The 57671-nt window shown below is 42.7% G+C and carries 39 protein-coding genes and 1 tRNA gene (2 of these 40 only partly in view); 39 read left to right on the forward strand and 1 reads right to left on the reverse strand.

Annotated features, from left to right (window positions below):
- The 33 genes from QVC79_RS07245 to QVC79_RS07405 form a co-directional block, all read left to right on the forward strand.
- Nucleotides 1-1366 carry the 3' portion of a RagB/SusD family nutrient uptake outer membrane protein gene (locus tag QVC79_RS07245; RefSeq protein ID WP_270592209.1) on the forward strand. 47 nt of this gene lie to the left of the window's left edge, so 1366 of the gene's 1413 nt are visible here — the last part of the coding sequence; its start codon lies beyond the left edge, outside the window; it ends in the stop codon at nt 1364-1366.
- Nucleotides 1367-1520: 154 nt separating this feature from the next.
- Nucleotides 1521-2066, forward strand: coding sequence for an RNA polymerase sigma-70 factor (locus tag QVC79_RS07250; protein ID WP_270592212.1), 546 nt, complete (start codon nt 1521-1523; stop codon nt 2064-2066).
- Nucleotides 2067-2154: 88 nt separating this feature from the next.
- Nucleotides 2155-3318 carry a FecR family protein gene (locus QVC79_RS07255; RefSeq protein ID WP_124315982.1) on the forward strand — a complete coding sequence of 388 codons (1164 nt, stop codon included), beginning with the start codon at nt 2155-2157 and terminating at the stop codon, nt 3316-3318.
- A gap of 169 nt (nt 3319-3487) precedes the next feature.
- Nucleotides 3488-6997: a SusC/RagA family TonB-linked outer membrane protein gene (locus QVC79_RS07260; RefSeq protein ID WP_270592216.1), complete on the forward strand. Its 3510-nt coding sequence runs from the start codon at nt 3488-3490 to the stop codon at nt 6995-6997.
- An 18-nt stretch (nt 6998-7015) separates the two neighbouring features.
- A complete protein-coding gene (locus QVC79_RS07265) occupies nt 7016-8512 on the forward strand; it encodes a RagB/SusD family nutrient uptake outer membrane protein (protein WP_270592219.1) in 1497 nt (498 codons plus the stop codon).
- Between the two features lie 20 nt (nt 8513-8532).
- Nucleotides 8533-9447, forward strand: a complete 915-nt coding sequence (locus QVC79_RS07270; protein ID WP_287642461.1) for a hypothetical protein — start codon at nt 8533-8535, stop codon at nt 9445-9447.
- Between the two features lie 59 nt (nt 9448-9506).
- Nucleotides 9507-10511, forward strand: coding sequence for a TlpA family protein disulfide reductase (locus QVC79_RS07275; RefSeq protein WP_270592225.1), 1005 nt, complete (start codon nt 9507-9509; stop codon nt 10509-10511).
- A gap of 44 nt (nt 10512-10555) precedes the next feature.
- Nucleotides 10556-12259, forward strand: a complete 1704-nt coding sequence (locus QVC79_RS07280; RefSeq protein WP_270592226.1) for a S8 family serine peptidase — start codon at nt 10556-10558, stop codon at nt 12257-12259.
- 8 nt (nt 12260-12267) lie between these two features.
- Entirely contained in the window at nt 12268-13401 is a 1134-nt protein-coding gene (locus tag QVC79_RS07285; protein ID WP_270592228.1) for a pepsin/retropepsin-like aspartic protease family protein, read from the forward strand.
- Between the two features lie 64 nt (nt 13402-13465).
- Nucleotides 13466-14734, forward strand: coding sequence for a thioredoxin domain-containing protein (locus QVC79_RS07290; RefSeq protein ID WP_270592229.1), 1269 nt, complete (start codon nt 13466-13468; stop codon nt 14732-14734).
- Nucleotides 14735-14911: 177 nt separating this feature from the next.
- The gene (locus QVC79_RS07295; RefSeq protein ID WP_270592230.1) at nt 14912-15526 is read left to right on the forward strand and encodes an RNA polymerase sigma factor; all 615 of its coding nucleotides are present in this window, start codon (nt 14912-14914) and stop codon (nt 15524-15526) included.
- A gap of 476 nt (nt 15527-16002) precedes the next feature.
- Complete coding sequence (locus QVC79_RS07300) at nt 16003-17157, forward strand: FecR domain-containing protein (protein WP_270592232.1); 1155 nt, start codon at nt 16003-16005, stop codon at nt 17155-17157.
- 143 nt (nt 17158-17300) lie between these two features.
- Nucleotides 17301-20810 carry a SusC/RagA family TonB-linked outer membrane protein gene (locus tag QVC79_RS07305; RefSeq protein ID WP_270592233.1) on the forward strand — a complete coding sequence of 1170 codons (3510 nt, stop codon included), beginning with the start codon at nt 17301-17303 and terminating at the stop codon, nt 20808-20810.
- A gap of 12 nt (nt 20811-20822) precedes the next feature.
- Nucleotides 20823-22400 carry a RagB/SusD family nutrient uptake outer membrane protein gene (locus QVC79_RS07310; RefSeq protein WP_270592235.1) on the forward strand — a complete coding sequence of 526 codons (1578 nt, stop codon included), beginning with the start codon at nt 20823-20825 and terminating at the stop codon, nt 22398-22400.
- Nucleotides 22401-22415: 15 nt separating this feature from the next.
- A complete protein-coding gene (locus tag QVC79_RS07315; RefSeq protein ID WP_270592236.1) occupies nt 22416-23366 on the forward strand; it encodes a hypothetical protein in 951 nt (316 codons plus the stop codon).
- Nucleotides 23367-23371: 5 nt separating this feature from the next.
- Nucleotides 23372-24505, forward strand: a complete 1134-nt coding sequence (locus QVC79_RS07320; RefSeq protein WP_270592237.1) for a TlpA family protein disulfide reductase — start codon at nt 23372-23374, stop codon at nt 24503-24505.
- Nucleotides 24506-24524: 19 nt separating this feature from the next.
- Entirely contained in the window at nt 24525-25658 is a 1134-nt protein-coding gene (locus QVC79_RS07325; protein ID WP_270592242.1) for a peroxiredoxin family protein, read from the forward strand.
- Between the two features lie 243 nt (nt 25659-25901).
- Nucleotides 25902-26453 carry a sigma-70 family RNA polymerase sigma factor gene (locus tag QVC79_RS07330; RefSeq protein WP_270592245.1) on the forward strand — a complete coding sequence of 184 codons (552 nt, stop codon included), beginning with the start codon at nt 25902-25904 and terminating at the stop codon, nt 26451-26453.
- A gap of 98 nt (nt 26454-26551) precedes the next feature.
- The gene (locus QVC79_RS07335) at nt 26552-27733 is read left to right on the forward strand and encodes a FecR family protein (protein ID WP_270592247.1); all 1182 of its coding nucleotides are present in this window, start codon (nt 26552-26554) and stop codon (nt 27731-27733) included.
- A 143-nt stretch (nt 27734-27876) separates the two neighbouring features.
- Nucleotides 27877-31407 carry a SusC/RagA family TonB-linked outer membrane protein gene (locus QVC79_RS07340; RefSeq protein ID WP_270592249.1) on the forward strand — a complete coding sequence of 1177 codons (3531 nt, stop codon included), beginning with the start codon at nt 27877-27879 and terminating at the stop codon, nt 31405-31407.
- A gap of 11 nt (nt 31408-31418) precedes the next feature.
- Nucleotides 31419-32465, forward strand: coding sequence for a TlpA disulfide reductase family protein (locus tag QVC79_RS07345; protein WP_270592251.1), 1047 nt, complete (start codon nt 31419-31421; stop codon nt 32463-32465).
- 10 nt (nt 32466-32475) lie between these two features.
- The gene (locus QVC79_RS07350; protein ID WP_270592253.1) at nt 32476-34059 is read left to right on the forward strand and encodes a RagB/SusD family nutrient uptake outer membrane protein; all 1584 of its coding nucleotides are present in this window, start codon (nt 32476-32478) and stop codon (nt 34057-34059) included.
- Between the two features lie 11 nt (nt 34060-34070).
- Nucleotides 34071-34952: a hypothetical protein gene (locus tag QVC79_RS07355; RefSeq protein WP_270592255.1), complete on the forward strand. Its 882-nt coding sequence runs from the start codon at nt 34071-34073 to the stop codon at nt 34950-34952.
- Between the two features lie 2 nt (nt 34953-34954).
- The gene (locus QVC79_RS07360; protein ID WP_270592258.1) at nt 34955-36028 is read left to right on the forward strand and encodes a TlpA disulfide reductase family protein; all 1074 of its coding nucleotides are present in this window, start codon (nt 34955-34957) and stop codon (nt 36026-36028) included.
- A gap of 8 nt (nt 36029-36036) precedes the next feature.
- Nucleotides 36037-37086: a thioredoxin family protein gene (locus tag QVC79_RS07365; protein ID WP_270592259.1), complete on the forward strand. Its 1050-nt coding sequence runs from the start codon at nt 36037-36039 to the stop codon at nt 37084-37086.
- 533 nt (nt 37087-37619) lie between these two features.
- On the forward strand, nt 37620-38195 hold the full coding sequence (locus QVC79_RS07370) for an RNA polymerase sigma factor (RefSeq protein ID WP_270592262.1): 576 nt from the start codon (nt 37620-37622) through the stop codon (nt 38193-38195).
- Between the two features lie 169 nt (nt 38196-38364).
- Nucleotides 38365-39543, forward strand: coding sequence for a FecR family protein (locus tag QVC79_RS07375; protein ID WP_270592264.1), 1179 nt, complete (start codon nt 38365-38367; stop codon nt 39541-39543).
- A gap of 145 nt (nt 39544-39688) precedes the next feature.
- Entirely contained in the window at nt 39689-43300 is a 3612-nt protein-coding gene (locus QVC79_RS07380) for a SusC/RagA family TonB-linked outer membrane protein (protein ID WP_270592266.1), read from the forward strand.
- Nucleotides 43301-43312: 12 nt separating this feature from the next.
- Entirely contained in the window at nt 43313-44926 is a 1614-nt protein-coding gene (locus QVC79_RS07385; protein WP_270592267.1) for a RagB/SusD family nutrient uptake outer membrane protein, read from the forward strand.
- A gap of 29 nt (nt 44927-44955) precedes the next feature.
- Nucleotides 44956-45891, forward strand: a complete 936-nt coding sequence (locus QVC79_RS07390) for a hypothetical protein (RefSeq protein ID WP_287642462.1) — start codon at nt 44956-44958, stop codon at nt 45889-45891.
- 5 nt (nt 45892-45896) lie between these two features.
- Nucleotides 45897-46613: an FISUMP domain-containing protein gene (locus QVC79_RS07395; protein WP_270592269.1), complete on the forward strand. Its 717-nt coding sequence runs from the start codon at nt 45897-45899 to the stop codon at nt 46611-46613.
- Between the two features lie 24 nt (nt 46614-46637).
- Complete coding sequence (locus tag QVC79_RS07400; RefSeq protein WP_270592270.1) at nt 46638-47810, forward strand: TlpA disulfide reductase family protein; 1173 nt, start codon at nt 46638-46640, stop codon at nt 47808-47810.
- Nucleotides 47811-47822: 12 nt separating this feature from the next.
- Complete coding sequence (locus tag QVC79_RS07405; RefSeq protein ID WP_270592271.1) at nt 47823-49070, forward strand: thioredoxin family protein; 1248 nt, start codon at nt 47823-47825, stop codon at nt 49068-49070.
- A gap of 719 nt (nt 49071-49789) precedes the next feature.
- On the opposite strand, the gene QVC79_RS07410 is transcribed toward QVC79_RS07405, so the two are convergent.
- A tRNA-Asn gene (locus QVC79_RS07410) sits at nt 49790-49866 on the reverse strand.
- A 163-nt stretch (nt 49867-50029) separates the two neighbouring features.
- Here QVC79_RS07410 and QVC79_RS07415 point away from each other — a divergent pair.
- The 6 genes from QVC79_RS07415 to QVC79_RS07440 form a co-directional block, all read left to right on the forward strand.
- A complete protein-coding gene (locus QVC79_RS07415; RefSeq protein WP_270592272.1) occupies nt 50030-50362 on the forward strand; it encodes a diguanylate cyclase in 333 nt (110 codons plus the stop codon).
- 84 nt (nt 50363-50446) lie between these two features.
- On the forward strand, nt 50447-51925 hold the full coding sequence (locus QVC79_RS07420; protein ID WP_270592274.1) for a catalase: 1479 nt from the start codon (nt 50447-50449) through the stop codon (nt 51923-51925).
- A gap of 239 nt (nt 51926-52164) precedes the next feature.
- A complete protein-coding gene (locus tag QVC79_RS07425) occupies nt 52165-52740 on the forward strand; it encodes an RNA polymerase sigma factor (RefSeq protein WP_270592276.1) in 576 nt (191 codons plus the stop codon).
- Between the two features lie 94 nt (nt 52741-52834).
- Nucleotides 52835-53938, forward strand: coding sequence for a FecR family protein (locus QVC79_RS07430; RefSeq protein ID WP_270592277.1), 1104 nt, complete (start codon nt 52835-52837; stop codon nt 53936-53938).
- 136 nt (nt 53939-54074) lie between these two features.
- Nucleotides 54075-57362 carry a SusC/RagA family TonB-linked outer membrane protein gene (locus tag QVC79_RS07435; protein WP_229782903.1) on the forward strand — a complete coding sequence of 1096 codons (3288 nt, stop codon included), beginning with the start codon at nt 54075-54077 and terminating at the stop codon, nt 57360-57362.
- Nucleotides 57363-57383: 21 nt separating this feature from the next.
- Nucleotides 57384-57671, forward strand: partial view of a RagB/SusD family nutrient uptake outer membrane protein gene (locus QVC79_RS07440; RefSeq protein WP_124315588.1) — the 5' end (the start) only. 1146 nt of this gene lie beyond the right edge of the window; the window shows 288 of its 1434 coding nt (coding positions 1-288); the start codon lies at nt 57384-57386; its stop codon lies beyond the right edge, outside the window.

Below are 57671 nucleotides of genomic sequence, written 5' to 3' on the forward strand. Positions count from 1 at the left end.
AACGGGATGTGACAGTATGTTTGAAAAGGAGTTACCCCCTCATAATTTGGTTGGGGAGAATGCAATCACGAATGAATCCTCGGCAGAGGTTGCATTAAATGGGATTTACTCTTATTTGACGTCATACGGAACAATGAGTGCTTTCTATATTAGTGATAACGAGTATCGTATCGGCTTGTTGGATAGTACTTTCCGTACGACATTTGAGTTGAACCAATTGTTGGAATTCGAGATGAATGATGAGGATGGGTACGTTTCTGCTCCTTGGCAACTTGTTTATAAAATGGTGAATGCCGCGAATAATTTTATTTATAACGTGGAGAAATTATCTGAAAGTAAGTTCGGGCAGAACCGGAAAACAGAGATGTTGGCGGAAGCAAAGTTTACTCGGGCTTTTGCTCATGCATTTTTACTTCGGAGATATGGTTATTTCTGGGATACAAATAGTGATTACGGGCCGATTATCCGGTTGGAACCTTCCGCTCTTTCAAATAATAATCAAGGGCGTAGTTCTGTGAAAGAGAGTTACGAGAAAATTTTCGAGGATTTGGATTATGCCATCAAGTATGGACCGGAATTTTATTCCAGATACCGTGGTTGTGCAACAACAGCAAAGGCTTTCAAGGCTGATTTATTGATGAATCGGGGTGCCGAGGGGGATTATGACGAGGCGATCCGGTTGGTTGATGAGGTGATTGGTAGTAGTGAATTTGGTTTGGAGGCTACGTATGGGGATATTTTCACGAATGGGTATAATTCGAAAGAATTAATGTTTACAAGGCATTTGAAGAGTGTGCCTACAATGATGACGAATGTGGGGAGTCTGTTGAAATTATTCGGGGGTGGAACTTATAAGCCGAGTAAGCTGTTTCTTGAGATATTGACGCCGAAGGATAAACGTTATGCGGTGACTTTGGATTCCATGATGATCGGTAGTGGGACGCTGGCAAAAAAGGCTATCGTGTGGAAAAAACATTACGTCACGAGTGGCGATTGTCCGATGTATTATATGAGGGTTGCCCAGATGTACCTGATAAAAGCGGAGGCAATGGCCCGGACAAATGCATCGATAAAGGATTGTATTGATGTATTGAATGTTCTGCGGGAACGGTCAGGCAATACGTTATTTGATGAGGCAGATTACTCTTCTCTGTCAGAGGTGTTGGAAGAAGTTTTCCGGGAGAATGTCCGGGAATTGGGAATGGAGAATGGTGGAATCTTTTACTTGACGGTAAGATATAATGAGGGTGGCCACCGGAAATTGAAAGACATGAATCCGAATTTCCAAAGTGATGATCAATTGTGTTTCCCGATTCCTCGTGCTGAATTGGAACATAATTCTAAGGCGGAACAGAAACCCATGTAGCATTTTTGAAAAAATAAACATCATTTGATACCAAAGGAAGAAGTCATTAACCATGGTTTCTCCTTTGGTATCATATTTTTGTTTCGTCAAGCAGCATGAAGGATAATTCAAAATTTATTTGCATATTTGCCATTCATAGAGATGGATGATAGGTATGAACAGGGATTATTGTTTTAAGTTAACTAGTGGGACACGGCTTGATTTTAAGTCGGTGTTCAATCAATATTTTAATTCCTTGGTTCTTTTTGCTGATCGTTATTTGGGAGAGCGAGAAGAGAGTGAATCTCTTGTGCAGGATGCTTTTCTGGCTTTATGGGAAAATCGACTGGAGTTTCCGGATGAACTTTCCGTGAAGGCGTATTTATATTCTACGGTGCGGAATAAGGCTTTGAATGTACTGAAACATCGTAAGATAGAGCAAAGTTATGTGAATGAAATCCTTCAAGACGAGGATGCGGAGCTTTATTATATGAGGTCGGTGATTGAAGAAGAAACACGCCGGTTAATTTTTACGGCCATTGATTCTTTGCCGGAACATTGCAGAAAGGTGTGTCTGTTGAATTTGGAGGGGATGGATAATCAGGAAATTGCGGATGAGTTGCAAATTTCTTTGAATACAGTGAAATTCCATAAAAAGAATGCTTACAAGCTATTACGGGATAAATTGAAAGATCAATTTTATCTTCTGTTTCTTATTTAGAACATCCTTACTAAAAAGATCGATTTTTTTAAGTTTTTCACTACCCGCTTTTTTATTTCAGTTGTTCTAGGAATATAAACGAATAGATATGACTAGAAAATATATTCGAATAGCGGAATTGATCTATAAGGATAAAATCGGGGAACTTACCGGGCAGGAGAAGCAAGAACTGCTTGCTTGGTTGGAGGAATCTGATTTTAATAGGCAGATATTCGATGAATTAGCAAAAGGAAGTTCATTAAGTCGGAGTTATGCTGAATACCGGAATGTACATCGGGAACAGGTGTGGAATAAAATTGAAAAACAGATAGCTCCGCAAAGGTCTCGGTTGTCGTTGCGATGGATCGGGTATGCGGCATCCGTGATGATATTGGTGGTGGCGGGATGGTTTGCCTTCCAAATGTCGGATAATAAGGATTCGGTACAGGAAGGTAAAAAAGTAGCCCGGATTACACCGGGGACACAAAAGGCGATATTGCATTTGGATAATGGGGAACAAGTCGTTTTAGCAGACAATAACACGGTGATTGTTGAAGACAGCCTTTCAGGGAAAATAGAACAAGTGGATAAGACGTTAGTGTATCAAACGGAATCCACCGTGAAGGAAGAACGACTTAACGTGTTGGAAATTCCGAATGGGGGAGAATTTCAAGTAACATTAGCTGATGGGTCGAGAGTATGGTTGAATGCGGGGACTAGATTGACTTACCCGATTGCTTTCGTGGGAAAAGAACGGCGGGTACGTTTGGATGGTGAAGGTTATTTTGAAGTTGAGCGGGATGAGAGCAAGCCTTTCATCGTGGAAATAAATGGAATGGAGGTGAAGGTGCTGGGGACATCCTTTAATTTGAGGTCTTTTGCTGCAGACAATCGTTCGACGGCAACTTTGGTGAGTGGTAAAATTGAGGTGAAAACTCCCACGCAACGTATTGAACTTTTACCGAATCAACAAGCGGATTTATTGGTAGGGGAAAACAAACTTGCTGTGCGTGAAGTTGATGCAGTTGCTTACAGTGCTTGGACGAAAGGAAGGTTTGTGTTTCGTCGGGAACGTTTAGAGACGATACTGGATGATGTGTCTCGTTGGTATAACGTGACGGTATTTTATGAACAAAGTCGGGTGAAGGATATACTTTTCTCCGGAATCGTGGAGCGATATGCAGATATATCCGAAACGTTGGAAATGTTAGAAAAGACTGGGAAAGTGAATTTTATAGTAGATGAACAGAAAATTATAGTGCGAGCCAAATAAAAAAACAGGAAAGTGCTCCAACACTTCCCTGCTTAAAGTTTCATTATTGGTAGTTTGCTCCAACAAACAACCAATAGAGTTTAACCTTAAAGAATTAAACAAAACTATGAAAAAAAAACGAGAATTTGACTTTCTCAAGAGGGGAAAGTTGCAAATTAGTTTGTTAAAGATGAAAGTGACAGTATTACTACTTTTAGTGTGTGTCCTGCAAAGTATGGCAGGAGCGTATTCCCAGACAACGAAGTATGATATTTCGATGACAAGCGGGAGGTTGGAAAATGTGTTCAAGTTGATTGAACAGAAAGGTGAATATACCTTCTTGTATTCAATTGAAGACGTGGATCAGATTTCTTCTGTAAACGTGAATGTGAAACAAGCGGATTTGAAAGAGGTGCTGGACATTTGCTTGGCGAATACAAAATTGACTTACGAGATCAATGGCCGTTTGGTAATTATCCGGGTGAAGGATGAGAATCCTAAAGTTAAGGAACGAGTAATTAAAGGTGTAGTGAAAGATAGAAAGGGGGAACCGTTACCGGGGGTAACAGTGTTGGTGAAAGGAACTGCGGTAGGTGTTGCCACGGATATAGATGGTAAATTTACGATGAATGCGACTCGTGATACGGTTAATTTGTTATTTTCTTTCATCGGGATGAAGACGAAAGAGGTCGTTTGGAAAGGACAAAAGGATCTAGTCGTGGTTTTAGAAGACGATTCTCGGGAAATGGAGGAGGTCGTGGTAACAGGTTATCAGACAATAAAAAAATCCAATATGGCAGGATCTGTTAGTACTGTTAAAGGAGAGGATTTAGTGATTACAGGAACGGAGTCTTTGGAACAGATGTTACAAGGTAAGTTACCCGGGGTGGTCATTACGAATCAAAATGGAATGGTGGGAACCCGTCAGAAAGTACGAGTTCGAGGAACTTCAACGTTATTAGGAAGTCAAGAACCGGTTTGGGTAGTTGATGGAATTATTCAGGAGGATCCGCTTCCTTTTAAGGCAGAGGAATTAACATTATTTGGCCATGACCCTGATAATTTTGATATCATTCGGAACTTTGTGGGAAGTGCTATTTCTTGGTTGAATCCATCTGATATTAAAGATGTTACTGTTTTGAAAGATGCTTCGTCTACGGCAATATATGGGGTTAAGGCTGCTAATGGGGTTATTGTTATCACGACAAAAAAAGGAGAAACCGGTCGTTTGTCTGTTGGTTATTCAGGTAATTTTTCAATAGGTTCTAAAGTTACGTATGATAAACTGAATTTGATGAATTCCAAGGAACGTGTTGATGTTTCACGAGAAGTGTATGAAAATGGACTAGTTTCTGCTCATAGTCTGCAACCTGTAGGGTATGAAAAATTGGTATCGGAATATTTGTTGGAGAAAATTTCTTATGATGAATTTAATACTAAGGTAAAACGTTTGGAAACGGTCAATACCGACTGGTTTGATATTTTGTTTGAGAATCCTTTCAGTCATAATCATAATTTGAACATTTCCGGAGGAAGTGATAAAACAACTTACTATGCTTCTTTTGGAGTATCAAGAACGAATGGTACAGCCAAAGGAAATGATTCGGAGAAATACTCGGGGAGCATCACGCTGACAACGAAGTTGTGGGATCGTTTACAAATTAATGGACGTATTGCAGGTAGTGTTAATGAAACGAATGGATTTAATAAGGTAAATCCTTATAGCTATGCCTCTACAACGAGTCGTGTGATATCTTGTTATGATGAGGATGGAGAATTGGCATATTATACGGCGGAAAATCGGTATAAGTATAATGTACTAAATGAATTGAAAAATTCAGGAAACATGAATACTACGAATAGTATTAATATGAATATTAGTGCAACATTGGATATTATAAAAGGGTTACGGTTTGAGACAACATTCGGTTATAATTATTCGTCCTCCCATGCAGAATCGTATTTGACAGAGAGGACTAATCATATTGCAACTTTGAGAGGTTACGAATTTGGAGCCTATTCTTCTACTGATGCGGAATATAAACAAAGTGTACTTCCTCATGGTGGAATGCTGAATGCATCTGATAATCGTAATGCGAATTATACATGGAGAAATTCGTTGAATTATGTGAAAAATTTTGGCACTCATTTATTAACCGTAATGGTAGGACAAGAATGTAAAAGTAGCAAATATGATGGGTTGGCTCAGACGTTGTATGGATACTTGCCGGATCGAGGCAAATCAATCATGGCTCCATCGGCAACGGTAGAAGATATTAATGGAAACTTGATGGCTAATCGTTTGTATAACAATTTAACACAGACCGTAGTAGACCGGAAATCAAATTACCTTTCTTTCTATGGTGCATTAACCTATACTTATGACGAACGTTACGTGTTGAATGCGAGTATTCGTACAGATGCATCCAATCGTTTCGGGCAGGATAAGAGCGCTCGTTTTCAACCGGTGTGGTCTGTTGGGCTACGTTGGAATATGGGGAGAGAACATTTTTTAGAAGGACAAGATTTTTTGAATGAATTAAGTCTTCGGGCAACATATGGGTATCAAGGGAATGTCGTGGAGAATACCGGACCGGATTTGATTGCTTATATCCCTTCAGGGGCAGCAGGAATCTCTCGTCCTACCGGAGAATATTTGTTGAAAATAAAAAGTTTACCCAATCCCACGTTACGTTGGGAAAAAAATAGAAATATCAACTTAGGTGTTGATTTCGTATTTTGGAAAAATAAAATTTCAGGATCATTCGAATATTATTACAAGAAAGGAACTGACATTGTTGTGAATCGAGAAGTTCCATTGGAAAATGGAGTTGTTTCAATGCCGATGAATGGCGGCTCGATGGAAAACTCTGGATGGGAATTAAGTCTTAGTTTCGCTCCAGTAAGAACGAAAAATTTTGTATGGTCTTTAGGTTTTAATACATCGAAAAATTATAATGAAGTGACCTCTACGTTAGCGACAAATCAGTCTTGGCAAAAAGCTGTTTCCGGGTCATTAAACCAAAATGGTTATCCTGTTTCTGCTTTTTGGGCATTTGAGTTGACAGGATTGTCACCGGAAAACGGAACTCCGGTATTTAACTTGAGTGGAATGGAAAATAATGCTTTAGCAGAAACTGATGCCACGCAATATATGAAATATATGGGTAAAATGGATCCGGATTTGTCTGCGGGAATGAACACGTCTTTTAGATATAAGTCGTTATCCCTTTCTGCTTCTTTTAATATTCAAGTTGGTGGTAAAAAATTCTTAGCGACCATGTTTGGAGCAGACATGATTAATGATACTCCTTGGGAGTATAATAATTTACCAAAAGATTTAGTAAATAGATGGCGAAAACCGGGAGATGAGTTGCTAACGGATATTCCTTCACTACCAGCATCAAAGAAAGGGGGTATTATGCTTCCTAGTGGGAGTGATGACTTGTACAGGATGTATAATTTTTCTGATACAAGAGTAGTTAATGCTTCATTCTTGAGATGTAATAATATTTCGTTAGCCTATAATCTTTCCGGAAAAAAGATAGCTGGTTTTGCACGCAACATAGCGATGAGTCTTAATGTGACTAATCCATTTATAATTGTTAGTAAAGATTTTAAGGGGAAAGACCCGGAAGTAGCTACAGGATCACAACCGATTTCCAGAAATTATACGTTAAGTTTAAATATAAGTTTTTAATGATAGGAGGAGAAATATATGAAATATAGTTTGCTATGGATATTCATCGCTTGGATGTTGGTAAGCTGTAACGACTTCCTAGAGGAGTCGAGTCAGGATGAAGTTCGTCCGACAACAGTTGAAGATTTGATGCAGGTTATGATTGGTGAGGCTTACCCGATGGAAACGAAATTCAGTCGTTTTTTGGATCATCTTACAGATGATATGGAATGTAACGGAATTTCCGGGGAAGAGACCTTGGAAGTTGGGTTGGAAAATGCACGTCCCGCTTTTTCTTGGAGCGAGGATATGTTTGAGGAAATGGCAAGTGTTGATGGTGTTGATGCGTGGAGTGCTTATTATGCGAAAATAATGGGATGTAATGTTGTGTTAGGTTATTTGGATAGAGTATCCGGGGACATTGAAACGAAAGAAAATATGCGAGGGCAAGCTCTCGTATTGCGTGGATGGTACTATTTTATGTTGGTAAATCTTTTTGGTCAACCGTATAATGTGGGAAATCCTGAAGAAAATTTGGGCGTCCCACTAAAATTGAAAATGGAAGTGACCGATGAATTTTTTGCTCGTAATACAGTAGCGGAAGTTTATGAGCAAATAGAAAAAGACTTGTTGGAGGGGGTTGATCTTTTGGAACGTTATAACAAATCTGTTTCATTGTATAAGGTAAATTACTTGGTTGGAAAGTCTATTTTATCCCGAGTATATCTTTATATGGAGGAGTGGGATAAATCATTAGAGTATTCAAATGAGGTATTAGCTGAAAAATCAGAGTTAACCTCTTTAGTTAGTATGAGTGATTTGGGACTTCAATCAAAGATTGGCATATATAGTGATGCTGTTGGAGATGAAGTGATCTGGAAGTTTGGAGATCTTACAGAATATGATGGTTCGCCTTTGTATGCGACTGGTTTGAATTGTTCTTCTCCTTATGTCGTGTCGAAAGAGTTGATGGCTTTGTATGAAACGTCAGATAATTCGTTGAATTATTTGGATTTAAGAGCGCGTCTTTACTATTATTACGCTGCTTATTTCTCAACTACAACTTATATGTTGGAATATTATATTCGTTTTGGTTGGAAGGGAGGGTATAATCAGAAGTATGCAGCGGGAAAAGGAATTCGGACTGCTGAACTTTATTTAAATCGTACGGAAGTTTATGTACGGAAGTATATGGAAACCGGTGATGATCAGTATCGTAAAGATGCATTAAACGACTTGAATAAATTACGGGAAAATCGTTATGACATTCGAAATGTAGAGTATATGAAGGTTGAAATTACAGATCCCGATGAATTGTTTGAATTTTATAAAAATGAACGTCGTCGGGAATTGAGTTTTGAAGGTCATCGTTGGTTTGATTTGCGACGGATGGGAATGCCTCGTATCGAACATAAATACTTTCTGGATGCGACCAATGTGCAAACTTTTGTTTTGGAAGAAAAGTCTCCTCGTTACGTATTACCTATTCCGGATAATGCTAGAGAGCGTAACCCGTTGTTAGTTCCGAATCCATGATATTAATTTAAATGATGAATATGATGAAAAAGATAATGTTATATATCGGTTTAAGTGTCTTTATTTACGGCATGATAGCATGTGATGACGACAATTTGATTCCTACAACACGACCGGAATTTGGTTATTCTGTTCCTCAGGGTGAGCATGATTATGACGATCGGATTGTTGACTGGAAAAATAGATGTAATTTTTTTATTTTATATGAATACCAACCACGGGATATTTATTGGAGTGTTTCAGGATGGAATGAGGCTTATGATAAAGGAACTTCTGATGGAGGAGCTACGTGGCAAGCTGGAATAAAAGCTACGGAAGCGGACCAGAATTATGTCGGACAGCAACTTGATTTGTTAGAGAACAAATTTCTTCGCTTTTATCAAGATACCATGTTACGTCGTTGTATGCCTTTGAAGTTATTATTGTGCAGTGAATTGTATAATGTGAAGAATGCTGGAACCCATACTCTTGCAAATGTGGTAAATGGATTTGATTATTTGGCTGTAAATTGGGGAGCAGAGTCAATACTTTCGATGACTGCTACTCAGCAGAACCAATTTAGGGTGGATATAAATAATACTTTTTTGATTCGGTTAATCGATAATGCTAAAACTGTACAGACTCCGGAATTTTATAAAGGAACAAATTATACGGATAACGTGACAAATCAAAATATGTACGAACGAGGGTTTGTAAAGGCTTCAAAAAATCAAAAAGATGATTGGCCGAATTATATAAATGCGATTATTTCTACTCCTTATAGTGATTTAATTGCAAAACCCCAAGCTAATGATTACACGAGTAAAGGTATATTGCATTCGGATAAAGATAAGAATGGGTTGATTCGTAAAAAATACGATATTATCATAGAGCATTATAAGACCAATTACAAGGTCGATCTGCAAGCTATTGGGGATGCCAAGATTACACAATAAATTTTATATATTTTTTGGCGGGTTGTGCTTGTACAACCTGCCAAAATAAAAGTAATACTATGAAAAGATTTACTATATTGTGTATACTCCTGTTGGGGAGTATGGCGTTACATGCACAAGTGGGACTGAAAATTTCCGGTAAATTACGAATATTAAAACCGTTGGAAATTCATCTTGAAACAATAGATGGACAACAACTTTTGTCAGCAAAGGTATCGAAAGATGGGACGTTTTCAATGGGACCGAGGGAAATAACTCCCGATCTATATATCCTTTGTATGGGAGAAACGAGACAGCCCGTGTATTTGACTAATAATCAGGTAATAATCAAAGGTTTTTATGATGCAACGAGTCTGGAAAATAGTTCGTTAGCATTTACCGGTATTGATGATTTTTTGAAAATTTCAGCATGGATTCCTAAAGGAAAGAATGCTGTCCCTAAAATTATCGGGAGCGAGGTAAAGGGGCAACTTGAGGGAACCATGTATAGTGCTCTTGCTTATCTTGCAGCAACGGATGATTACGAGACCAATAAAATGTTGTTGGAATTAGTTCCCGAGTCTGCGAAAGATGCTTTATCTGTGAAGTGGTTGGCTTGTAAAGTGGACAGCTTGTCTCGTTTTGCAATTGGGGCAGAAGCTTATGATTTTACCTATGTTAATCCTGATGGTAAGCCGGTTCGTTTAAGTGACTTTCGAGGGAAATTCGTTTTGATTGATTTTTGGGCATCTTGGTGTGGACCCTGTCGGCAGGAAATGAAAAGCTTATTACCAATTTATAATGAATTGAAAGATGATGATCTAGTTTTTATTAGTATCTCACTTGACAAACGAGAGAAAGATTGGCGAAATATGCTTGAAGTAGAAAATTTACCTTGGGTAATGTTGTGGAATAAAGAAGGCTTTACCGTGGGCGATGCTCCGAACACAATACAAAAAGCTTATGGATTTTACGGTATTCCTTTTATTGTCTTGATTGATAAGAAAGGCCGGATTCTTGCTCGTGGTTTACGGGGTGAAAAAGTAAGGGAAGAAATATTGAAAGCTAGAATGAATGTTGAATGATGAGTTTTGATTTCGTATTGTATAATAAATATAAACTGTAAATGATGAAAAGATATTTTTTATTACTTGCATTAGGATTATCCACTTGCATGGCAAGTGCCCAATTGATCAAGCAAGGAGATCAACTTGCAAAAAAACAATCTGATTTGGATTGGTATAATTGCTCATTTGAAGAAGATGGAGTGTATGGTGCGGAAATTAATAAAGCATACGAGTTTTTAAAAGGTAAAAAATTGAAAAAAAGACCGATCGTGGCTCTTGTCGGGACAGGATTGGATATTGAGCATGAAGATTTGAACCAAGCCATCTGGTTTAACCCGAAAGAAAAGGCCAACGGGAAAGATGATGATAAAAACGGGTTAATTGATGATATTAACGGTTGGAATTTTTTGGGAGGAAAAGATGGTAGTGTCATGGAAACATTGACGCGTGAAGGAGAACGTGAATTTATTCGTTTGAAAGATAAATATGCTGGTTATGTTTTCGATGGGAAAAAGTATTATAAAGCCATAAATGATAAATTAACAGAGGTGCCTGCTCCCGAAAATTTGCAGGAGTATTACTATTTCCAGCATAAAGTAACACCGGAATCTCCGCTTGCCGGACGATATGGGGGTATCGGACTTGCTTATGTGTCTAGGGATTATGCATTGAAGTTTGACAAGCAGATGAAGGAACGTTTCCCGGGTAAGGAATTAACAATAAAAGAATTTCAGTCTTGTTATGACCCAGAAGCTCCTCGTGATTCTTTAGGAGAAATTGCGTTCACACTTATGGCTTATGGGTTTTCTATATTACAAACGGATAAGTGGGAACCTGTGTATGAGATGTATGCTTCGGGACAGCAATTAGAGGGAGCTAAATCTTCATATATGAAGAAACTTGAAAAAGAGGGATCTGATGGACGTAAGGAAATTGTGGGAGATAATTATTTGGATATAAATGACGATAAATATGGTAACAATGTATTATTGACATCTGATGCGGCGATTGGAACTATGCAGGCTGGGATTATCGGGGCAAAAAGAGGTAATGGTTTAGGGGGAGATGGAATTATGGATCAGGCAGAGATTATGACTTTGCGGGTGACTCCCGGAAAGGGAGAACCTTATCTGAAAGATATGGCCTTGGCAATTCGCTATGCCGTGGATCATAAGGCAGACGTGATTGTGTTACCGGAGCAGAACACGTTTTACCCGGAAGTGCAGAAGAAATGGATGATAGAAGCTTTGCTGTATGCAGAAGCTCATGGGGTACTTGTGATCGCTCCCGTGTGGGAATTATCAAAAGATTTGTCAAAAGAGACTTTCTTCCCGAATCGCTGGATGGCGGGGACGAAAGAGTTGACGAATCTGATGGTTGTAGCTTCTTCTGATAAAAATGGTAATCCTTCATTAAAGTCTAATTACGGGGCTAAAGAGTTAGATCTATTTGCACCGGGAATTAATATTTTTTCAGCTTACACGGGCGATACCTATCAGATAGGGACAGGGTGTGGTTTGGCTTCGGCTTCTGTAGCCGGAGTTGCAGCTTTGATCAAAGCGTATTATCCCAAATTGACAGGGACTCAGATTCGTAATATATTATTAGAATCCGTGACCTCTAGAGATGGAGTGGAAGTTGAGAAAGGTATTCGGGTGAACGGGAAGCAGGCACAAGATTTGTTTTTGTTCGATGAATTGTGTTTATCTGGGGGAATATTAAATGCTTATCAAGCTGTTGTTGCGGCAGATAAACTGGTAAAATAGGATGAAGAATGTATTATAAGATAATAACCATCTTGCTATTTTTTTTTACGACACTTCAGGTAGGGGCACAGCAATATAAAAGCGTGCTTCCTTACCGGGTGGTCGGTGGTAAAATGATCGTGGAGATGATCATGAACGGGACTGTCCGTTCTTTTATTTTTGATACGGGGGGGCGTACGGCGTTGACTGGAGAGATTTGTGAGGAATTGGGGTTGTCTGTTGTTGATTCGTTGATGGTTACGGACGTGAATAGTAAGAAAGCCGCTTATCCTCTGGTTACAATTGAGAGTTTAATGACTTCTGACCGGAAAGTTAATTTCAAAAATGTTTCGGCAATGAAATTACCGAAACCAACTCCTTTTGAGTGTTTTAACACGGACGGGTTAATTGGTAGTGATCTATTGGTTCAGACAATGGTAGAAATTGATGGAAAGGCGAAAACAATTACACTTACTTCTGCAGAAAAGCCTTCATCCGTTTCATTACGTAAAATGCTACCTTTTAAGAAGTCGGGAATGCCTATTATTGTTCTGCAGGCAGGAGTGGGGAATAATATTGTAGCGCTTTTTGATACAGGTTGTCCGGGATTTTTCTCTTTAAAGAATTCTGATTATGAGAATTTGAGAGGAACTGGGGCATTTCGAGTGTTATCAGAAGGATATAGGGAGGGTGCTATCGGGGTTGCCGGGATGGCTGAGGCAAATATTTCTCATCGAGTTTGTTTTCCGGTTTTATCTGTCGGTGGAACTAAATTTCAGAATGTAACATCGGAAACTGCGACTCCTCCTTTTACCTTGTTAGGAGTGAAACTTTTGGATTATGGTAAGGTTACGTTGGATTATCCCCGGGCCCGATTCTATTTTGAAGCCAAAGAGAACGAGAATGATATAGCAAGTAAACGTTACAACGTGGCACTTCGAGTACACAATGGCGAGTTAATGATCTCTGCGGTATGGGGTGAAATGAAAGGTGTAGTGGAAGTGGGTGATAAGATTACACATATAAATGGCAAACCGGTGGGTATATATGATTTTTGCGAGAGCATTATCGATGGTATTCCCGAATTGCAAGTAAAGAAGAAAACAAAATTGACGGTACGTGCAAAGCAAGGGGAGAAGGTCATTGTTTATCAAAAAGAATAAACTCAGAACGAAATTTGTATGTAAATTTGATCAAATACAGAATAAATGTAAAATTCATCGTAAAATGAAAATAGTATTATTAATTTTATTGAGCTTGTTACCTTGTATGGCATGGACGCAGGTAAAAAATGTTTCGACAGAAGTGAAAGATTACCGGGAGATTGATGGGAAGATTATATTGGATATGGCCGTGAACGGGGAAATTGCTAGTTTTGTGCTGGATTTGGCCGGACATACAGCAATCTTGTCAGAGTATTTGGATTCCTTGAATATTGATTCTAATAGTCAAGTACCCTCTCGTAACAAGACTTTTCTTTACAAACAAGTACCTGTTTCGACGTCAGTAATGATTAATACGATGGCTTTTGGAAATAGTGTATTCGGGAATGGAGTGTCGGCTTATGTGCTAGAGGATATACCTTATTTTCGAAAATTAGGAGTTGTAGGAGTAGTTGGCGGAAGTTTATTTCAAAATGTAGTATTAACGATTGATTCCCGGCGTAAAAAAATAACAACAAGTAAACCTTATCGCCCATCATACATGAAGTTGGATCATCGGGCAGAAATAGAAATTATACCCGGTTCGGGGATTATTTGCTCACTAATGCTTGATGGAAAGACTTACCCTTTACTATTTGACACGTGGAATAACGGAATGATCTCTATGACATCGGAAGATTTTGCTAAACTTAATGGAGATCATGGAGGTGATGCTATTATTATGACCGGTTATAAAGAGGCAGAAAAGACTTCTGTGACAAAAACTGTCGGGACGTGTAATTTCGTAAAAGATCAATTGGGCAGTGTGGTCGTATCAGAGAATAAGAATTTACCACGTTCTGTGTTAGGAGCTGAAATTTTAAAGAGAGGAATTATCTCTATCGATTATCAAAAACAGAAGATTTATTTCCAGCCTTTTGATTTGGTGGAAGTGAAGGATGACGTGGTTGAAGATATTTCAACGCAAATTGTCCCCGGAAAATTAAACCCGATTACCCGTGAATATTTTTTGGAACATATTTACGATTATCGTAAAGATAAAGAGTTCGTGTTCAAGGGAGATAAACCCGTGGTCATTGATTTTTGGGCGACATGGTGTGGGCCTTGTATGCGTCTGATCCCGGAATTGGAAAAGATGGCAGAAAAGTACAAGGATCAGGTTTTGTTCTTGAAAGTGAATGCAGACAAGGAAAAAGAACTTTGCACGATGTTTAACGTGGTCGCTTTGCCTACCTTATTTTTTATTCCTGTTGGTGGAAAGCCTATTATTGATGTGGGTGCGCAACCAGAAAAACACGAACAAATTATCAAGGAACAGCTACTGAAAAAGTAATGATTTGAAATCGTTAATAAAGGCAATCTTCCATGTGAGGGTTGCCTTTTTTGATTGATGAGATCGGATGGAAATATGATTTAGTTCTGTTTTTCAGGAAAAGTGATCGGCCTTTTGGAAAATGAAGAAATCTTGTCTATTTTTGAGTTTAGATAAAAAAGCAATAATACTCAATACGTGCGAGGAAAACAGGGACATACGATTCATTTTTCTGGAGGAAAGGTTTTCTCGGTGGATGAGTTATATGATCGTTTTTACGATGAATTGGTTTTGTGGGCTGATACAATATTGAATGATATGGGGGAGGCGGAAGATTTAGTGCAGGACTTTTTCGTGCGGCTGTGGGAGAAGAAGTTGAACGAGAATCTGGAGGGGGAACGGGTACGGTCGTACTTGTATGTTTCCGTGCGGAATATGGCTATCCGAAAGGTGAAGGATCAGAGTCGGATGCGGCGGATTCCGGATATATCGGTTGTGGAAAGGGTGTGGGAGGATGAGGAGGTGACGCACGAAGACATGATAGATCAGGTGCTGAAAGCGCTTGACGTGTTACCGCCTAGAAGCCGGGAGGTGTTGGAATGCGTGCATTTGAAAAATATGAAATATGCCGAGGTGGCGGAATTACTGGGAATTTCGGTGGCCACTGTAAAAACGTTATTGGTGCGTAGTCTGAAGACGTTGAGGGGGATTGTTTCTGATACGGCTTTTTTGTTGTACGTGCTTGTTTACGGGGAAGATCATAGAAGGTCTCGATCGTTTGGAAAATCTTGTCATAAATCCCCGAAATTTTAGGTTCCGAGAAGATGGTGGTAAGCGTTCTGATCTAGGAATGTTTGACAAAAGGTTTGTTTGAATAAATGTAAAATAGTGTTATTAAAATGCTATGATATTGTTATCATATTGTGAGCCGCTCCCATTCCGCTCCCATTCCGGCCCTATTCCTGTCCTATTGAAATGATAAAATATTAGGTTATAATAGTAATTGTTAATGATTGGATGAGTCTATTATAATAGTTTGATCACAGAATAATAGTTCTAACTGTTAGGTGTTTTATTGAAATTTTTATTTTATAGGGACAAATTCCAGCTTACTTGGGCTACTTGCTAATAAGGGTGTTCGTAAAGGTAGCGATTTTAGTTGTATCTTTAATATGCTCTCTAGGAGGAGAAAAATCAATCATCACGATAATTTTTGAAAATATTTTCATTTTCTTGTCAACCGTTTTGTTTGTTGATGTCTATTATATATGAATATTGAGTAGAATAATATGAATCAAGAAGAACGGGATATACGATTATTTGAATACTGGCAGGGAGAATTACTCTCTCCGGAGGAGGTGCGAGAAGTGGAAAGTTGGTTGGGTGAGAAGGGGGAGAATCGTCGGTATTTCGAGGATTTGCAACGAGAGTTTTTGCGTCAGCGTTGGGTGATGCGGGAAAGGTTGGTTAGCCGGAAGGGGGAACACCGTTTCCGACAGGTGGCAAGGAAAAGGGCGATGCTCCGGCGAGCCGTGGCGGTTGCTGCCTGCGTGAGTGCTTTGCTCTTGGCCGGGGGCGGATATTATTGGTGGACGGGAGAGGTGAGGAATATGCCATTGGCAGAAAGCGGGGTGATCCATCACGGTTCTTCCAAGGCACGGTTGTTTCTTTCGACGGGGGACGTGGTGGAGTTGGGAAAGGAACGGAAGTCGTTGCGGGAGCAACAGGCGGTTGCTATTGACGTGGAACAGGAAGGGATGGTGGCTTACCGGGATTCGGTGACTGCAGAAGAGACGGGGAATGTGGTGTATAACAAGCTGGTGGTGAATCGAGGGGGAGAGTACCGGATCGTGTTGGCAGACGGGTCCGAGGTGTGGGTGAATTCCGAGAGCGAGTTGGTCTATCCGGTGCGTTTTGCGGGAGAGAAGAGAGTGGTGCGGTTGAAGGGAGAGGCTTATTTCAAGGTGCAGGCAGATGCGGACCACCCGTTTATCGTGGAGGCGAACGGGGTAGAAGTGGCGGCTGTCGGTACGGAATTCAATGTAAATTCCCGGAAGGAGAAGATCGTGGAGTCCGTGCTGGTAAAGGGACGAGTGGGAGTGGGGAACGGAATTCGGCAGGTGATGTTGAAGCCGAATCAACTGGCCGTTTGTGACGTGGAAACGAGTGGGATCGTGGTGAAAGAGGTTGACATCAGGAAGTATATCGATTGGACGAACGGGGATTTTGTTTTTAGTGACGACCGCTTGGAGGACGTGATGAACAAGTTGGCTTTATGGTATGATTGTGACGTGGTTTATGCTGATGCAGAATTGAAGGAAATCCGCTTGTCCGGTGATATGAAGCGGTATGGCGAGGTGGAAGAGTTCCTGCATTTCTTGGAGATAAGCACGGGAGCGCGTTTCAGCGTGAAAAATAAAACGATTGTGGTGAGCATAAAATAAAAACGGAAAAACTGGCAGGTCTTTCCGTCTTGTAGTGAACGCCAGTTGGCTCTGGCTAATAATAATCTATTATCGACAAAGTTATGAAAAAAAGTGGAGAATGTAAAGGAAATTTACGCTCGGCTCAAAAAATCTTTAGAGTGATGAAAATGATGTGTTTTCTAATGTTCGTGTTACTGGTACAGGTTCGGGGGGACGTGATTGCCCAGAATCAGGTGGTCAGTGTGGACATGAAAAATTGTAGTGTGGAAGAATTTCTCCGGGAGATTAAGGAGCAAACGGGTATTCGTTTTATGTACAAGAGTGAGTACGTGGAGGCTATTCCTCGTTTTGATGTTCATGCTAAGGAACGGCAGGTGTTAACCTTGCTGGATGAGGTTTTCGCGGGGAAGGGAATTAAGTGTCTGTATGATAATGGCGTGATCGTGTTGACGAAGGTGCAACAACAGAAAGGGCCGGAAGAGGTGGTGATCAAGGGTGTCGTGAAGGACGAGAGGGAGCAACCGTTGCCGGGAGTGACCGTTTTGATCAAGGGAACGACGATTGGGGTGGCGACGGATTCGAAAGGGGAGTTTTCACTGACAACCGTGAAACAGGATTCCCTGACACTTCTGTTTTCGTTCATCGGGATGAAGAGCCGGGAAGTGAAGTGGACGGGGCAGAAGATGCTGCACGTGGTGTTGCAGGATGATTCCCACGATATGGAGGAAGTGGTGGTGACGGGTTACCAAACGATTAGTCGGAGGGAATCGGCAAGTGCCATTTCTACAGTAAAGGCTAAGGATATTATGGTACAGGGCGTCGGGTCGATTGACCAGATGTTGCAGGGGCGTATTCCCGGTATGATGGTGCTGAACACTTCCGGGGAACCGAGTGCGACCCCGAAGATCAGAATCCGGGGAAATGCCACGATCAATGGAAATAAGTCCCCGGTTTGGGTGGTTGACGGGGTGATTCTGGAACAGGACGTGCCGTTCACGGCCTCGGATATAAATAGCGAGGATGCCGAATATTTGATCGGTAATGCCATCGCAGGTTTGAATCCGCAGGACATCGAGACGATCACGGTGTTGAAGGATGCCTCGGCGACGGCAATCTACGGGGTGAAGGCGGCCAACGGGGTGATCGTGATCACGACGAAAAAGGGTGTGGTGGGTCGTCCGGTGATCTCGTATAACGGGAATTTGACGCTGAATACCCGGCCATCTTATAAGAATTATCACCGGATGAATTCGCGGGAACGGGTGCTTTTCTCTCGCCAGTTGGTCGAATCGAATATGAATTTCGGACGTGTACCCACGGGAGAAACGTACGAGGCAGCTTACGAGCAATTGATGAGCAAGCAAATCTCACAGGCGGAGTTCGAGCAAAAGGTGGAGACGTTGCAGAGAAGGAACACGGATTGGTTTGATTTGTTATTCCGATCGGATGTCACGCATACACACGCGTTAAATGTCAGCGGGGGGACGGAGGCCGTGAAATACTACGTGTCTGCGGGGTATTCAAATATCGAGGGGGCAGCCCGGGGTTCTGATTCGGAGAAATTCAGTGCCTTGGCGAAAGTTGACGTGGAATATAATGAATACTTGGGTTTTACGGCAAAGATTGATTATGCCACGACTTCTAACACGGGGTATTCTTCCGTGGTGAATCCGTTTGATTATGCTTATTCGACGACCCGGACCATGCCGGTTTATAACGAGGACGGTTCGTATTACATGAGTTACCGGGCTGCCGGAAGTACGGGACGGGATTATATCGGGTATAATATTCTGAAAGAGTTGAAGAACACGGGTAAGTCTTCCAAGATGGATGATTTTAACGCTTTGCTGGCTTTGAGGTTAAAGTTGTGGAAAGGGTTGAAGTACGAAGGTACCTTCTCGTGGCATACCGGGAACACGAATACGAGGGATTGGGCGACGGCACAATCGTATAAAGTGACTGAAATCCGGGGATACGAGTATGGCGCTTACACGGAGTACGACCCGGAGTTTTCCGATTCAAGGTTACCTTACGGGGGAATGTTGACGCAGGGAAGTACTCGCAAAAGCGGTTACACGTTGCGTAATATGTTGTCTTATTCGCATCTGTTTGGTGTTCACGATGTTTCGGTTTCTGCCGGGACGGAGGCTCGTCGGAACGAGTATAAAGGTGTTTCCACGACGGGGTACGGTTGGGTGCCGGAGTTCGGGGAGATGTTCAGTCCGGTGGAGACGCCGAGTTATATCAGCACGTACGGGGGAAATAAGCCGACGAATACAAATTCGTTCACGCAAGTTGCTTCATTTTTCGGAATTGCCAGTTATTGCTATGATAATCGGTACGTGTTCAATGCCAATATTCGTTCGGACGGCTCCAATAAATTTGGTAGTGACCCGAAGTACAGGTGGTTGCCGACTTATTCGTTTGCCGTGAAGTGGATCGCCTCGAATGAATCATTTTTGGAAAATGTAAAATGGATTAATAATTTGTCCTTCCGGGGTTCTTACGGTATCCAAGGGAATATTCACGAGAGCGCCACTCCTTACCTGATTGTTACGGTGGGGGATCGGGATGGCGTGACCGGGTTACCTATTTCGAAAATTTCAAAATTGCCGAATCCTGATTTGCGTTGGGAAAAGACAAAATCTTGGAATGCGGCCGTCGATTTCGCTTTGTTTGACGGACGGGTAAAGGGAGGATTTGATATTTACCGGAAGAATACTTCCGATTTGATCATGTCGAAACAAGTGGCGGCCTCCACGGGGCAAAACGTGTTGTACTATAATGCGGGAAAAATGGTAAACAAGGGTTTCGAGGGATTTGTGAACTTGGGTTTGGTGAATAACCGGGATTGGGATTGGCGTTTCGGGTTTAATTTCGGGCGTAACGTGAACGAGATCACGTTGGCGAACCGGGATGATTTGAGCGAGGCTATCGTGGTGGATCAGATGCTGGCTGGGACGTTGGCCGTGGAAGGGCAGCCTATCGGTTCCATGTATGCTTATCGTTTTGCCGGAATAAATCAGGATAACGGTTATCCTTTGTTTTACGCGAAAAACGGGCAAAAGGTGCATCGGGCGTTGCGGCAGGATTTGGAATTAGTGCATTGCGGTTCTATATTTCCGAGACTTTCCGGGGGATTCGATACGCAGGTGACTTTCAAGAAAGTACTTTCTTTATCCTTGAATTTTGCTTACAGTACGGGTAGTGTTTCCCGTCTTCCGAAATTTTACGATTCTTCCACGGTCGATCCTTTGACGAATCTTTCGGACGAGTGGTTGAAGTGTTGGAAACAGGTGGGGGATAACACGATTTATCCGGCTCCTTATAACTCAACGGATATGAAAAATTACTTGGCCACGGAAGCTGGCAGCGTGTATGATATTTCAGAGGGGATTTCCGGAAATTCAGATCCTTACAATTTGTATAATGACAGCGACATTCGGGTGGCGAAGGCCGATTTTCTGAAATTGAAAATGGTGGCGCTGAGTTATAGCGTGCCGCAGAACGTGTTGGATTTCCTGCATGTGTCCAGTATGCTGGTACGGTTCCAAGTGACGAATTTGTTCACGATTGCCGATAAGAAATGGAAAGGTCTGGACCCGGAAACGAACGGTGCGAATATCCCGGCCCTTCCGACGTATAGTTTTGGGATAAATGTGTCTTTCTAAAAATAGGTCGTTATGAAAAAAGTAAATATATATATTCTAATCTTGTTCTTGCCGTGGTTTTTGTCGGCTTGTGATGATTATTTGAAGGAAGATTCTGATGATTTGTTAATTCCTTCACTGGTGAATGATTATGTCCCGATATTATTGGGAGAGGGTTATCCGGATAAGTTTGCGTCCCAGATCGAATGGATTCATCTGATGACGGATGACGTGGAGATGGGCCCGTTGTATTATGACGAGTCGATGTATAACAATAGTAAGGTGACGTTTATTGACGATTTCGATCCCGGCATGGGTTACGGGGAGATGGTGTACACGTGGTGGGCGGATTATTCCCAGTATATCACGGATAATTTCTGGGATGCCCGTTACAAGAATATTCTGGCGTGTAATATTATCGTTGATGCCTTGCCGGACATGAAGTACGAGGCGAGTGAATACGGGACGTATTGCAAGCTGGCGGCACAGACGTATGCTTTACGGGCTTATCATTATTTTTGTCTCGTAAACACGTATGGTACACCTTGGTCGGAAGAGAACAAGAATAAGTTGGGTGTGATCAAACGTACGTCCCCGGTCGTGGATGTCAGCCCGACGGAACGGGCTACGGTGGGAGAGATTTACGCACTGATGAATGAGGATTTGAAGAATGCGGAGAAATACTTGGAGAATGCGAGTACGAATTATACGAAATGGGAGATCACGCCCGCGGCTATTTATTTTCTGGCATCCCGGGTGGCCTTGTTCCAAGAGGATTGGGATGAGGTGATTCGTACTTCGGAAGAGTTTATCAATCTAGGTGGCAATGAACTCTATGATTTGAATGATGTTGATCGGGAGACTTGCGGGTTACCGGGATCTTCCGGCGGAACGTTCTGGATTAACCAGATTGCGATTGACGAGACTGTATTTCTTTTCAGTAAGAATGATAATAAGTTTAATTATCTGGCTCCTAATCTATTTTACACGAATTACACGCTGGGGTTCCATACGTCATGGACGGGAGACGATGCGTTATTGAATTTGTACGAGGATGGGGATTTGCGTAAAGAAGTTTATTTTGCCCGGTTGTTTAAATTGGGTGGAACTAGGTTAAGACCGGAGTATTTTTCGGGACAGGCTCTTCCGATGAAGTCGGATCGTTATTTGTCAACGAGTGAAGGAGAGGCCCGTGAATGTTGGCGAAGTCCGGAGGTATATCTGAATCTGGCCGAGGCGTATGCCCGGCAGGAGACCGGGGTGAGCCAGACGGCGATTGGTTGGTTGAACCAGTTGCGGGTAAAGAAGATTTCCCGGGATACTTATCAGGCAAAGAATGTTTCGGATTTTGCTTCTCGGGAAGATTTGATTCAATTTATCTGGGAGGAACGCCGTCGGGAACTTTGTTTCGAGGAGGCCATGCGTTTTTGGGATATGCGTCGGCAGGGAATGCCTGAGGTGAAGCATGAATTCTATTCTTCGATGACTTCATCAAAGACATTTGTACTGAAACAGGGAAGCCCGAATTATTTATTACCGATCCCGCTTTCCGAAACGGAATACAATGACGGAATGACGAATAATTCCAGAGAAACAATTGTTGGAAATTAATAATGATAGATAGAGATGAAAACGATGAAAATGGCGATATATATCATGTTGGCTTTATTCCTGTCGGGAATGGCCTCATGTGGATCGGAAGATTCAATAAACCCGATACCGGAATTGGGGAATCCTCCTTTTGATTTACCTCGTGGGGAGGAGGGATCGTTGGAAGAGTTGATTTATTCCGTGTACGAGAAGTACGGTTCGTTCGTGCTGTACGATTTTGATCAGACGGAGTTTTATACCACTTGGAACGGGCGGACGGTTTACTGGTACGCTCCCGTGAAGAGCGGGAATAAGGATCGTGCGGCTCAAATGGTGACGTTTATGCTGGAGAAAGTGTTTGCCGGTTATCCGGAGGCATTTATTGCTAAGTTTTTGCCGAAGAAGATTTATCTGGTAGATTCTATTTGTAATACGTCTTCTTATAATAAATCGAATCTGGTAAACACGTTAGTGACAAATAATCATGGTTTGGCGGTTTCGAATGTCGGAGTGAAGATGGAAGCTTTCACGGATAGTGATTGGAATTCCATGAATTCGGAAATCGTGACGGCAATTATGAATAATATATATAACACGATGGAGGTTCCGGATGAGTTCTTTGCTTTGGTGACGTATCAGTTTATTTATATGTTTGATGAAGAGGAGGATGCAGATCCGGAAGGAGAGTTTGATGCTTATCATTACGTGTTGTACACGAATGGTTTGGTTGGATCGGATGCTTTCCTTGAATATGGTTATTTTATGCCGCATAAGGATGGGAAGGATTTGGGAGATTATCTTTCTTTCTTGATGTCTACCCCGAAGAGCGAGATGGATCGTATTTTTGCTCGTTTCGATATTGTGAAACAGAGAGCATTCCTGATCGCTGATTTTATGGTTAAAGAGATGGAGATGGACCCGGTTGCCTTGCAGAATTCGTTCTGCCCAAATGATCCGCTCCCCGTTGGTTATTTTGATAAAGAGTAAAATAGATGATGACGAGAGGATTTTTAAGTTTGATGATGTGTTGTCTCCTTTGTGGGACAGCTTATTCTCAAATCACGTATGATATTACGGGTGTTTGGGAAAACGGTGCAGGCAGGACGATTAGCGTGCGGACGTTGGAAGATGGTAATGTCGAGGGCGAGTTCTTGGATTCGGTGGTCGTGGCTGACGACGGGACGTTTGCTTTACGCGGGGAAGTCAACAAGAAAAAATGTGCGATGTTGATGAGTGCGAAGAATGGGTTCCGGACAATCTTTCTGGACGGGAAACCCTTGCGGCTGACGATTAAGGAGTCCGAGTATTCATACAAGAATCCGTCCGGGCCTTACGTGTTGGAGAATGAAACAAGGGATCAGGCCGCAGCGCAAGCGATGATCCAGTTTTGGGGTGATGATTATATCCGTAATTTTTCTTTGGGAGGGTTGGGGCTTTCGTTGAAGAGAGCCGATACTCGGCAAAAACGGGATTCTATAGCCCAAGAAATAGAACGAGTTACGAAAGAGCAACGGGATCAGATGGAGACCTTTTTGAAATCGTACAGTGATAGTGATGTAGCTCCGTTTTTTATCGAGGTGAATATGTTGAGGATGATGTCTTTGGAGCAAATCGCCGCATTTTACGATCGTTTTACGGATCGGGTGAAACAGACGGAGAAGGGGAAAGAGATGGGAGAGCGTATTGCCCAATTGAAACGGTTGGCTCCCGGTAGCCCGGCTCCCGAGTTCGAATTGACTACCCCTGATGGGAAAAAGCTCGCGTTGAAGGATTTGCGGGGGCATATCGTGTTGATTGATTTTTGGGCTTCGTGGTGTGGACCTTGCATGGATGAGATGCCTAACGTGAAAGCTATCTACGAGAAATATCATGACCGGGGCTTGGAGATCGTGGGGGTATCAATGGATAATAATAAGGCCAACTGGGAGAGAGCGATTGAAAGAGCCGGTTTGGTATGGCATCATGTTTCTTCTTTGAAGGGGATGAATCGTTGTCCGGTGGCTAAATTGTATCAGGTGGTGGCGATCCCGAAATTGTATATTATCGGTAAAGACGGGAAGATTATTGCCAAAGACCTGCGGGGAGAAGAGCTGAGGGAAAAGATAGACGAGTTGTTTGAAGAATAATATAATAAAGTAAAATAGGATGAAAATGTTGACGAGAGGGATATTCATGCTGGCGTGTTGCACGTTGGTGTTGTCGTGTTCGAAGGGTGTTTCTTACCGGATCGCGGGGACTTGGGAAAACGGGGAAGGGAAGAAGATTTATTTGAGTGAGATTGTTGGGAATAAAGAGTTTCGGGCGGTAGATTCTGCCGTGGTGGCCCCGGATTTCACGTTCTTGTTGAAAGGAAACGTGGATCGGGTGCAAAAGATGGTATTAGTTTATAATACAGACAAGAGGAAGGAGATTATCGTGGATGGAGAGCCGATGAATGTCATGTTTGAGGAGACTACGAAAGAGTGGAAAGGAAAGCCCACGACTTCGGTGACGGTGACTTGCACGGGAAATAAGGAACAGGAGATCTTGGAAAAAGGGAGTACTTTGAAAACAACGATTTCCTTTATGCAGTTGGGGAAGATGATGGCAGCCAGTCAAGCTGACTATAGCGACCCGGTGGCCGTGGATTCGTTGAAACGAGTGTTTGCCCTTCTGGATAGTTCTTTGATGGCCGCCGTGAATAATTACATGGACTCGGCTCGTAATTCTTATGCCTCGACTTATTTTTTCGAGAGTCATTTGATGGATAACTACACATTTGAAGAAGTTCAAGGTTTCTACAATAAGTTGACCGACCGGGTGAAACAATCTGTACCGGGTATCGAGTTGAAAAAGAAAATAGACGAGATGGGTATGGTGAGCGTTGGGGGTGTTGCTCCCAACTTTAAAGCGACAACTCCCAGTGGCCGGGAGTTGTCCTTGTATGATTTGCGGGGCCGTGTCGTGTTACTGGATTTCTGGGCCTCGTGGTGCGGGCCGTGTATGGCGGAGATGCCTAACGTGAAGGAGATTTACAAGAAATATCACGATCAGGGATTGGAGATTCTCGGTGTCTCGCTGGATTCGAAGAAAGAACCGTGGGTGAATGCCATCGAGAAAAACGAGTTGAACTGGCACCACGTTTCGACGTTGAACAAGTTCGATTGCCCGATAGCCCAGCGTTTCCGGGTAACCGGAATTCCACGGATGTATATTATTGATAAGGACGGGAAGATTATTGCACAGGATTTACGGGGAGAGGCTCTGTCCGAAAAGATGGATGAGCTTTTTGCCCGATAGAAAGTCTCGTTTAGATAATTGTTGTGGATGTGACATTTTAGGTGTCGAACATGGTACTCGGTGGGGTACCATGTTTTGTTTATTATACTTGCATTATTATCTTATAATAATTATACTTGCGTAATAGAAAATGACGAGTCGTGGGTAAATGTATTTAGTGAATGATTGTTTTTTGCTGTTATCAAGATATTTCCTACTTTTGGGAAAATAATTAAGTAGGTTGTTATTGGTAAAAACTCCTTCATGGATGTATTAACTGGGATAAATAATAAGGACAGGCAGGTATTCAAGGCTTTTTTCGAGGGAAATTTCTCTTCCATCGTGATGTTTGCCGATAAATACCTGAATGATATGGAGGCGGCGGCTGACGTTGCCCAAGAGTGTTTTATCCGGTTGTGGCATGGAGATATGACCTTCGAGACGGAGGATAAGGTGAGGGGCTTTTTGTACACGATGGCGAGGAATTTGGCTTTGAATAAGTTGAAACACGATTCCATCGTGTCCCAGTACGTGGAACGGGGAATGTTGGAGTCGGAAGAGTACTTGCGGGATAACGTGATCGAGGAAGAGGTGTATTCGATGATTTATAAAGCGATTGACGAGCTTGCACCGCAATCGAAGAAAGTTATATTATTATCACTTCAGGAACTTTCGAACGGGGAGATTGCCGAACAATTGGGAATATCGATAAATTCCGTGCGGACGTTAAAGCAAAATGCTTACAAGAAGTTGAAAGGGCTGTTACGAGATTATTTTTATCTTCTTTTTTTGCTGAATTTTAATGGTTTACATTAATTGGCGTGATCCAAAATGTTAAAATTGTATTTTTTTTGAAAGGCGATTCATCGTTTTCATTTTTTCAGTTGTTATATAGATGTAACTAAGATGAGAATATGGATGTAATTTCACGAAATAAGAGAATTTGTCAATTGATCGCCAAGCAACTTTGGGAGAGATTGAGTGATGATGAAAAGCAAGAGTTGCAGGAGTGGATTCAAATATCCCCGGAAAATAAATCGCTTTATGATGAGCTGGTGAGACGGGAACGGGTGAAACAATACGTGGAGAAACGGGAATCTATCGATGTTCGTAAATACATGGCGATTTACGAGCGGGAGTTGGGAATAAAGAGCAAACGTAGAGTAATTAATCGGTACTGGGGGTATGCGGCAGCTATTCTCATATTATGCGTTGTGGGTGTTTGTGTTTGGATGAATAAACAGGAAGAGGTTAGAATTGGTGAAATTGCCCAAACCGTGATTGGGCCGGGGAAGGCGAAGGCTTTGTTGGTGCTGGATGATGGTCGGGAGATTGAATTGGGTAATCAAGAATCGAGTAAGGATTTGGAGGCGAGTGGAATCGTGGTTATAAGTGATTCTTCCCGTGTAAAGTATAGTCAGGAAGAGGGGGCAGAAGAGAAAGAGGTCATGAATAAAATCATTGTTCCCACGGGGGGGGAGTATAACTTGATATTGAGCGATGGCACGTGGGTATATTTGAATGCCGAGAGTGTGATTACATTTCCCAAAAAGTTTGTCGGGGAAAGACGGGAAGTTATTTTGGAAGGAGAGGCGTATTTCCATGTGACGGCTTCTAAGGAGCACCCGTTTATTGTAAAAACGAGAGATATGGATGTACTTGTGACCGGAACTGAATTTAACGTGAAGGCCTATCCCGATGAATCGAATGTGCAGACCACGTTGTTACAAGGGAAAGTGGCTGTCTTTGCGGGAGAGGATAAGAAGGAAAAGGTGGAGATTCGACCTAATCAACAAGCGGAATGGGATCGGGGGGGCGTGAAGTTGCAAGTGCGTGAGGTTGACCCGGATTTGTTCGTGGCGTGGAAGAACGGGCATTTTATTTTTCGACAGGATCGGTTGGAAGATATTATGAGGACGTTGGCCCGGTGGTATGATATGGAAGTAATTTATTTGGATGAATCAATAAAAGATATGGCTTTTGCCGGTAAGCTGGATCGTAGTGAAGATATTACACCGATATTAAACGTGTTGCGGGCTACGGATAAGTTGACGGTAGAGGTGAATGGAAAACGAATTATTCTGGGAGTGAAATAAAAACAGGTGATACTGCGAATATCACCCGTTAAGACTTTCACTTTGTGTATAAAGTGTTTTAATTAAATCTGTACTACAAAGTTATGAAAAAAAAGTGGAAAGGGTACTTTCCCCACGGGGAAATGTATGTAAAAATTTTTAGGATGATGAAATTGTGTACGTGTCTGTTATTATGTACCGTCATGTCAATATCGGCAAATGTACGGGCGCAACATGCCAGAATGAGCCTAGATTTGAAGGGCGTGACATTGGAAGAGGTGATCTGGGCATTGGAAAAAAAGAGTGATATAACATTCTTTTATAACGTTACGGACGTGACAGGGATTCATAAGATGAATGCCGTGTTTAAAGATGCTCCTTTGGAAAACATTTTGAACGAGGTGCTGAAAGGTACAGGGCTGTATTACGAGATTCAAGGAAAAGTGGTCGTGATTAAGCGGAATTTATCGTCGTTTGCTTCGGATAGTTCGAAAATAGTTACGGTGAAGGGAGTGGTAAAAGATACCCGAGGGAGTGGATTGCCGGGAGTAACCGTGGTATTGAAAGGAACGACAACAGGTGTTGCCACGGCGAATAATGGTGATTTCACGATGACACTTCCTCGACGGGATTCGATGGTGCTGGTATTTTCGTTCGTGGGAATGAGGACAAAGGAGGTAATGTGGAAGGGAGAGAAGGCGTTGAGCGTGGTGATGGAAGAAGAGGTGAACGAAATGGATGAGGTGGTGATTACCGGTTACCAAGTGATTGACCGTCGGAAGTCCACGAGTGCTATTAACTCGGTGAAAATGGAAGATATTATGATTCCCGGTGTAACGACAATAGACAAGATGCTGGAAGGTCAGATTCCTGATTTGATGGTGATGACAAATTCCGGAGAATCGGGAGTAGCTCCTAGAATCCGAATTAGGGGTACTTCAACGTTGATTGGTAACCGGGAACCGTTGTGGGTGGTTGACGGGGTGATTGTTCAAGATCCCGTGCAGATTTCTCCCGATGAGTTGAATGATCCGGATTATATAAATCGTATCGGTAATGCTATTTCCGGGTTGAATCCGCAGGATATTGAACGTATCGACGTGTTGAAGGATGCTTCTGCCACGGCTCTTTATGGTACGAAGGCAGCTAATGGTGTAATCGTGATTACCACGAAACGGGGACACGTCGGGGAACCGCAAATTTCTTATCGTGGAACAGCCACGTTGAAGCTAAGGCCTCGTTATTCGGATCGAAATATAGATTTGATGAGTGCCAAGGAACGATTGGGTGTTTCCAGAGAGTTGGCGGAAGCGGGGTACCAGTATTCCTCGAATGTGACATGGGTAGGATATGAAAAGTTATTACGAGATTTGTATAATCGAACGATTACCTACAAGGAGTTCGAAAATCAGGTCGCTTATCTTGGAAAAACAAACACGGATTGGTTTAAGTTATTAACACGGGATGCCTTATCTTCTTCTCACACGTTGAGCGTGACGGGAGGTACAGAGAAAATCCGCTATTATTCATCGGTTGGAGTGAATATTGAGGAGGACGTGGTGAAACCGAATCTGGACAGACGATACACGGGTACTTTGAATTTGGATATGAATTTCACGTCTTGGTTGGCAGCCTCGTTTAATATGAATGCTAATACTTCGAAACGGAAATATTATCAGAGTGAGATTGCACCAATTGATTACGCATATAATACCAGTCGTGCTATTCCTGCTTACACGGAAGATGGAGAGTATAGTTTCTATCAGATACCGGGAGGATCATTCTATTATTATGATTATAATGTATTGAACGAGTTGGAGAATAGTAGTAAAAAACAAGAGAGTTCTGCCGTGACATTCCGTGCGAATCTGGATATAAAACCTTGGGAGTGGTTAAAAATAGGAACAATCTTGTCCTATTCTGTTACGAATACAGATATAGAGGGATACTGGGGACCGAAAAGTTTTTATGCCGCAAAAATCCGGAAAAGTAATTACGGGGATAAGCTGGAAGAGAGTTCGCTCATGCCGAAGGGGGGGGAGTTGACCGTGCAAAATGTCAGGAACAAGGCATATATGTTTCGTTTGCAGGCTGACTTGAATCGGTATTGGGGTGCAAACCAGCAACATAATATAAATGCCTCTGCCGGAATGGAGGTAAATTCTACAAAATATGATGCCTATCAGAATGTTACTCGGGGATATGATCCGGAACGGGGAAAACAGTTTGTCACGGTAGCTCCGGGAACTTACCCGTCGTATGATGAATGGGCTGCGACGAATGTGCCGCAAATAACGGATAACTTGAGTAATATGTTGTCGTGGTATGGCAGTGTGTCATACAGTTACGGGGATTTATTCACGGTGAATGCCAATATGCGTTATGACGGTTCGAATCAATTCGGGGAAAGAAGTAATGATAAGATTTTACCGATTTGGTCAGCCTCGTTTACTTATAATATTGCGGAACATTTCACGGGTGATGGGGATTGGTTCGATGATTTGCGTTTGAAGATGTCTTACGGGTATCAAGGAAATATGCTGGACAATCAGTCTCCGGTGATGGTTATTAGCAAAAAACCGGAAGATGATCATTACGGGGAGTATGTATCGACCATAAGTATTTACCCGAATCCAGCATTGAAATGGGAGAAAACGGGATCATTGAATCTTGGTGTGGAATTTTCTATGTTTAAACGTCGTTTGATGGTGAGCGCCGCTTATTATCGGAAAAAGACCACTGATGCTTATATGGAAAAGGAAATATCCGAGGTGAATGGAATGGCCTCGTACGTGGTGAACGGGGGTGAGGTGGTGAATAGTGGGTACGATGTTTCATTCACGGTAAGTCCGATAAAGACAGAGGATTTACGCTGGTACATTTCTACTTCATTTTCCCATGCGAATAATGAGGTAAGTACTCTTCCTTCAGCCGATCAGTTTGAACGTTCAAACTTTCTGAACGGGACAGCCGTGGTGAAAGGAAAGGCCGTGAGTTCATTCTATTCTTATAAGTTTATCGGGTTAGACCCGGAAAATGGACTTCCCTTGTTTGATGATATGGAAGATGAAAAAGAAAAACTTTACGGGGCGACAAAATACGAGACATTCACGCAGGTGTTGGAGGAGTCCGGACGAAGGGAACCGACGGTATTCGGAGGATTGAATACGACGGTGAATTATAAACGTTGGCGATTGAACGCGGCATTTACTTACAGTTTGGGGGCTAAAACACGATTGTTCAAGTTGTACTCGGATAATTCAGCCCGGATTCGTCCGGAGAGTAATTTGAATAAAGTTTTTTTGAAACGTTGGCAACATGCGGGTGATGAGGATTACACGGATATTCCGGCTTTTATTGCGGATGGAAGTTCGTCAGCTAATTTATATCACTGGTCGGGTTATACTTCCGGGCAAGTGCCGGAGATTGCGAGTACACGGTGGGAGATGTATAACTATAGTAATGCCCGGGTGGTTCGTGCCGATTATTTGAAGTGTACGAATTTAGGATTGACTTACTCGTTTGATGCAGCACGTTGGGGAATTTCTTTGTTGGAAGTTTCAGCCTCTGTTAGTAATCCGTTTATCTGGACTTCAAGTAAACTGAAAGGTCAGACACCGGTGCAGAGTGGCTTTACCGAGGTCCAGTTATCTGAGCGACCGACTTTTACTTTTGGATTAAACGTGACATTTTAAATTTGTAGGAAATGAGTAGAGTTGTATTTTCTTTTCTTGCTTTAGTCGTGTTTCTGACAACAGGATGTGATCGTCAAATGAAATATACGATTTCAGGAACTTGGAAAGGGGCTGACGGACAGGTCGTGCGCCTTTTAGAGGGTTGGGGTGAGAATCAGGATAAAGTGATTGATTCAGTTATCGTGAAAGATGGGCGATTTCATCTGGAGAAACCGATCAATCAAGTTGGGCGGGGAATGTTGGAATTTGGGACGTATTTTAGGCCTGTTTTATTGGATGGAGAACCCGTTGAAATTGAAGTGGAAGGTTTTCAAGGGGATACCACGGTGAAAAATTCATTCGTGTTACAGGGTAGTCCCGAACAAACGGTAATGGATAAAGTGCAAGGAATCCAAATGTTACGCGTGTTCGCCATGGCGTTCGGTGATAGCGGTGAGGGACCGGATGCTTTGATCGAGTCATATATTGACTCGAATTTGAACCGGAAAGCGATTGCTTATTTTATGGAGGATTTGCTCGCGTCAAAGTATTCTTTACCGGCGATCGAGAAGAATTATGAACGATTGACTCCTGACGTGAAAACTTCTTTCCCCGGAAAATCATTGAAGGCTAGTATTGATGATATGAAGCCGACGAGTTTGGGTGGAATTGCACCGGATATTGATTTGCCGGACGTGGATGGAAATCACTTGACCCTGTATTCTTTGCGGGGAAAGTATGTGTTAGTGGACTTTTGGGCTTCTTGGTGCGGTCCTTGTCGGAAAGAGATCCCGAATTTGAAAATGATCTATGAAAAATATAAGGATCGAGGATTCGAGATTTACAGTGTTTCTCTGGATGATAAGCGGGAAGCTTGGATTACGGCGATTGCTGAATTGGATTTGCCGTGGGTTCATGTGTCTTCGTTGAAAGGATGGGATTGTCCTGTGGCAAAACGTTATCATGTAACCGGTATCCCGAAGATGTTTTTATTGGATCCGGAGGGAAAAATTGTTGCCGTAGATTTGCGTGGTGAAGATTTGGAGAAGAAGGTGGATTCTTTTTTTAATAATATGTAATACAATCAATATGAAAAAATTATATATAATTATTTGTGTCTTTGCGCTATTCGGATGTTCGGGATTTCTCGAAGAGTATTCGCAGGATAAGGCTTATATCCGGAGTTATGAGGATCTGGATGAATTGTTATTGGGGAATGCTTATTTCGAGAGGTATCAGACGAGTAATAGTTGGCAGTTTTCCGGAATATCCGGGGAGCTTTATTATCCGTGGATTCACGTGATGGCTGACGAATTGTGTCAACAGACGGGAGGAGATTCGTGGGTTACCGCTAGTGCTTGTGGAACCATTTATGGATATTACACTTGGCAGTACCGTGTTTATGAGGACGTGGAGGGGAAACAAGTATGGGATGACGGGGCGGATTTCAGACATCTGTACTCCCATATCAATGCTTGTAATATGATTTTGGAGGAGACGAAAGCATTTGAGGAGATGACGGAAGAGGAAGATGTGCAGAACGTGAACCGGATTAAGGGAGAATGTTATTTTTTACGGGGAAGCTATTATTTCTTGCTGGTTAATTTTTACGGGAAACCCTACGTGGCGTCAACGGCCGAGAGTGATCCGGCAGTCCCGATCAAGACATCAAATTACGTGGAAGATAAATATTACAGTCGAAATTCCGTGGCGGAAGTGTATGAACAGATTGTGGCGGATTTACTCGATGCGGAGAAGTTTCTGAAAGATGTTCCGAAGAAATCCGTGTGGAGGGCGGATATAAATGCCGTGAGATTGATGTTAAGCCGGGTGTATTTGTATATGTGTTTATATGACGAGGCGGAGAAATATGCCGCTTTGGTAACGGAAAACGGGCCTCGGCTGGAAGACTTGAATAGTTTTTCCGGGGAAGAGTTTTTGAATACGAATTTATCGGAATTGATTTTTTCAACCGGGGCGTCTTCATTACCCGGAAACGTGACGTTTTATTCTCGTAATGATGGGATGGAAACGGGGTTTGTCAGCGGTAATGATGTGCGAATTTCTAACGAGTTGTACGAGGCATATAATCCTCAAAATCCAATAGATTTGCGTTTGGAATATTTTGTTCCGGACTATGATGGGTCTATTCGTTATCGGAAATTGCAAGGAGAGACTTTTCAGACACCGGATTTGTCAGATGTTTTCCTGATGCGGACGGCAGAGGCGTGGTTGAATTTGGCTGAAGCGGCGGCTTGTGCCGATGATGAACCGACGGCAAGGAAAGCTTTAAATACTTTGCGAGAGAAAAGAATTAAGCGGGAGGCTTTTGATGAATCGGAAGTAAACAGTCTTGCAGGAGAGAGCCTCGTGCAGTTTATCCGGGAGGAACGGAGACGTGAACTTTGCTTGGAAGGACATCGTTGGTTTGATTTAAGGCGTTACCGGGTGGCAGAAAAGTATCCGCAGGAAGTGACGGTGGAGCATGTTTATGTCAACAAGGCGTATAATAGCTCGACTTACGAATATGAAACGTTATGGACTCGGAAATTTGTGTTGACGACGGATGATCCCGCTTGGGTGATGCCTTTGCCTAAAGCGGAGATTGATAAGAATACGGGAATGCTTGATAATCCTCGGAACGAGAGAAGATATGAAGATGTAAACAATTAATGATGAAAGCAATGAAGAAGTATATATTGGGATTTGTGATTGCGGTCGGTTTATGGGCTTGCAGCAAGGAAGACTGGCCAAGTAATGACCAGTTTGAGGTGAATTTCTTTGCGGTGCCGGAGGATGCGACGGGAGAGGAGGCCGAGTTGCGTCGGGAATTTTTTGACAAAACCGGAGTGTATTTGTTGTTTAGTGATACATTGGGATGTCGGAATATTACAACGTTATCGGGAAAGACCGTTATAGAATGGCAGGTGATTGATTTTATGTGGAATATGAGTTCCGGTACTTATTATGTGGATTCACTTGAATTTTTCCCTTATCAGGTTATCGGGAAAAAGGAGGTTGCAACAAAGTTTGTACAAGATGAGTTATTAAGTGATTTGCCGGAATTGTTTTATCCCTATTCTATTCTGTTGATGGATCGATTGGTGTTTTTTGATAATTTTTATGGAACGTATGTTCCAAGTGAAGTTGCCGTTTATTCAGGAATGCAAGCAACCGCGATTGCTCTAGGGGATATTGCGACGGTTTCGGATGAGGAGAAAGAGACCTTGAAGAACGAGATCATGAAAGCGATGATTGTTAATAACCTTTCTTTGATCAAGGATGGTGATCTTGCCGTTTTTTATAGTTATAGTACAGATTATTATGATATTTCTTCGTGGAATGTACCCACTCCCGTGGAAAGTGTCGGATTTTTACCGACGTATGCTTCTAGTTGGACGATGACTTTTAATTCCAAGAGTACGGATGTTTTGGCTTACGTGGAGGAGATCTTTAGCTTGTCTGAAACGGAATTCCGGGAAACGTATGCCGAGTATCCTGTTGTCATAGAGAAGATGGAGGAAATGGTGAACGTGTTGAGAAAATATGGTGTAAACGTGTATTAGTTATGAAAAGGTTGATTATAATCAGTTTGTTGCTGTCTTTTGTTGGAGCCGGGGTTTCGGCTCAAGAAAAGGAGTTTGTCATCAAGGGACAAATACCCGGGATGAAAGATGGTATTCATGTTTCGCTTTTAACGGCGGAAACCGTATCTTCGGAGGTAATTGTTGAAACAACCGTGAAAAATGGTTGTTTCGAACTTCGAGGACGGGTGGAAAGTCCGATGCTGTGTACCTTGATTACGAATAATCTGGCTCTTGTTTCTGATTTGGATGAAACGGAGAGGATTAGATGGACTTACACCCCGGTGTTCGTGGATAACGTGGAAATGACCGTGGAGACGGTTCATTATGATAGTATTCCATTTTCGGACCCGATAACTCCTTGTTTTAAGGTTACAGGGGGAGAAGTGCAGGAAGATTTTAATATGTATAATCTTTCGATTGTGAAAGATACAGAGAGTAAAGAGAAACAATGGGAATTTATTCTTTCGCATCCTCATTCCGTGATATCGGCTTATTTGGGGAATATCATGATGCGGGGCGGTTATGAATTAACGAGGGAAGAGGTCGAGAAGTTGGAAAAAGCTATTGTTTCTCTTCCCGCGGACCCCGTTCGCTTTAAGGTCTTTAGGAAGAATTGTGAGTATGCCAAACAGACCGTGAAAAATAGCGCTATTGTGAATCTGGCTTTAAATGACGTGGAAGGGAAGGCCTGTAATTTGTCGGAGGTTATTCCTCAAGGAAAATACCTGTTGGTTGATTTCTGGGCGACGTGGTGCGGGCCTTGCATGGCGGCAATTCCCAATGTAAAGAAATTAGTGGAGCGGTTCCCTGATACTTTTGCGGTGATCGGAGTTTCTTGTGATACAAATTTGAAGGCTTGGAAAGCCGCGATTGAAAGGGAGAAGGCTACGTGGCCCCAGTATGTACTCACAAAGGAGGGATACAAGGATTTTTTGACGAAATATCAAACAGGCGGGGTTCCCTATTTTCTGATTCTGGACAAGGAAGGAAAGGTGATTAGTAATCCGGGAGGTATAGGGGATGTTGAACGAGAAGTTGAACGTTTGTGTAAATAGTATTGGGTATGAACAGGATGATTTTAAGTATATTGATTTGCCTGTTAACGATTAACGGGTACTCACAACATGGAGTGAAGTTTCTGGAAGGAGACCTGCAATCTGCGTTAAATGTGGCGAGACAACAAAAGAAAATGGTATTCGTGGACGTTTACACCTCTTGGTGTGGGCCTTGCCGTTGGATGAGTGAGGAAGTTTTGCAGACGCCGGAGGCCGCGACGTATTTTGATAAACATTTCGTGTGCTTTAAAATTGATGCGGAGAAAGGGGATGGCGTGGAGTTTGCTAAAAAATATGATGTTCATGCCTATCCTACTTTTTTGATGTTGTTACCGGACGGCACGTTGCAACATAAAGTCGTGGGGGCAGATACTTTAAAACTTTTTATACCACGAGTGGAACGGGGTCTAAAAGAGAGAACATCATGGAAATGTCTTATGGAGAAATACGAGAAAGGAACACTTCAAAAAAGAGAGATTCCGATAGCAATTCAAGTGTTTGAGGAGGCTTACATGAAGAACGAGGTGAAAAGATTGACCGATTCGCTCTTTCAGTTATTGTCTCCCAAAGAGAAATTGAATGAACGTTATTGGGTGGTTTACGAGCAATTGAAGTATGGTGATTTATTTACTCCCCGTTTTAAGTTCTTCGTGGAGAATAGAGCTAAAATTGCAGGAAAAGGACGAGAGACGGGATCTTTCGAGATCATTCGTACCATGTTGTTTGATCATTTGATTAATAATACGACGGGACGGATTACGAGCAAAGAGAATCCTTGGAATTGTGGAGAAGCAAACGAAATGCCTTATATGCGTTCGTTAATCGAGATTTCGGATTTACCGGACAAGGCTTTTTTCTTGGCTTGGTGTGATGTCGCCTCTGCCTGTTATTTCGGACAGGCGGATCAGGTAAAGAAATCTATAAACAAGATTGCTACTTTCCCGGAAGCGGAACAATATGGACGTACTTTTGTTTGGGCATATAAACAATATTTCCCGGATGAGGAAGATAAATTGGAAAGTTTGAGAGAAGTATGGAATCTGAAAGGAAATGAATAGAAAAATTGGCTATTACATCATAAGTAGTGGCTTTTAAAGGGGCTGTCCAAATATGTATAAAGAGTAGGCCGGGAAGGGGGCGAGAGGCAGGTAAGATGCTGGTAACCTTCGTGGCTCATTAACGACACCTTCTGTAATTGTTCGACAAGTGTTCGACAAGTGTTCGATAAGTCTTCGACAAGTGTCGAACACTTGTTACTCATAATCCGGTAATTTTCCCCCAAAAACGTGAACCTGCCCTTAAGGTGCCTTGAAGCGTTATTGACGGTTGGGGGCAGTTGGGAAGGTAGAAGGAGTTTAGAATTTAGAATTTAGAATTTAGAATGAAGGACCTTTTCCCGAAGGCGGAGAGTACCTCAGCTCTCCCCCTGTTTATAGAGGGAGCTGGAGGGGGTAGCTTGTAGATACTGGATAAGACTTTTTGGATAGCCCCTTTTTGACCCAATATGTTTAATATTTTTCCTCCGGAAAATCTGAAGATTTTGATTGTACGATTTATTATGTATTTTTGTATGTAGATCAGATGACCAATAATGAGTCAATGGAATTGGAAAAAACAGATTGAGTGTAATATGCGGAATATCGTGGCAGATATAAGGGAGGGAGATAAGAACTCGTTTAAAGAGTTCTTTGGAGATTATTATCCTATCCTATGTGTATTTGCCTCAAAGTATGTGAAGAACGAGGAGCAATGCAAGGATATCGCGCAAGAGACACTATTGAGTTATTGGGAGAAGCGAGCTGATTTCGAGGATATATATAAAGTAAAGGGATTTCTTTATATGGTGGCACGTAACCGGTGTTTGAATTACTTGAAACGGGAGCAAGTAAATCAGGCATACGTGGACGAGGCTAACCGGGAATCAGAAGAATATTTTCAAGAAGAGGTTATCGAGCAAGAAACTTATATGTTGGTTCGAAAAGCCATTGAGGGTTTGCCCCCTCAGATGAGAACCATCATCAAGTATGCTATGGAAGGATTGAAAAATCCACAGATTGCCAGTGAGATGGGGATTGCCGAGGGGACGGTTCATGCTTTGAAAAAAACAGCTTATCGTAAATTGCGGGAACAGTTAAAAGAGCATTTTTATCTCCTATTGTTTATATAATCTCCGGAGTTATATAGATTTTTTTTGAAAAAATATCTAAGAGGAATATTTTGATTATGAATTGATTACTCCCATTTTCAATTCTCCATTTTCAATTTTCAATTTTTTAGACTACCCCTGTTTTGAAACGAGATTGTTATACTTATGTGGAAGAGATTAGAATGAAATTATGAAACTAACAAACAAACATTTCAGGATTGCCGAGATCATGGCAGCTTTCTTTACCGGTTCGCAGACAGAACAGGATGAGCAGGATTTTGGGGAGTGGGTAAAAGAGAGCGATAGGCATCGGGCTTTTGTTGATCGGCTATTGAATCCGGAGGAATACGAGGAGAACCGGAGGGTTCTGGATAAATTTCAGGTGGAAGAAGCGTGGAGTAAAATGGATAAGAAAATAGGGGATGCAAAAGTTCGGAAACTCCCGTCTTGGAAATGGGGTGTGAGATATGCGGCGGTTGTGCTTGTCCTCTTGTCTGCCGGGGTATATTATTGGTGGATTAGTGAAGAGGTAAGAGAGGAAGTTCCGGTTTTATACCAGATTGCGGCGGGAACAACGGGAGCTCGCTTGACCTTGGGCGATGGTAGCGTGGTGGATGTGTTAAAAGACCGGGCTGTCGAGTTGAAAGAGGTGGATGGAACAAAGATTGTCACGGATTCGATAGGTATTGATTATTCCACGCAAGAAACGGTGGACACGGCTGAGGTCATGAATACGGTGCAAACTTTGACGGGAATGGAATATATGCTGACACTTTCGGATGGAACAAGAGTATTCTTGAATGCAGAGACAAAATTAAAGTTCCCGACTAAGTTTCGGAAAGAAGAGAGAGTCGTGGTGCTGGAAGGGGAGGCATATTTTGAAGTGAGAAAAGATGCTACCCATCCTTTTATTGTCAAAGCCAATGACGTGGACGTGAAAGTACTGGGAACTTCCTTCAATTTACGTTCTTACAGTGATGAGAATAGTATTGCGACAACTTTGGTGTCGGGTAAAGTCGCCGTGTATGCGGGAGAAAATAGCGAGGAAATCGTTCCCGGAGAACAAGCTGTATATATGAAAGAAACGGGAAAAATGGAAGTGAAACCGATTGACGTGACTCTTTACACGGCTTGGCATACCGGGAAATTTATTTTCAGGAACGAGACCTTGGAAGAGATGATGTCCTATTTGTCCCGATGGTATGGGGTGAAGTATCGTTTTATTGATGAGGGAGCTAAAAAGCTACAGATAGGTGCCCGCTTGGATCGGTACAATGACATGAACCCGATAATCGAGATGCTCAAAAAGACAGGATTAGTAAATATTACACAAGTGGACAATATGTTATATATCTCTAGCACAGAATAATAAAAAGATGCGTCAGTGCTGGCTACACGAAACGCATCTCTCTTAAAATTAAAGTTCGTTACACTTTTAATCATTCAAAATTATGAAAAAAAACCAAGAAACCATTTTCTTCAGCCGAAGAAAGTGGGAAAAAATTTTATTTGTCATGAAATTGAAACTAATACTGATTCTAATTAGTAGTTTCCAGTTATCCGCCGCAGTATACTCGCAGGGAAACAAGGTAACGCTAAAAATGGAGAACACGTCGCTGGAACAGGTGATTTGGGAAATCCAGAAACAGACTGATTTCGTGTTCATGTATGGGACGCAAGATGTTTCCAAAGTGGCTCGCTTAACTGTGGATATGAAAGATAAAACGGTAAACGAGATATTGAATCTATGTTTACGTAACACGGGGTTGATTTACATGATCTCTGGAAATGCAGTAATTATTAAACGAGCCGATGACAATAAGAAAGAAACGACCGTCATTAAAGGTGTTGTGAGAGACCAGAAAGGAGAACCGTTACCCGGTGTGACAATCATTGAGAAAGGAACCTCGATCGGGGTGGCTACTGGAATCAACGGGGATTTCACGTTTAGCACGACGAAGAGAGACAGCGTCACGCTTTTATTTTCGTTCGTGGGAATGAAGACGAAGGAGGTAACGTGGAAGGGGGAGAAGACGTTGAGCGTGGTGATGGAAGAAGAGGTGAGCGAGATGGAAGAGGTTGTGATCACGGGTTATCAGGTTGTGGATCGGAGGAAAAATACCAGTGCGGTAACGTCCGTGAAGGTTGGGGATATTATGATTCCCGGAGTCTCTTCCATTGACAAGATGCTGGAAGGGCGAATCCCTGATATGGTTTTTATGACTAACTCCGGGGAAGTGGGGGTGGTTCCTAAAATTCGTATTCGGGGTACTTCTACTCTGATTGGTAACCGGGAACCGTTGTGGGTTGTAGACGGCATTATTGTGCAAGATCCGGTGAATATAGAGCCGGAGACCTTGAATGATCCGGATTACATTAATCGTATCGGTAATGCTATTGCCGGATTGAACCCGCAGGATATAGAGCGTCTCGATATATTGAAAGATGCTGCTGCTACGGCATTGTATGGAACGAAGGCCGCTAATGGTGTTATCGTTATTACTACGAAACGGGGACATGTTGGTCGCCCTGTCGTTACTTACAATATGAATACCACGATGCGTCAACGTCCTCGTTATACCGACCGACAGATTAAATTGATGAATTCCAAGGAGCGTATTCAATTTTCCCGAGACTTGATGGCAGTACATTACCAGTATCCGGAAGATATGGCAATGGTGGGGTATGAAAAATTGGTTACTGATTTATATAATCATACACTTTCCAGCGCGCAGTTTGAAAAGGAAGTAAGTTATTTGGAAACGTTGAATACGGATTGGTTTGACTTGTTGACCGAAGATAGTTTTTCACATCAGCATACACTTAGTATTTCAGGTGGGTCACAGGAGGCTCGTTATTACGCGTCGATTGGTTATACCCGGGATAACGATGTGGTGAAGACCAACCGTAATGAGCGTTATACTGCTGCTTTGAACTTGGATGCCAATTTGACTTCGTGGTTGACCGCTTCCGTCGGATTAAACGGGAATGTTTCTTCACGTGATTATTATCAGGAAGAGGTATCTCCGATAAACTACGCTTATAAAACCAGTCGCACCATTCCCGTCTATACGGAAGAAGGTGATTATTCCTATTATATCCGGAAACAAGATAATAATTCTAGTGCTAATTTCAATATACTGAATGAGCTGGACAATAGCTCTTATACGCAGGAGGGGAACAGTTTGACGTTAAATGCTAATTTAAAATTCAAATTTACCGATTGGTTGAATGCTAATGCCATTGCATCATATTCAGTGGCAAATACCATTATTGAGGGGTATTGGGGAGAGAAAACGTGGCATGCAGCTTTGTTGCGAGGAACGGAATATGGCGTGTTACCTGATCCTTACCATTTAGGAGTAAATGATTTTGGTGTGGAAACTTGGGTCGGAGGAACAAGTTTGTTGCCATACGGTGGAGAACTGACTCGAAAAGAGAGTGATAACCGGACTTATACAGTCCGCCTGCAATTGAATGCGAATAAATATTTAGGTCTTGACGACCAACATAATATTAATGCCAGTGTCGGTTATGAAATGAGTTCTACCCGCTATAAAGGTTATGACAACATAACCAGAGGATATTATCCCGATCGAGGCAAAACGATTGTCAATAATGTTAATCTGACGGATTATCCTACTTATGCCAATTGGTTGGCGGCAAACGTGCCAGTGATTACCGATAACAAGAATAATACGGTGTCATTATATGCTTCCGTTTCTTATAGCTATTATAATTATTTTACCTTGAATGCTAATGCCCGTGTTGACGGGAGTAACAAATTCGGTGATCGCAGTAATGATAAATTATTGCCTATTTGGTCGGTGTCCGGTGCCTACAATATTTCCGAACACGACTGGATGCAATATAATTGGATTGATTACATTCGTTTGAAGGCCTCGTTTGGTTATCAGGGCAACATGTTGAGTGACCAGTCGCCGACGACGATCATCTCGAAAAAACCGACCAATGCCTATTTTGGCGAACCGACCTCGACGATCAAGCGTTACCCTAATCCCAACCTGAAGTGGGAGAAAACCACTTCATATAATTTGGGATTGGAATTTTCGTTGTTTCAAAACAAGTTGCAAGTGGAGGCATCCTGTTATTGGAAGCACATCGAGGATGCTTTTATGAAGAAAACCATTGCTTCAGTTAATGGCGTGGAGGGTAATTCATATATCGTTAATGGTGGTGATGTCGATAATAGTGGTTACAGCTTTGCTTTTACTGTTTCTCCCATTAACACGGAAGATTTCCGCTGGACGTTTTCCACTTCTTTTTCTAAACTTTTCAATAAGATGAAATCAAACCCCGCTTCCGATGAATATGAACTGAGCGATTTTCTTGACGGAACAGCACTAGTTAAAGGGAAGGCTGTGGGTACATTTTATTCCTATAAATTCTTGGGATTGAGTCCGGAGGACGGTGGTCCGCTTTTTGATGATTACGCTGACCATAGAGAGTTGTTGCGTGGTTTGAGTAAATATGATACTTATACTCGTGTATTGAAGGCTTCCGGGCGTCGAGAGCCAACAGTTTCCGGTAGTCTGAATACTTCGTTACGTTGGAAGAATATTCGTTTGAGTGGTTCGTTTGCTTATAGCTTGGGAAACAAAGTTCGTCTGTTTGCCATGTATAGTGCGGCTGATGCGACATTCTCCGCTAATGAAATTCGTCCGGAGTATAATGTGAGCCGCGATTATTTGAAACGCTGGCAACATTCGGGGGATGAACGGTATACGACGATTCCGGCTATCATTACGCAGACTAGTGATGCTTACCAAAGATACAGCGGGCATTGGTCCACGTTGACCACGTATTACAATAAGGACATTCAACCGATTGCCAATTCCGCGTGGGAAATGTATGATTACGGTAGCCATCGGGTGGTGAGCGGCAATTACTTGAAATGTTCGAATTTGAGTGTCACGTATCAGTTCCCGCAACAGTTGCTTGACAAAATGCGCTTGTCGCGTCTAGAATTGACATTGTCCGGAGCTAATCTATTTACAATCTGTTCGCGCGAGTTGAACGGACAAGCTCCGACACAAAGTGGTTTTGCCACTATTCAGTTGTCAGACCGCCCGCAATATTCGTTTGGACTGTGTATATCATTTTAAAATCAAGAACTCATGAGAAAAATAGCGATTTTCATATTACTGATTGTTTTTGCTTGTTCCTGTACTTCTTTTTTGGAAGAGTATTCCCAAGATGAAGCAAAGATAGAAAGCTTGCAGGACTTGGATGAATTGTTGTTGGGTGAGGTTTATCTTCCGGTGAACTATCCCACATGGAATTATGGTATTTCTTTTGAATATGCCGATATGGCTTTCCAAAAGCCACATTATATGTCCGACGAGTTGTCGGTATATACGGTGACGAACTACAATGCATCTGCTTCAACCCAGTCAAAAATGTTTGGTTGGCATACGTGGCAACAGGAGGTGGGATTGAATTATGAGGGCAATTTACGGGAGAAGGAGGATGTTGATTGGCATCAGGCATATCACGGTATAAATGTGGCAAACATTATCTTGGATGAAATCAAGGAGCATGATGCCGTAACATCCCAAGCGAAGGCTCAAAAATTCCGTATACAGGGAGAGGCGCATTTCTTGCGGGCTCTGTATTATTTCCAGTTGGTAAACCTTTATGGCAAACCTTACTGCAAGGATAATCTGTCTTCACCGGGCGTGATCTTAAAGTTGACGTCCTATGTGGAAGATCACGATTATACATTAAGTACGGTGGAGGAGGTGTACCATCAGATTACAAAGGATTTGCAACAGGCAGAGGAGTGCTTGCTACAGACGGAACCGAAAAACACCTTCTACCGGGCGAATTTGACCGCAGTCTATTTGTTGAAAAGCCGTGTTGCCCTGTACATGCAGGATTGGGAGGAGGCATACGCTTATGCCAAGAAAACTTTGGAACGGAACGACAACTTGCTGGATTTGAATGGATTTGATAATTCGGCTGCCGTTTTGAGTAAATCGTCTCCAGAAACGATTTTCTCGATGGGCGGACATGTGCTTGCTCCGTGTATAATGACCAATAACGGTGAACCTGTAGCTCTTCACTATACGATTTCTGCTGATTTGGCAGCTAGTTACGATGAGGGGGAGAACGATTTGAGAACGGCACATTATATCGTCAAGAAATTTGCAGGTAGAACGGCCAATAATCTGACATCAAACGAGTGGGTATTTAACAAAGTGGATACCCGCAGAAGTTCCTATGGTAAGGCTTGCGATGTTTCGGACTGTTTTCTCTTCCGCACGTCAGAGGCTTATTTAAATGCCGCGGAGGCGGCTGCTTGTTTAGATAAAGAGGACGAGGCTCGCTCGTTATTGAAAAAATTGCGAGACTGCCGGATGGTCAATAGTCGAACAATTACCGAAACGGGGGAAGTACTTTTGACGTTGATCCGTAATGAGCGGCAACGTGAATTGTGTCTCGAAGGGCACCGTTGGTTCGATTTGAGGCGTTACATGGTGAACGAAAAGTATCCGTATTCGAAGGTTATCGAGCATAAATATGCCGAATTTTATCCCTATTTCTCCGATGCTAACAAGGCTCTCAGTTATTCTCCGATGTTCATTAATACTTATCGTTTAGAGAAGAACGATGAAGCATATACGCTGGCGTTGCCAAAAGAAGTACGGGATTTCCAGAATACTCTTGGCGTGAATAATCGTCCTAATCGCCCCGTGGTTTCTTCATGGGAAACCGAGGGGGGCGAGTGAACAAATGTATAATGTATAATTAAAGAAATATGATGAAACATACTATTTATATTAGCTTGCTATTTTTACTCATCGGAGGATCTGCATGCCAGAAAGAAGATGATTTAACTCCCAGCGGGGAGAAAAATAATTGGTTCGCTCCAGCTATAGATGCGACGGATGCGGAATCTGTATTGCGCCGGAAGTTTTACGATGATACCGATTGTTACTTGTTGTTCAACGATACCTTGCGCCACGAGTACCAAGGAACAGATGAGAACGGCAATCCTTATTACTTGACCGAATTGTTGGCGATGGAGTGGACAATCACCGGTACGACGTCTAGGCGTTACGTTTATGACTATTTGACAGATTGGTCCCAAAAACAGCAAGTTACACAATTTCTTAAAGATGTGTTGTTGCCTTATATCAAGAACGTGTTGCCGTTTTCGGTGTTTCCCGTGAATGGCATTGATCAGTATATAAATCCCAATGGAGAGTGGGTGTATAAGGGGACGTCGTTGATGTGCATCAATTCGCGTTGTATGGTGATAGATGTTAGCGGGCTATGGAATCTCTCTCAAGAAGGTCAAATTTCTTTTGCTCAAAAACTTTGTTGTCTAAAAATATTGGGCGATTGGGGTGCTGATGTGAGCGATCCCACATTCTATTATTCTTTGTATAATCATCCATGTTATGACTTTTTTACGAGTTCTTTGGGATATGCTGTTTACGATTATGACAAATCTTGGTTATTCGGTATTACCCTTGGGGAAGGAGAGGATGGTTTATGTGAATTGGGATTTATTATAAATCCCTATGAAGATTATACCCCTTCGGCGTTAGAAGATGCCATTTCTTATATCACGATGTGTTTGTCGATGACTGAGGAAGAGGTCCGGGAGAAGTATGGCACTTATCCGACTGTTATGGAGAAATATAATATTATCAAACCGTTGGTTAGTGAAACCGGCATTAAATTTTAACAGCTATGAAAGAATGGATATATATTTTATTGATGATGGTGTTCGCATCATGTAGTAATGATGATTACCCCACGGTTCAACCGGACTCCACGGGCAAATGGACAACCCCGGATGGAAAATTTACTTACGGGACAGTATATTATGGCGATTTGGAATGGATGACCGAAAATCTAAAAAGCGGTACACCTTATTACGAAATGCAATTTGGGGAAACATTGTCGAATAACTCGGGAGAGCCGCAACGTGTGTCGAGTTACATTTTGGATTTCGATTTTGAGGAGGATTTGAATGAATATGGTAATCTGTATACCTATAAAGGAGCCGTGGAGGCGTGTGAGGCTTTGGGCGATGGCTGGCGTTTACCTACTGATGAGGATTGGAAGAGTTTGGAGATGGCTTTGGGGATGTCTGTCGGTGAAACGAGCAAGGAAGGTTGGCGAGGGAATCATACTGCCACGTTGATTCAGGAAGGAAGGGACGGTAGCGGTTTAACCATGCAGTTGGGAGGCCATGTTGTACGGGATGGATTTGGACCACAACTTCGTTTGCTATCGATCGGGGAGATGGGATATTATTGGAGTGCTTCTACGATCTGGCAGGAAGGCTTTTCCATGCCGTTGATTTATTATCGGAAACTGCTTTACAGCTCCGGCAAAGTCTATCGTGGTGTGGTACCTGCGGATCAATTGATGCGTGTGCGTTGTGTGCGGAATATTGAGTAAATGAATGATAAACAATTTTGAACGATGAAACATTTTTCTTCTATTTTATTATGGTGTTTGGTAATCCTGTCGGCATGTCAGGCTCAGAAAGATCATTTGGTACTTCGCGGAACTATTCCCGGAGCGCGGGATAGTATGTCTATTAAACTCTATACAAAACAGGAATATAGGGAAGAGGTTGCGTCTGGTTATATTGTCAACGGTAAATTTGAACTTACCGGCAAGCTCGACCGACCGACGTTCTGTTTCCTTATGCTTGATAATTACGAGTGGTGGAACCGGCATGGCAATAAGGACGAGAGCAAGTTACACTACTATGAAACGAATTTCTTCGTGGAGAATGGAGACCTGACTTTCCGTACTTCTCATATTGATAGTTTACCGTTGGCATTTGGCAAGTATAACGTTCTGAAAGAGGCGAATTACGTGGTGATGGGTTCAGTGGCACAGGATGCTTATGCCGAGTATATGAAGGCAACACTCCCCTTGCAAGCACGATACAGGAGTGCTGCATGGGCTTATTCCGATTCGAAGGATATTCGGGATTACCAAAAATCCAAAGAGGCAGAAGAACAGTTGCATCAGGCAATCTTCGATTTTATTGGTAAGCGGCACCACTTGGATGTAAACCTGTTGCTGGCGGATGAATTGCTACCTGATGCTTTTACCTACGATTCTGCTTATCTTGATCGTTTGGAGGAATTATTTGCCTATAGTCAGGATACTTGTTCCCGTCTGCGCAATTTTCGTGAAACGGTACGGGCAAGGCGGGCATTCCTTCAGGGTACACCGATAGGTGACGGAAAAATATTGACTCCGAAAAACGAAGAGGTGTCTCTATTGCCTTTGTTGAACAAGGACGGTTATACTTTGATTGACTTTTGGGCATCGTGGTGCGGGCCGTGTCGTGCCAGTTTCCCACATTTGATGGAAATGCACAAGGAGTACGGTAATCAGGTGTATTTCATCAGTATTTCTACCGACAAGAAAGAGGAGGATTGGCAAAAGGCCCTCCGTGAAGAACAATTGCCATGGGGGCAGTACCGGGTGACAGATGTATGGAGGTCTATGCTTAGGTCCGAATATGACTTGCGTTCCATCCCGACATTTTTTTTGATCGATTCACAAGGTCGTATCATCTTTACGGGACATAATAGTGGTGAGTTGGAGACCCGGTTGAAAGCACTTAATTTGTAAAGTTCGTGTGTTATGATGAAATATATTTATACCTTGGTAATAACCTTTGCCGTGTGGAATACAGTCGTGGCACAAGAAGGTGTTCGTTTTCGCGATCTGGCTTTCAATGAAGCATTGGCACAAGCAAAGGCGGAAGACAAATTGGTATTCATGGATTGCTATACCTCATGGTGTGGACCATGCAAGGTCATGACAGAAGAGGTTTTTCCGCAAAAAGCAGCAGGTGATTTTTTCAACACTCGTTTCGTTTGCGTGAAGTATGATATGGAAAAAGGTGAGGCGCGGGAACTTGCCAAGCGTTTCAATATACACGCTTATCCCACTTTTCTGATCATTCGTCCCAACGGGGAGGTGCAACACCGGATTGTTGGACGTAATGATTTGGAACCTTTCATCAAACAGGTAGAGCGGGGACTGAATCCTACCACCTGTTTGTGCTATCTTGAAAAGCGTCATGCCGCCGGACAGCTTGACAAGCGACAAATGATGTCCTACAGGCAGGCGTTGGCTGATGCCGATCTGCCCAAACGAAGTGCGCAGGTGTACAGGGAGCTATGGGGCCAGATGACAGATGAGGAGAAGATGTCGGAGGCATATTGGTCACTTTATGAAGACAGGAATTGCGATGCAATGTCTCCGCAATTTGCTTTCCTTCGGTCGCACCAGACGGAAATGGAGCGGAGCATGGGTAGGGGAAAGGTTCAAAATCGCCTATTTAAGGTTTATTCCGATGCCCTTAATGCCCATGTTATTGATAAAAATGCAGACCAAACGGTACCCTTGCCGGAGTTGAAGTTGCAGATCGCCGCTTCGCGGTTGGATCAGGGAATGGAACTTGAAAAGTGGTTTGTGCTTGCTGAACAAGTGAAACGGCAGGACATTCATGGATTGGTGGATTATATCTTGGATAGGATGGACAGCCTCTCTTTCCGGGAACTACAAACTTATGTTTATACGTTCTACCGGGCGAAAGGGGAAATGCGAGACTCGGTGCCTACGCCGGAAGTGGCCGCACTCAACTGCAGGGTGACAGAAAAGGCGGTGCAATATTTGGAAACCCACCGTGATTCGTTGTCTATTGGAAATATATACGGCTTATTGAATATTTTCGATACCTATATCAAGTACAATATAGATAAAGCACAGTATGCTCGCGTCATCTCTGTCGGTAAGCAGATACTCGCCGAAGTCCCTGCCGAGAATCCAATGTTATTCTATATTCAAGAAATGTTTAATGAGTTCTGCAAAATAAATCAATAAATATAGCTACCATTCCTTGCCCTTTGTATTTGTCCCCGGGGATAAATATAAAGGGCATAAGTTTGCTAACTTACTTCATAATTTTTGGGGAGCGACTTGAAATCATATCCTTTTGAATATACTTCGTTTAATCAATGTTTGTATCAAAGTTTGGGGATTTAAAGGGGTATTTCCAAGGTTGATCATGGGAATTGTCTGGTTGTTGGGCGACTGTTGGGTGACAGTTAGGCGCTGTCGCCCCATTGTCGCCGCCTTATCGCCCGATTATCGCCGCCATTTTAACAGGATATAAGGAAAAATAACATACACCGTGTTCTGGGGGTGGAATGCAATAATGAGGCAATAGATAAGCAATTGAGATCCTTTTTTCACTTTCAACCCGGTTTGAGGTGGGGAATCAGGTATGATTTACTTTTATTTGTTGCTAATAAATGTAGATTAATAGCCTTTAAAACAATAGTTTATCCTTCGAAAAAAGGTGACCACTTTTTTTAGAGAAGGTGACCACTTTGGTGACCAGTTGATAGCAAATGAAGTGTAAATGATAGCAAATATGGTATTTTAATACCTTGTCTGTCTGAATATGTCTATGATTTTGGATGAAGTAGTTAAGTCGTTTTTAAACAAGTGTTTATGTAATAGATAGCTTGAGCTTTTGCATGAAAATTGAAACTTGCGGGTATGAAAAAAGCCAGTATTTCTACTGGCTTTCAGCTTCTTGGCTCCTCAGGTAGGACTTGAACCTACGACCTACGGATTAACAGTCCGCCGCTCTAACCAACTGAGCTACTAAGGAATTTTCTCAAAAGCGATGCAAATATAGGGGTTTTCAGGAGAACTGCAAAATATTTGCAAGAAAATTTGAAGAAAAATGTGGATCATGGCTATTAATTCGTGAAAATGGGAGAGCGGCACGATGAAAAATTGTAGTTTTGTGGATCAATTAAAAAATGACAGCTATGGATTACATGAAAGAATTGAACGTGGCCATCACGGTTTGCGATAAAGAAGGTAAGATTCTTCAAATGAACGATAAATCCCAAAAAACGAATCACGGTGATCTTGTTGGGCAGAACGTGTTGGATTGTCACCCGGAGCCTGCCCGGACGAAGTTGGTGCAGTTGATGGAAGAACGCGCCACGAATGCTTACACGATCGAGAAAAACGGCGTGAAAAAATTGATTTACCAGACCCCGTGGTACGAGAATGGCGAGTTTATGGGGTTGGTGGAATTTTCTTTGGAGATTCCTTTTGAAATGCCGCACTACATCCGTAAACCGAAAATGGAATAGAAATTTTGATTCGTTTGTAAAACTTTTTAATGGTTAATAAGGTATAATCGGGATATAGATGATAACGAATATACCTTATTAACCATGGAAAAGAAACAGAAACTTACCACCGAGGCCGGCGCTCCGGTCGGTGATAACCAAAACATCCAGACAGCGGGACCTCATGGGCCGGCTCTCTTGCAAAACGTTTGGCTGATCGAGAAATTGGCTCATTTTAACCGGGAGCGGATTCCGGAACGTATCGTGCATGCTAAGGGAAGCGGGGCGTTTGGTACGTTCACGGTGACGAACGATATAACCCGTTACACGAAAGCAAGTATTTTTGCCAAGGTTGGCAAGAAGACCGACGTGTTCATGCGTTTCTCCACGGTTGCCGGGGAGCGGGGTGCTGCCGACACGGAACGGGATGTCCGGGGATTTGCCATGAAATTCTATACTGACGAGGGAAACTGGGATCTGGTCGGGAATAACACGCCTGTTTTCTTTATCCGGGACCCGTTGAAATTTCCCGATTTTATTCACACGCAAAAGCGAGACTCGAAGACGAACCTGAGGAGTAACACGGCGATGTGGGACTTCTGGAGTTTGTCACCGGAGACGTTGCATCAAGTCATGATTCTGATGAGTGACCGGGGTATCCCCCAAGATTTCCGTCATATGCATGGTTTCGGAAGTCATACGTTTAGTTTTTATAACGGGTATGACGAACGTTGCTGGGTGAAATTCCATTTGCGTTGTATGCAGGGAATCGCGAACTTCACGAACGAGGAGGCGGAAAAGATCGTGGCGAAAGACCGGGAACATTCCCAGCGGGATTTGTTTGAGAGTATCGAGAAGGGAGATTTCCCGAAATGGAAAATGTGCGTGCAGATCATGCCGGAAAAGGATGCGGAGACGTATCGTTTTAACCCGTTCGATTTGACAAAAGTGTGGAGCCACAAGGATTATCCGTTGATCGAGGTGGGGGTGATCGAGTTGAACCGGAATCCGGAAAATTACTTTGCCGACGTGGAGCAATCCGCTTTCAACCCGGCTAACGTGGTACCGGGAATCAGTTTTTCGCCGGACAAGATGTTGCAGGGACGTCTGTTTGCTTACGGGGATGCTCATCGCTATCGTCTGGGGATTAACGCGGATTCCATCCCGGTAAATGCGCCTCGTTGCCCGATGCACAATTACCACCGGGATGGTGCCATGCGAGTGGATGGTAACGGTGGCGGAGCGGTGAACTACGAGCCGAATAGTTTCGGTGGTCCGGTAGATAACCATGCTTATAATCAACCGCCTTTTGATATCCGGGGGATGGGCAGTCATTATCAACAAGATAAGGATTACTACACGCAACCGGGTGACTTGTATCGTTTGGTGCCGGAAGACGAGAAAATGCGGATACACACGAATGTAGCCACGGCGATGGAAGGGGTACCCGTGAATATAAAAGTGCGGGTGGCGGCACGCTTTTACCAAGCGGACGAACGTTGTGGTAAAGGGATTGCCGAGGCGGCAGGCTTGGACATGAAAGAGGTGCTTGCCGAGGTGAAACGCCAGCAACAAGAAGATTAATAATAATTTTTACTGACGGACGGCTGGGGGATACGTTGTGTGTTCTGGAATAATTAAAGGTTGAATTTCCCCAACTGTCCGTCTTTGATTGTGTCCTGTAGAAACGAGAGTGTGACGATTTTTGGGTGTTGCGTGTGTTATTATTGTTGTTATTTATGATTTTTTCGCTTTTTCGGTATGGAATAAAAACCTTTTTTTGCATAACAGTGAGTTTGTATTGAAATAATGCCTATTGTCTTATGCCAGATGAGTTGATCCTTTTCGAAAAAATGCAACGGGGAGATACCTCCGCTTTGGAGTACTTTTTTCGAGAGTACACGGATATGTTGTATTATCGTGCGTTTGGTTTTGTAAAGGATAATTTGGTTGCGGAGGACATCGTGCAGGAGGTTTTCATTCGTTTCTGGCAATTGCGGAAAAATTTAAAGATAACGGATTCTGTTCCCGGCTATCTGTGTAAGGCCGTGGATCATCGTTGCCAAAATTATTTGGAGCATTTGAAAGTGAAACATCATTACGAGGAAAGTCAGCGGTGGGAGATCATGGAGGACGAAGTTCCGGAGGATGAAGAAGAGCTGAATATCATGCGGGAACGCTTGAACGTGTTTGTTAACTCGTTGCCGGAAAAGTGCCGGGAGATATTTATTCTGGCCTGTATTGAGGGGTTGAAGTATAAGGAAGTGGCGGAAAGATTGGATGTTTCTGTTAATACGGTCAAAACGCAATTAAAAAGTGCTTATAGTAAATTGCGGACTGAATTCAATGAAAAGGATTTGGAAATCATTGCATTACTTATTTTCTTAGGATATATGTGAAAAAAGATCCTTCTTTTTTCACCCTTTTTTTTCTGTTACCTGTCATTAGTGTGTTTGAAAGAATGCAATAAGAATGTAAAGACGGGTTTTGAAAATGGAGAAAGAACAGTTACATAAGAAGTTGGATGATTTCTTGTCGGGTAGTAACAAGGAAAAAGTGGATAAGGAATTATTCTCTCTACTGGTCCGTATGGATGAGTGCCGGAAAAAGGCCACTCCGCCGGATAAGGATCGTATGTGGGAACAGGTTTGCCGGACGTTGAAACATTCTCGGAGAAGAGAGCTGGTGCGAAGATGGGTGGTGGCGGCAGCCATCGTGATGCCCCTGACTGTCGGTATCTGGTTTTATGGTCATCATTCCAACGAGGTCGTTCCGATGTCGGAGAACGTGGGAAAACGTCATCAAGTATCGCTTACCTTGAATGACGGGCGGGTGCTTCAGGTGCAACAATGGAGTGGCGATTCGGTAATTCAAGAGAGCGGAACCGGGATTTTGGTGAGTGCCGGGCAACAGATGATTTATCAGGCGGAGAACGTGCAGTTGGAGGAAGAGATCTTTAACACGTTGAGTGTTCCCCGTTCCACGGAGTATCAGGTGCAATTGTCCGACGGGACGCGGGTATGGTTGAATTCGGAATCGGAATTACGTTACCCGGTTGATTTTGTCGGTACGGAACGCAAGGTTTTCCTTAAAGGAGAGGCTTATTTCCAAGTGGCGAAAGATGCCACGAAACCTTTCCGGGTGATGGTGAACGATATGCAGGTGGAGGCTTTGGGAACCGAATTTAATATCAATGCTTATCGGGATGACGATTGTTTGCGTACGACTTTGGCTGAAGGGAAAGTTCGGGTGTCCTATCCGGATACTCGTCAGGAATGTATTCTTGTACCGGGGGAACAGGCTGTTTTGAAGGAAGGGGTGATCACGACCGGACAAGTAAATGTTGATGATATTATTGCTTGGAAGAAGGGGCGTTTCGTGTTTAGCGATATGTCTTTAGAGGCTATTGCCCATCAATTGGAGCGCTGGTATGATGTGGAGATTCGTTTTGATGATACGGTGGCGAAATATTATCGCTTTACCGGGGTTATGAAACGATATAACGAGCTGGAACAGGTGTTGGGATTAATCGAGGAGACGACTAATGTCAGGTTCAAGGTGGAGGGACAACAGGTGAAAGTATTTCGTAATTTATAATATGAAAACGGTAACCGTTAGTGCGATTACCGTAAGTGTGTTTTAATCGGCCGGACACAAATTGCAGTAGGCGTCCGGTAATTGTTAAACCCATAACTACAAATGTATGAATTTTTTATTGAAAACATGGAGGTTTATGAAATTAACCGTTTTTTTAATCCTCTTTGGTGTTTTGAGATTAAGTGCCGACACTTATGCTCAAACGGATAGTATTAGTCTCGATCTAAGTAATGCAACTTGTAAAGAAGCGCTTGACGCGATAAAGAAACAGACGAAACTGGACTTTTTCTACAACAATCAAGAAATTAATGCCGTGGGGAAAGTTTCGGTTCGTTGCCAGAATGTTTCCTTGGATGAGGCTTTGCGGCAAGTCTTGGGAAAGAATTTCACGTTCCGGATTGTTGATAACACGGTTGTTATCCGTCCGCAAGAAACGAAACCGGACCCCGTGCAGCAACGGGTTGCGAAAGGGGTCGTTGTGGATGTTCAAGGATTACCTTTGCCGGGGGTGACCGTTTTACTGAAAGGCACGACGTTGGGAACTTCGACAGATATGGATGGAAAATTCACTCTTTCTTTTCCTAATACGGCCGGTACGGTTCTGCAATTTTCTTTCATCGGAATGAAAACGACTGAAGTGACATTCTCCGGGCAGGCGGAGCTAAAAATTGTGTTGGAAGAGGAAACTACCCAAATGGACGAGGTGGTGGTGACCGGTATTTTCGAACGTAAATCCGAAAGTTTTACCGGTTCCGCGACGACATATAAGAAAGAGGATTTGAAAATGATGGGATCGCAAAATATTTTGCAGAGTTTGAAAACGCTGGACCCTTCTTTTCATATTACCCCGAACAACGAGTTCGGTTCCGACCCGAACAAATTGCCCGATATTGATATTCGCGGTAAAACGAGTATTGTCAATCTGAAAGAGGATTATGCCGTTGACCCGAATCAACCCTTGTTTATCTTGGATGGTTTTGAAGTAGATTTACAGACGATTGTCGATTTGAACATGGAGCGGGTGGCTTCCGTTACGATTTTGAAAGATGCTGCCTCCACGGCAATTTACGGTTCCCGTGCTGCCAACGGGGTGGTGGTCGTTGAAACTAAGCGTCCCGCCCCGGGAACCTTGCGTCTGTCTTATAATGGAGATCTCACGGTTCAGATGCCGGATCTCAGCGACTACAATATGATGAATGCCGCGGAGAAGTTGGAATTTGAGTGGCTGACGGGCTATTACACGAAGACCTCGAATGAAGAATATCTGGTCGATCGAATGAATCTTTACAACCAGCGGTTGAAAAACGTGCAGAGCGGGGTGGATACTTATTGGTTGAGTGAACCAGTCAGGACGGGGTTTTCTCATAAGCACAATATGTATGTCGAAGGGGGAGATGATGCTATGTTGTATGGAGTCGGGTTGAGTTATAACGGAACGCAGGGGGTGATGAAACAATCCGGACGTGATGTTTTGAGTTTCAATATTGATTTGCGTTACCGGAAAGGTAAATTCAGTTTTGATAATAAATTCACGTTGGATTACACGGAAAGTCAGAATGCACCGCAAAGTTTTTCGGTGTATGTACAGACGAATCCCTATTACCCGAAAGATTACGAAGGTTCCGTACCGAAGTATCTGGAAGAGTCTTCGGTTGATGGTGGTTTTTGGTCGATTAAAGTAGAAAATCCTTTGTACAATGCCAGCTTGAATTATTTGGACGATGCGAAAGAAATCTCTTTCCGCAACAATTTCCAGATGGAATGGCGTCCCATGGATGGGATCATGGCACGGGGAAGAATCAGTCTGACGAAAGGTAATAATAAAAGCGAAAAGTTTAAGTCTCCTTTCCATACTGATTTTGACGAAACGGAAAAGACGGAACGGGGTTCTTACACGAAATCAACAACCGATCGCTGGGGATATGACGGGGACGTGACCGTGACGTATGGAAAATTGTTGGGGGATGTACATCAGGTGAATGCCGTGTTAGGATGGAACTTTTCTTCTACACGTTTGATCAATGATGCTTTTACGGCCATCGGTTTCCCGGATGATAACGTTCCGAATCCCGCTTTTGCCAACGAGTATGCCACGGAAAGTAAACCGTCGTATAGTGAATCGACTACCCGTAGCACGAGTATCTATCTGAACTTAAACTATGCTTACAACAATCGGTATCTGTTGGACGTGAATTATCGTAAAGACGGATCTTCGGTATTCGGGACGAATAAGCGCTTCACGGATAGTTGGTCTGTCGGGGTGGCTTGGAATATTCATAATGAGGCTTTTATCGGGGATTGGGTGAACTGGTTGAAATTGCGTTTTTCAGTTGGTAATCCGGGAAATCAGAACTTCTCTGCCTATAAGGCCTATACGACTTACGTGTATAATACGAACCTGCAAAATGCTTTCGGGATGGGAGCTAATGTTTCCGGTTTCGGGAATCCCGATCTGAAATGGCAGAAAACGATGGATTATAATTTGGGATTGGATTTGACTGTGTTGAATAATCGTTTGAAGATCAATACGGATGTCTATTGGAAAGATACAGACCCCATGTTGGTAACTACTTCAATTGCCTCTTCCACGGGGCGTGATTCTTATATCACGAATCTGGGAGCGCAGCGTACGAAAGGAGTTAGTTTCAATGTTGTCGGAACTGTTATGGAAAAGGCGGAGGATCGTCTTAACTGGTCATTCTCTTTGAACGGGCGGCACCAGAAACAGACGTATCGTAACATCGGCGCGAGTTTGGAATTGCTGAATGACGAGTTGAAATCTACTTCCCTGACACGTTACCGGGATGGAGGTAGCCCGACTGATATATGGGCGGTTCGTTCTGCCGGTATAGACCCGATGACAGGATCGGAGATTTACATTAAAAAGGACGGGAGTTATACTTTCGATTATGATATAAATGACGAGATGGTGGTGGGAAACACGGAACCTTTGCTGGAAGGTGTGTTCGGTACCAACCTCTATTATAAAGGTTTTTCTATTAGTGCTTATTTCCGTTACCGGATTGATGCCGACTATTTTAACACGGAATTATATAACCGCATTGAAAATCTGAAGACAACGGAAATGACCACTTATAATCAGGATAAGCGTGCCTTGTATGATCGTTGGCAAAAACCGGGGGATCATGCTCAATATAAGAAAATCACTTCAACGGTTAGTGATAATGAAACTGCCCCGATGACTTCCCGCTATGTTCAGAAAGAGAACACGCTTAGCGGTGAGTCCATATCTTTAGCCTATGAATTCGGGGAACAGAAATGGTTGAAAAAAGTGTTTTTAAAGAATATGACGATACGTGCCAATATGAATGATGTTTTCCGTTGCTCTACCATTAAGGCAGAGCGGGGTACTTCTTATCCATTTGCACGGACTGTTTCTTTTTCTGTGAACATGACATTTTAAGCACGAGTAAAAAATGAAATTATGAGAAAAACGATTATTATATTGACAATTCTGGCGGGAGGTTTATTCTTCGGGGGCTGTAATAGCTGGCTGGATGTGAAACCTTACGACTCGATGGCAGAAGATCAGCTTTATTCCACGGAGAACGGGATACAGCGAGCGTTGAACGGCTTGTATTTGAGTCTTGCATCGAATGACTTGTATGCAGAGAATTTGGGAGGTGGTGCTATTGATGTGTTGGGGCAACGGTATAAGTTGTCCAGCGGGCATACGTATTACGATTTAAATGAATATAATTACACGAATGAC

It is taken from the genome of Butyricimonas sp., from assembly GCF_019423355.1.
Taxonomy (GTDB): Bacteria; Bacteroidota; Bacteroidia; order Bacteroidales; family Marinifilaceae; genus Butyricimonas; species Butyricimonas faecihominis.

What these genes read in the sequence shown, in the direction of transcription:
- QVC79_RS07380 (WP_270592266.1), top strand. Translation starts at nt 39,689, where the DNA reads ATGAAATTGAAACTAATACTGATTCTAATTAGTAGTTTCCAGTTATCC.
- QVC79_RS07315 (WP_270592236.1), top strand. Translation starts at nt 22,416, where the DNA reads ATGAAAACGATGAAAATGGCGATATATATCATGTTGGCTTTATTCCTG.
- QVC79_RS07325 (WP_270592242.1), top strand. Translation starts at nt 24,525, where the DNA reads ATGAAAATGTTGACGAGAGGGATATTCATGCTGGCGTGTTGCACGTTG.
- QVC79_RS07365 (WP_270592259.1), top strand. Translation starts at nt 36,037, where the DNA reads ATGAACAGGATGATTTTAAGTATATTGATTTGCCTGTTAACGATTAAC.
- QVC79_RS07425 (WP_270592276.1), top strand. Translation starts at nt 52,165, where the DNA reads ATGCCAGATGAGTTGATCCTTTTCGAAAAAATGCAACGGGGAGATACC.
- QVC79_RS07360 (WP_270592258.1), top strand. Translation starts at nt 34,955, where the DNA reads ATGAAAAGGTTGATTATAATCAGTTTGTTGCTGTCTTTTGTTGGAGCC.
- QVC79_RS07335 (WP_270592247.1), top strand. Translation starts at nt 26,552, where the DNA reads ATGGATGTAATTTCACGAAATAAGAGAATTTGTCAATTGATCGCCAAG.
- QVC79_RS07350 (WP_270592253.1), top strand. Translation starts at nt 32,476, where the DNA reads ATGAAAAAATTATATATAATTATTTGTGTCTTTGCGCTATTCGGATGT.
- QVC79_RS07395 (WP_270592269.1), top strand. Translation starts at nt 45,897, where the DNA reads ATGAAAGAATGGATATATATTTTATTGATGATGGTGTTCGCATCATGT.
- QVC79_RS07420 (WP_270592274.1), top strand. Translation starts at nt 50,447, where the DNA reads ATGGAAAAGAAACAGAAACTTACCACCGAGGCCGGCGCTCCGGTCGGT.
- QVC79_RS07405 (WP_270592271.1), top strand. Translation starts at nt 47,823, where the DNA reads ATGATGAAATATATTTATACCTTGGTAATAACCTTTGCCGTGTGGAAT.
- QVC79_RS07275 (WP_270592225.1), top strand. Translation starts at nt 9,507, where the DNA reads ATGAAAAGATTTACTATATTGTGTATACTCCTGTTGGGGAGTATGGCG.
- QVC79_RS07310 (WP_270592235.1), top strand. Translation starts at nt 20,823, where the DNA reads ATGAAAAAAGTAAATATATATATTCTAATCTTGTTCTTGCCGTGGTTT.
- QVC79_RS07430 (WP_270592277.1), top strand. Translation starts at nt 52,835, where the DNA reads ATGGAGAAAGAACAGTTACATAAGAAGTTGGATGATTTCTTGTCGGGT.
- QVC79_RS07345 (WP_270592251.1), top strand. Translation starts at nt 31,419, where the DNA reads ATGAGTAGAGTTGTATTTTCTTTTCTTGCTTTAGTCGTGTTTCTGACA.
- QVC79_RS07260 (WP_270592216.1), top strand. Translation starts at nt 3,488, where the DNA reads ATGAAAGTGACAGTATTACTACTTTTAGTGTGTGTCCTGCAAAGTATG.
- QVC79_RS07255 (WP_124315982.1), top strand. Translation starts at nt 2,155, where the DNA reads ATGACTAGAAAATATATTCGAATAGCGGAATTGATCTATAAGGATAAA.
- QVC79_RS07375 (WP_270592264.1), top strand. Translation starts at nt 38,365, where the DNA reads ATGAAACTAACAAACAAACATTTCAGGATTGCCGAGATCATGGCAGCT.
- QVC79_RS07250 (WP_270592212.1), top strand. Translation starts at nt 1,521, where the DNA reads ATGAACAGGGATTATTGTTTTAAGTTAACTAGTGGGACACGGCTTGAT.
- QVC79_RS07270 (WP_287642461.1), top strand. Translation starts at nt 8,533, where the DNA reads ATGATGAAAAAGATAATGTTATATATCGGTTTAAGTGTCTTTATTTAC.
- QVC79_RS07400 (WP_270592270.1), top strand. Translation starts at nt 46,638, where the DNA reads ATGAAACATTTTTCTTCTATTTTATTATGGTGTTTGGTAATCCTGTCG.
- QVC79_RS07390 (WP_287642462.1), top strand. Translation starts at nt 44,956, where the DNA reads ATGATGAAACATACTATTTATATTAGCTTGCTATTTTTACTCATCGGA.
- QVC79_RS07320 (WP_270592237.1), top strand. Translation starts at nt 23,372, where the DNA reads ATGATGACGAGAGGATTTTTAAGTTTGATGATGTGTTGTCTCCTTTGT.
- QVC79_RS07280 (WP_270592226.1), top strand. Translation starts at nt 10,556, where the DNA reads ATGAAAAGATATTTTTTATTACTTGCATTAGGATTATCCACTTGCATG.
- QVC79_RS07305 (WP_270592233.1), top strand. Translation starts at nt 17,301, where the DNA reads ATGAAAATGATGTGTTTTCTAATGTTCGTGTTACTGGTACAGGTTCGG.
- QVC79_RS07330 (WP_270592245.1), top strand. Translation starts at nt 25,902, where the DNA reads ATGGATGTATTAACTGGGATAAATAATAAGGACAGGCAGGTATTCAAG.
- QVC79_RS07435 (WP_229782903.1), top strand. Translation starts at nt 54,075, where the DNA reads ATGAAATTAACCGTTTTTTTAATCCTCTTTGGTGTTTTGAGATTAAGT.
- QVC79_RS07370 (WP_270592262.1), top strand. Translation starts at nt 37,620, where the DNA reads ATGAGTCAATGGAATTGGAAAAAACAGATTGAGTGTAATATGCGGAAT.
- QVC79_RS07355 (WP_270592255.1), top strand. Translation starts at nt 34,071, where the DNA reads ATGAAGAAGTATATATTGGGATTTGTGATTGCGGTCGGTTTATGGGCT.
- QVC79_RS07415 (WP_270592272.1), top strand. Translation starts at nt 50,030, where the DNA reads ATGGATTACATGAAAGAATTGAACGTGGCCATCACGGTTTGCGATAAA.
- QVC79_RS07300 (WP_270592232.1), top strand. Translation starts at nt 16,003, where the DNA reads ATGAATCAAGAAGAACGGGATATACGATTATTTGAATACTGGCAGGGA.
- QVC79_RS07290 (WP_270592229.1), top strand. Translation starts at nt 13,466, where the DNA reads ATGAAAATAGTATTATTAATTTTATTGAGCTTGTTACCTTGTATGGCA.
- QVC79_RS07340 (WP_270592249.1), top strand. Translation starts at nt 27,877, where the DNA reads ATGATGAAATTGTGTACGTGTCTGTTATTATGTACCGTCATGTCAATA.
- QVC79_RS07285 (WP_270592228.1), top strand. Translation starts at nt 12,268, where the DNA reads ATGTATTATAAGATAATAACCATCTTGCTATTTTTTTTTACGACACTT.
- QVC79_RS07265 (WP_270592219.1), top strand. Translation starts at nt 7,016, where the DNA reads ATGAAATATAGTTTGCTATGGATATTCATCGCTTGGATGTTGGTAAGC.
- QVC79_RS07385 (WP_270592267.1), top strand. Translation starts at nt 43,313, where the DNA reads ATGAGAAAAATAGCGATTTTCATATTACTGATTGTTTTTGCTTGTTCC.